Annotated in this window: 52 protein-coding genes (2 of these 52 running past the window's edge); 19 read left to right on the top strand and 33 right to left on the bottom strand. The window is 68.4% G+C overall.

Annotated elements, in window-relative coordinates; genetic code table 11:
• The 22 genes from L632_RS0111055 to hmpA all read right to left on the bottom strand — a co-directional run.
• A protein-coding gene (locus L632_RS0111055) for an ABC transporter substrate-binding protein (protein ID WP_028713772.1) crosses the window boundary here: on the bottom strand, positions 1–136 show its 5' portion. The gene continues 1,469 nt to the left of window position 1, outside the view; the window shows 136 of its 1,605 coding nt (coding positions 1–136); the start codon lies at positions 134–136; its stop codon lies off the left edge, out of view.
• Positions 137–341: 205 nt separating this feature from the next.
• Complete coding sequence (iolB, locus tag L632_RS0111050; RefSeq protein WP_028713771.1) at positions 342–1,148, bottom strand: 5-deoxy-glucuronate isomerase; 807 nt, start codon at positions 1,146–1,148, stop codon at positions 342–344.
• Entirely contained in the window at positions 1,145–1,330 is a 186-nt protein-coding gene (locus L632_RS0111045; protein WP_028713770.1) for a hypothetical protein, read from the bottom strand. Before L632_RS0111045 ends, iolB begins: the two co-directional genes overlap by 4 nt.
• 9 nt (positions 1,331–1,339) lie before the next feature.
• Complete coding sequence (gene iolE, locus L632_RS0111040; RefSeq protein ID WP_028713769.1) at positions 1,340–2,236, bottom strand: myo-inosose-2 dehydratase; 897 nt, start codon at positions 2,234–2,236, stop codon at positions 1,340–1,342.
• Positions 2,237–2,246: 10 nt separating this feature from the next.
• Complete coding sequence (gene iolD, locus L632_RS0111035; RefSeq protein WP_028716809.1) at positions 2,247–4,076, bottom strand: 3D-(3,5/4)-trihydroxycyclohexane-1,2-dione acylhydrolase (decyclizing); 1,830 nt, start codon at positions 4,074–4,076, stop codon at positions 2,247–2,249.
• 121 nt (positions 4,077–4,197) lie between these two features.
• Entirely contained in the window at positions 4,198–6,105 is a 1,908-nt protein-coding gene (gene iolC / locus L632_RS0111030) for a 5-dehydro-2-deoxygluconokinase (RefSeq protein WP_028716808.1), read from the bottom strand.
• The gene (locus L632_RS0111025; protein WP_028713766.1) at positions 6,102–6,908 is read right to left on the bottom strand and encodes a TIM barrel protein; all 807 of its coding nucleotides are present in this window, start codon (positions 6,906–6,908) and stop codon (positions 6,102–6,104) included. The genes iolC and L632_RS0111025 overlap by 4 nt, the downstream gene beginning before the upstream one ends.
• Before the next feature lie 8 nt (positions 6,909–6,916).
• Positions 6,917–7,927, bottom strand: coding sequence for a Gfo/Idh/MocA family protein (locus tag L632_RS0111020; protein WP_028713765.1), 1,011 nt, complete (start codon positions 7,925–7,927; stop codon positions 6,917–6,919).
• 2 nt (positions 7,928–7,929) lie between these two features.
• Positions 7,930–8,832, bottom strand: coding sequence for a sugar phosphate isomerase/epimerase family protein (locus tag L632_RS0111015; protein WP_028713764.1), 903 nt, complete (start codon positions 8,830–8,832; stop codon positions 7,930–7,932).
• 7 nt (positions 8,833–8,839) lie between these two features.
• Positions 8,840–9,958, bottom strand: a complete 1,119-nt coding sequence (locus tag L632_RS0111010; RefSeq protein WP_028716807.1) for a Gfo/Idh/MocA family protein — start codon at positions 9,956–9,958, stop codon at positions 8,840–8,842.
• A gap of 124 nt (positions 9,959–10,082) precedes the next feature.
• Positions 10,083–11,093, bottom strand: a complete 1,011-nt coding sequence (locus L632_RS0111005) for an ABC transporter permease (protein WP_051416297.1) — start codon at positions 11,091–11,093, stop codon at positions 10,083–10,085.
• Between the two features lie 12 nt (positions 11,094–11,105).
• Positions 11,106–12,617, bottom strand: coding sequence for a sugar ABC transporter ATP-binding protein (locus L632_RS0111000; protein WP_028713761.1), 1,512 nt, complete (start codon positions 12,615–12,617; stop codon positions 11,106–11,108).
• Between the two features lie 52 nt (positions 12,618–12,669).
• Positions 12,670–13,611, bottom strand: a complete 942-nt coding sequence (locus L632_RS0110995; protein ID WP_028716806.1) for a sugar ABC transporter substrate-binding protein — start codon at positions 13,609–13,611, stop codon at positions 12,670–12,672.
• Positions 13,612–13,831: 220 nt separating this feature from the next.
• On the bottom strand, positions 13,832–14,863 hold the full coding sequence (locus L632_RS0110990; RefSeq protein ID WP_028716805.1) for a LacI family DNA-binding transcriptional regulator: 1,032 nt from the start codon (positions 14,861–14,863) through the stop codon (positions 13,832–13,834).
• 68 nt (positions 14,864–14,931) lie between these two features.
• On the bottom strand, positions 14,932–15,606 hold the full coding sequence (locus tag L632_RS0110985; RefSeq protein WP_028716804.1) for a DUF2270 domain-containing protein: 675 nt from the start codon (positions 15,604–15,606) through the stop codon (positions 14,932–14,934).
• 231 nt (positions 15,607–15,837) lie between these two features.
• Positions 15,838–17,211, bottom strand: a complete 1,374-nt coding sequence (locus L632_RS23505) for an ATP-binding protein (protein WP_232220967.1) — start codon at positions 17,209–17,211, stop codon at positions 15,838–15,840.
• Positions 17,208–17,930, bottom strand: a complete 723-nt coding sequence (locus tag L632_RS0110975; RefSeq protein ID WP_028713757.1) for a response regulator — start codon at positions 17,928–17,930, stop codon at positions 17,208–17,210. Before L632_RS0110975 ends, L632_RS23505 begins: the two co-directional genes overlap by 4 nt.
• Before the next feature lie 100 nt (positions 17,931–18,030).
• Positions 18,031–20,238 carry a FepA family TonB-dependent siderophore receptor gene (locus tag L632_RS0110970; protein ID WP_232215719.1) on the bottom strand — a complete coding sequence of 736 codons (2,208 nt, stop codon included), beginning with the start codon at positions 20,236–20,238 and terminating at the stop codon, positions 18,031–18,033.
• Positions 20,239–20,440: 202 nt separating this feature from the next.
• Entirely contained in the window at positions 20,441–21,244 is an 804-nt protein-coding gene (locus tag L632_RS0110965) for a DUF72 domain-containing protein (protein ID WP_028713755.1), read from the bottom strand.
• A 69-nt stretch (positions 21,245–21,313) separates the two neighbouring features.
• Positions 21,314–22,348, bottom strand: coding sequence for a GlxA family transcriptional regulator (locus L632_RS0110960; protein WP_028716803.1), 1,035 nt, complete (start codon positions 22,346–22,348; stop codon positions 21,314–21,316).
• A gap of 183 nt (positions 22,349–22,531) precedes the next feature.
• Positions 22,532–22,996: a hypothetical protein gene (locus tag L632_RS0110955; RefSeq protein ID WP_028716802.1), complete on the bottom strand. Its 465-nt coding sequence runs from the start codon at positions 22,994–22,996 to the stop codon at positions 22,532–22,534.
• A gap of 13 nt (positions 22,997–23,009) precedes the next feature.
• Entirely contained in the window at positions 23,010–24,218 is a 1,209-nt protein-coding gene (hmpA, locus tag L632_RS0110950) for an NO-inducible flavohemoprotein (RefSeq protein WP_028716801.1), read from the bottom strand.
• A 126-nt stretch (positions 24,219–24,344) separates the two neighbouring features.
• Between hmpA and L632_RS0110945 the strand changes: the two genes are divergently transcribed.
• Positions 24,345–24,788, top strand: coding sequence for an Rrf2 family transcriptional regulator (locus tag L632_RS0110945; protein ID WP_028713751.1), 444 nt, complete (start codon positions 24,345–24,347; stop codon positions 24,786–24,788).
• Positions 24,789–24,794: 6 nt separating this feature from the next.
• Here the strand turns inward: L632_RS0110945 and L632_RS0110940 are convergent, their stop codons facing one another.
• Positions 24,795–25,703 carry a LysR substrate-binding domain-containing protein gene (locus L632_RS0110940; protein ID WP_028716800.1) on the bottom strand — a complete coding sequence of 303 codons (909 nt, stop codon included), beginning with the start codon at positions 25,701–25,703 and terminating at the stop codon, positions 24,795–24,797.
• Positions 25,704–25,824: 121 nt separating this feature from the next.
• Here L632_RS0110940 and L632_RS0110935 point away from each other — a divergent pair, with 121 nt between their 5' ends.
• Together L632_RS0110935 and L632_RS0110930 are read left to right on the top strand one after the other, a co-directional pair.
• Entirely contained in the window at positions 25,825–27,051 is a 1,227-nt protein-coding gene (locus L632_RS0110935) for an aminopeptidase P family protein (RefSeq protein ID WP_028713749.1), read from the top strand.
• Positions 27,052–27,200: 149 nt separating this feature from the next.
• Positions 27,201–28,535 (top strand): MFS transporter, encoded by a 1,335-nt coding sequence (locus L632_RS0110930; protein WP_028713748.1) that lies wholly within the window; start codon positions 27,201–27,203, stop codon positions 28,533–28,535.
• A gap of 49 nt (positions 28,536–28,584) precedes the next feature.
• Here the strand turns inward: L632_RS0110930 and cbbR are convergent, their stop codons facing one another.
• Positions 28,585–29,514, bottom strand: a complete 930-nt coding sequence (cbbR, locus tag L632_RS0110925; RefSeq protein ID WP_028716799.1) for a LysR family regulator CbbR — start codon at positions 29,512–29,514, stop codon at positions 28,585–28,587.
• 95 nt (positions 29,515–29,609) lie between these two features.
• Between cbbR and L632_RS0110920 the strand changes: the two genes are divergently transcribed.
• From L632_RS0110920 to L632_RS24305, 8 genes are all read left to right on the top strand, one after another.
• Entirely contained in the window at positions 29,610–30,602 is a 993-nt protein-coding gene (locus L632_RS0110920) for a class 1 fructose-bisphosphatase (protein ID WP_036698003.1), read from the top strand.
• Between the two features lie 21 nt (positions 30,603–30,623).
• On the top strand, positions 30,624–31,496 hold the full coding sequence (locus L632_RS0110915) for a phosphoribulokinase (RefSeq protein ID WP_028713745.1): 873 nt from the start codon (positions 30,624–30,626) through the stop codon (positions 31,494–31,496).
• A gap of 16 nt (positions 31,497–31,512) precedes the next feature.
• Positions 31,513–33,516 carry a transketolase gene (gene tkt, locus L632_RS0110910; RefSeq protein ID WP_028716798.1) on the top strand — a complete coding sequence of 668 codons (2,004 nt, stop codon included), beginning with the start codon at positions 31,513–31,515 and terminating at the stop codon, positions 33,514–33,516.
• Entirely contained in the window at positions 33,516–34,595 is a 1,080-nt protein-coding gene (gene fba, locus L632_RS0110905; protein WP_028713743.1) for a class II fructose-bisphosphate aldolase, read from the top strand. The genes tkt and fba overlap by 1 nt, the downstream gene beginning before the upstream one ends.
• A gap of 14 nt (positions 34,596–34,609) precedes the next feature.
• Positions 34,610–36,073 carry a form I ribulose bisphosphate carboxylase large subunit gene (locus L632_RS0110900; protein ID WP_028713742.1) on the top strand — a complete coding sequence of 488 codons (1,464 nt, stop codon included), beginning with the start codon at positions 34,610–34,612 and terminating at the stop codon, positions 36,071–36,073.
• Between the two features lie 12 nt (positions 36,074–36,085).
• Positions 36,086–36,475, top strand: a complete 390-nt coding sequence (locus tag L632_RS0110895) for a ribulose bisphosphate carboxylase small subunit (protein ID WP_028716797.1) — start codon at positions 36,086–36,088, stop codon at positions 36,473–36,475.
• 69 nt (positions 36,476–36,544) lie between these two features.
• A complete protein-coding gene (gene cbbX / locus L632_RS0110890; protein ID WP_028713740.1) occupies positions 36,545–37,471 on the top strand; it encodes a CbbX protein in 927 nt (308 codons plus the stop codon).
• A gap of 246 nt (positions 37,472–37,717) precedes the next feature.
• On the top strand, positions 37,718–37,906 hold the full coding sequence (locus tag L632_RS24305) for a hypothetical protein (RefSeq protein WP_156929497.1): 189 nt from the start codon (positions 37,718–37,720) through the stop codon (positions 37,904–37,906).
• 7 nt (positions 37,907–37,913) lie between these two features.
• Here the strand turns inward: L632_RS24305 and L632_RS0110880 are convergent, their stop codons facing one another.
• The gene (locus L632_RS0110880) at positions 37,914–39,158 is read right to left on the bottom strand and encodes an NAD(P)-binding protein (RefSeq protein WP_028713739.1); all 1,245 of its coding nucleotides are present in this window, start codon (positions 39,156–39,158) and stop codon (positions 37,914–37,916) included.
• Positions 39,159–39,355: 197 nt separating this feature from the next.
• Here L632_RS0110880 and peaA point away from each other — a divergent pair, with 197 nt between their 5' ends.
• From peaA to L632_RS0110850, 6 genes are read left to right on the top strand one after another with little or no spacing between them, the layout of a single operon-like run.
• Complete coding sequence (gene peaA / locus L632_RS0110875) at positions 39,356–40,894, top strand: quinohemoprotein amine dehydrogenase subunit alpha (RefSeq protein WP_028716796.1); 1,539 nt, start codon at positions 39,356–39,358, stop codon at positions 40,892–40,894.
• Positions 40,895–40,898: 4 nt separating this feature from the next.
• Entirely contained in the window at positions 40,899–42,356 is a 1,458-nt protein-coding gene (peaB, locus tag L632_RS0110870) for a quinohemoprotein amine dehydrogenase maturation protein (RefSeq protein WP_028713737.1), read from the top strand.
• On the top strand, positions 42,353–42,685 hold the full coding sequence (gene qhpC / locus L632_RS0110865; protein WP_028713736.1) for a quinohemoprotein amine dehydrogenase subunit gamma: 333 nt from the start codon (positions 42,353–42,355) through the stop codon (positions 42,683–42,685). Before peaB ends, qhpC begins: the two co-directional genes overlap by 4 nt.
• The gene (gene peaD, locus L632_RS0110860) at positions 42,685–43,755 is read left to right on the top strand and encodes a quinohemoprotein amine dehydrogenase subunit beta (RefSeq protein ID WP_028713735.1); all 1,071 of its coding nucleotides are present in this window, start codon (positions 42,685–42,687) and stop codon (positions 43,753–43,755) included. The genes qhpC and peaD overlap by 1 nt, the downstream gene beginning before the upstream one ends.
• Position 43,756: 1 nt before the next feature.
• A complete protein-coding gene (locus tag L632_RS0110855) occupies positions 43,757–44,425 on the top strand; it encodes a S8/S53 family peptidase (protein WP_028716795.1) in 669 nt (222 codons plus the stop codon).
• Positions 44,418–46,139 (top strand): ABC transporter ATP-binding protein, encoded by a 1,722-nt coding sequence (locus L632_RS0110850; RefSeq protein WP_028716794.1) that lies wholly within the window; start codon positions 44,418–44,420, stop codon positions 46,137–46,139. The genes L632_RS0110855 and L632_RS0110850 overlap by 8 nt, the downstream gene beginning before the upstream one ends.
• Here L632_RS0110850 and L632_RS0110845 read toward each other — a convergent pair.
• Positions 46,043–46,993: an AraC family transcriptional regulator gene (locus L632_RS0110845; RefSeq protein ID WP_028713732.1), complete on the bottom strand. Its 951-nt coding sequence runs from the start codon at positions 46,991–46,993 to the stop codon at positions 46,043–46,045. The two genes, L632_RS0110850 and L632_RS0110845, sit on opposite strands and share 97 nt — an antisense overlap.
• Before the next feature lie 356 nt (positions 46,994–47,349).
• Between L632_RS0110845 and L632_RS0110840 the strand changes: the two genes are divergently transcribed.
• Positions 47,350–48,753, top strand: coding sequence for an aldehyde dehydrogenase family protein (locus L632_RS0110840; RefSeq protein ID WP_028713731.1), 1,404 nt, complete (start codon positions 47,350–47,352; stop codon positions 48,751–48,753).
• 50 nt (positions 48,754–48,803) lie between these two features.
• Here the strand turns inward: L632_RS0110840 and L632_RS22515 are convergent, their stop codons facing one another.
• The 7 genes from L632_RS22515 to L632_RS0110805 all read right to left on the bottom strand — a co-directional run bounded on the left by L632_RS22515 (position 48,804) and on the right by L632_RS0110805 (position 55,616).
• Positions 48,804–49,334, bottom strand: coding sequence for a DUF3016 domain-containing protein (locus tag L632_RS22515; RefSeq protein WP_198019366.1), 531 nt, complete (start codon positions 49,332–49,334; stop codon positions 48,804–48,806).
• 71 nt (positions 49,335–49,405) lie between these two features.
• Positions 49,406–51,004, bottom strand: a complete 1,599-nt coding sequence (locus L632_RS0110830; RefSeq protein ID WP_028716793.1) for a GMC family oxidoreductase — start codon at positions 51,002–51,004, stop codon at positions 49,406–49,408.
• 46 nt (positions 51,005–51,050) lie between these two features.
• Positions 51,051–52,049 carry a branched-chain amino acid ABC transporter permease gene (locus L632_RS0110825; RefSeq protein ID WP_028716792.1) on the bottom strand — a complete coding sequence of 333 codons (999 nt, stop codon included), beginning with the start codon at positions 52,047–52,049 and terminating at the stop codon, positions 51,051–51,053.
• 1 nt (position 52,050) lies between these two features.
• Positions 52,051–52,938, bottom strand: a complete 888-nt coding sequence (locus L632_RS0110820) for a branched-chain amino acid ABC transporter permease (protein ID WP_028716791.1) — start codon at positions 52,936–52,938, stop codon at positions 52,051–52,053.
• A gap of 1 nt (position 52,939) precedes the next feature.
• Entirely contained in the window at positions 52,940–53,644 is a 705-nt protein-coding gene (locus L632_RS0110815) for an ABC transporter ATP-binding protein (RefSeq protein ID WP_028713726.1), read from the bottom strand.
• The gene (locus tag L632_RS0110810) at positions 53,641–54,417 is read right to left on the bottom strand and encodes an ABC transporter ATP-binding protein (RefSeq protein WP_028716790.1); all 777 of its coding nucleotides are present in this window, start codon (positions 54,415–54,417) and stop codon (positions 53,641–53,643) included. Before L632_RS0110810 ends, L632_RS0110815 begins: the two co-directional genes overlap by 4 nt.
• A complete protein-coding gene (locus L632_RS0110805; RefSeq protein ID WP_028713724.1) occupies positions 54,417–55,616 on the bottom strand; it encodes an ABC transporter substrate-binding protein in 1,200 nt (399 codons plus the stop codon). The genes L632_RS0110810 and L632_RS0110805 overlap by 1 nt, the downstream gene beginning before the upstream one ends.
• Before the next feature lie 183 nt (positions 55,617–55,799).
• Here L632_RS0110805 and L632_RS0110800 point away from each other — a divergent pair, with 183 nt between their 5' ends.
• Positions 55,800–56,681: the 5' portion of a LysR family transcriptional regulator gene (locus L632_RS0110800; protein ID WP_028713723.1), read on the top strand. The gene runs 36 nt beyond the window's last position; 882 of the gene's 918 nt are visible here — the first part of the coding sequence; its start codon is at positions 55,800–55,802; its stop codon lies off the right edge, out of view.

Raw genomic sequence — 56,681 nt, 5'->3', positions numbered from 1 at the left:
CCGATGTATAGGGCGCCGCGTCGAAACCCTCGGGCGAGCCTTCCGAGCAATAGACGAATGTCTTGGCATGCAGCGGCGCGGCGGCCATCAGCGCAAAGGCCGACGCCGCGAGCATGCGGGTGGAGAAGAACGACATAATGCCTCCCATGTCTAGAGATATTCCCTGACCTGATGCAAACGAATCTGCCTGACAGGTCAAGTGCTCTGCCGGGTCTTGTCGTCATTTTGCCGCAATGACGCTGCGAAACGCCGTAAATTTTGGCCGATTTACGGCGTTTCGCCGGCAGGCATGAGAGAGCAGAGGCCGGAGGCACGCCCGAAAGCGGGCTGGACCGCCCGGTTCAGGCGTTGTCGCGCTCCCATATCCAGGCGTGGTCGGGATGATTCTCGTAACGCCATTTGCGGATCGGTCCGGCCATGACGTTCAGGTAATACATCTCGTAGCCATAGGGTACGCCGCAGGGATGGTGGCCGCGCGGCACCAGCACGACATCGTGGTTCCTGACCGCCATGGTCTCGTCCAGGCTGCCGTCGTCGGTAAAGACCCGCTGGATGCCGTAGCCCTGCGGCGGATTCAGCCGGTGGTAATAGGTCTCCTCCAGATAGGTCATGCGGGGAAAGTCGTCCTCGTCATGGCGATGCGGCGGATAGCTCGACCAGTTCCCTTCCGGGGTAAAGACCTCGGTCACCAGCAGGCTGTCGCAGTAATCCTCGGCCTCCATGGCGATGTTGTTGATGAAGCGGGTATTGGCGCCCTGCCCGCGCTGGGTCAGCGCGATGCCCTCGGGGCCGATGCGGCGGGCGGGATGGCCGCCCTTGCCGGGGGCGAGGCAAACGGCCAGCGTCAGCGGCGTCACGGCCTCGGCCCGCCAGTCGCTGCCGTCGGGCAGATAGAGGCAATGCGGCGGGGTCTTTTCGAACACGTCCAGCCGTTCGCCGATCTCGCCCCAGTCCCGGCCGGCGCCGGCGATGCGGGCCTTGCCCTCGACGATCACCAGGATCGCCTCCATGCCGCCGGTATGGCCCTCGGCCACTTCGCCGGGCCCGAGCCGCCAGAGGTCGAAGCCGACATGGGACCAACCCGCGCCTTCGGGGGTGATGTGATGGACAAGACCGTGCTGGCCGGCCGGTTTGCGCAAGAGAGTCATCGGTCCTCGCTGCGGTTCAGGAAAAGCGTGACGAAAAGATAGACCCCCGCCGCGCCGAACAGGATCGCCCAGAAGACCGCGCCGCTGGCGGCCTCGAACCCTGCCCAGAGCAGCGGCAGCAGGACGCAGAGGACACGGATCCAAAGCGGGCGGAAGAACGGGTGTTGGGGATCGACCAGCATGGCGCCAGCCTAGTGCAGCCCGGCGGCACGCGCCATATCCTTGAGCGATTTCAGCCCAAGCGACTGGTATTCCAGCGGGTTGCGCTTGCCGGGGTCCTGCTCGGCCTCGATCACCAGCCAGCCGTCATAGCCGGCCTCGGCCAGGATCTTCAGCAGCGGCTGGAAGTCGATGGCGCCCTCGGGATCGCCCGGCACGGTGAAGGCCCCGGCCAGCACGCCCTGCAGGAAGCTCATGTCCCGGGCGCGCACCTCCTCGGTCACGGCGCGGCGGATGTTCTTGGCATGGAAATGCGCCACCCGGCCGACATGCTTCCTCAGCACCGCCTCGGGATCGCCGCCGCCGAAGGTGCAATGCCCGGCATCGAACAGCAGATGCGTCGCCGGCCCGGTCGCGGCCATGAAGGCGTCGATCTCCTCGGGGCTTTCGACCACGGTGCCCATGTGGTGGTGATAGGCCAGCGTGATGCCCTGCCCCGCCAGATACTGCGCGAATTCCTCCATCCTGCGGCCGAACGCGGCCATCTCGGCGGGCGTCAGGCGCGGCCGGGCATTGACCGGCACGTCCGGCCGGCCATGCACGGTGTTCGAGCATTCGCAGGCGATGCAGACCTTGCAGCCATTGGCCTTGAGCTTGGCCAGATGCCCCTGCACCGCCGCGATCTCCTCCTCGACCGATCGGGTCAGCAGCGCGGTCGAATACCAGCCCGAGATGAATTTCAGCCCGTAGCGGCCCAAGAGTTCCTTGAGCGCCAGCGGTTCGTCGGGCCAGCGATGGCCGTTCTCGATGCCGTCGAAGCCGATGAGCTGGCCCGCCTCGTGGAGGATCTGCTCGGTCGGGATATCGGCGCCGATCGACTGGTCGTCGTCATTGGCCCAGGCGATGGGATTGGTTCCGAAAAGGATCATGGGTCGAGCCTCAATTGACAAGCCGCTGTTTTCGCAGCCAGGTTTCATATGTCTTGCGGGCGGCCCTCAGCTTGTCGCTCTGGCCGACCTCGGGAACGGCGACGTCCCACCAGCCGCCGCCGATCCCGGCGCCGGTCAGGGCCTCGGTGTCGATCACGATGACGCTGGGGATGTCGCGGCCGCGCGCGGCACGGATCGCGGATTCGAGCGCGGCGATGCCCGAGACCTTCTCGGCATGCGCCCCCATGCTGGCGGCATGGGCGACGAAGTCGATCTGCGGCTCCTCGACCAGGTTCGAGCTGGCATACATGTTGTTGAATTCCTCGCCGCCGCATTCCTGCTGCAGCCGGTTGATGCAGCCATAGCCCCGGTTGTCGGTCAGCACCACGGTGAAGGGCACCTTCAGCGTGACGGCCGTCGCCAGCTCGCTGTTGGCCATCATGTAGCTGCCGTCGCCGACCATGCAGACCACCTCGGCCTCGGGCCGGGCCATGGCGATGCCTAGCGCGCCGGCCACCTCGTAGCCCATGCAGCTATAGCCGTATTCCATGTGATAGCCGCCGGGGCTGGCGCGCCACAGCACCTGCAAGGCGCCGGGCATGGTGCCGGCCGCGCAGATCACCACGGTGTTCTCGCCGGCGACGCGCTGCACCGCGCCGATCACCTGCGCATCCGAGGGCGGCCCGTCATGGTTCGGCGCCGCCATGGCCTTGTCGGCCAGCGCGAACCAGTCGGCGCGCGGCCGCAGGTCCGGCTCGGCGAAGCGATGCGCGCCAAGCGCCGCGCCGATCCGCTCCAGCGCCACCCGGGCATCCGCCACCAGCGGCACCGCGCCGTGCTTCGCCGCGTCATAGCCCGTGAGGTTGATCGAGACCAGCCGCCGCCCCGGATTGGCGAAGGCGGTCCAGGAGCCGGTGGTGAAATCCTGGAACCGCGTCCCGACCCCGATGATCAGGTCGGCCCGCGCACAGGCGGCATTGCCGGCATCGGTGCCGGTGACGCCGGGAGAGCCGAGGTTCAACTCCTCGCGCCAGTCGACGGCGCCCTTGCCGGCCTGGGTCTCGACCAGGGGAATGCGGTGGCGCCTGGCGAAATCCAGCAGCGCGGCCTCGGCCCCGGAATAAATCACGCCGCCGCCCGAAACGATCACCGGCCGCTCGGCCTTGCGGATCAGCGCGACGATCTCGGCCAGCTCGGCCGCGTCCGGCTCGGGCCGGCGGATGCGCCAGACCTTGGGCGCAAAGAACGCCGCGGGCCAGTCCCAGGCCTCGGCCTGCACGTCCTGGCAGAAGGCAAGCGTCACCGGCCCGCAATTCGCCGGATCGGTCATCACCTGCATGGCGCGCGGCAGCGCGGTCAGCAGATGCTCGGGCCGCGAGATGCGGTCGAAATAGCGGCTGACCGGCCGGAAGCAGTCATTGGCCGAAACGGTGCCGTCGCCGAAATCCTCGATCTGCTGCAGCACCGGATCGGGGCGGCGGCCGGCAAAGACATCGCCCGGGATCAGCAGCAGCGGCAGGCGGTTCACATGCGCCAGCGCCGCGGCGGTCACCATATTGGTCGCCCCCGGCCCGATGGAGCTCGTCACCGCCATGGCGCGCCGGCGCTTCTTGGTCTTGGCCCAGGCGATGGCGGCATGGGCCATGGTCTGTTCGTTCTGGCCGCGCAGCGTCGGCAGGGCGTCGCCGATGCCATGCAGCGCCTCGCCGATCCCGGCGACATTGCCATGGCCGAAGATCGCCCAGACCGCCTCGATGAAACGCTCGCCCTCCTCGGTCATCTGCACCGACAGCCAGCGCATCATCGCCTGCGCGGCGGTCAGCCGGATCGTCTCGCTCATGCCTCTCCTCCTCGGCGCGCGCCGGCGCCCGTGACTTCTTTCTTGTGCAAATATCCCGGGGTGAATTGGCCGCAGGCCAAGAGGGGCAGAGCCCCTCCGCCGCGGGTGCCGGGCGCCCCGCTCATGCCGCCGCCTCGGCGCCGGCCCGGGCCCGGTCCCAAAGCGCGCAAAGCCGGCCAAAGCGCCGCCGCATCTCGGCCACGGCCTCGGCATCGCTGCGGCGCCCGGCCAGCCAGTCGCCCGCCACCTCGGCGAAGATCGTCCGGCCGACGGCAAAGCCGCGCACCAGTTCGTGCTTCGCCGCCTTCTCGAAACTGGCGGCCAGCTCGGCCTCCGGCGCCTCCAGCCCCAGCACCACGATGCCGCGCAGCCAGGGATCATGCGCCCGGATCGTCTCCACCGCCTGCTGCCAGGCGGCATCGGACCGCAGCGGCTCGAGCTTCCACCAGTCGGGATAGACGCCGATCTCGTACCAGCGCCGGATCAGCGCCGCCGTGGTCCCGTCATCCACCGGCCCGACCTTCGAGGGAATGATCTCCAGCAGGAATTCCAGGTCATTGGCCCGCGCGGCCTGATAAAGCCGGGTGACCGTCGCTTCCTGATCGGCGCGCATCGCCGTATCGTCCTCGGGATGGCAGAAGCACAGCACCTTGACCACCTGCCCCGCCGGCCATTCCATCAGCCCCTGGCAGGCCGCGCCCAGCTCCGGCTCCAGCCGCAGGGGACGCGAGCCCGGCCATTCGCAGGGCCGCCCGACCCAGAGCCCGGTGCCCGCCGCCGCATGCAGCGCCGCCCGTCCCAGCCGGTCGTCGCACAGGATGCCATAGCCCGGGCGGCCGTCCTGCACCTCCAGCGCGGCCTGCAGGCAGAGCTGCTTGAAGGCGCCGATCCGTTCCGGGGTCGCACCCTCCATCTCTTCCAGCTGCATGCGGTGGTCGAAGGCGAAGGCGCGGATGTCGCCCTCCAGGGGATGCAGGTTGGTGGCGCGGTGAATGCGCTCCAGCGCCGCATCCTTGCGCAGCGCCCGCTCGCGGATGCCGCGGCGCAGGAAGAACTCCAGCTCGGCCAGCGAGGGATAGGCGGGCGTGCAGCCGTGGCGGCTGACGGCGAAGGCGCCGCAGGCATTGGCGTATTCCAGCGCCCGCGGCCAGCTCTCGCCGTCGAGCCAGCCCTTGAGCAGCCCCGACATGAAGCCGTCCCCGGCGCCGAGCACGTTGAAGACCTCGATCGGGAAGCCCGGCCCGGTCTCGCCGCTGTCCCAGCCCTCGACGGCGCCGGTGAAGGCCACGGCCCCCGCCGCCCCGCGCTTGCAGACCAGCACCGCGGACGTAACGGCGCGCACGGCGCGCAGCGCCGCCAGCGTGTCGGTCGAGCCGCCGGCGATGTGGAACTCCTCCTCGGTGCCGACGATTAGGTCGAAAAGCGGCAGATGCGCCTGCAGCTTCGCCGTCACCGTGTCGCTGGCGATGAAGCGGTTCTCGCCGTCGCCATGGCCCGAGAGCCCCCAGAGATTCGGGCGATAGTCGATATCCAGCGCCGTCTGCGCCCCGTGCCTGCGCGCCAGATGCAGCGCCTTCAGCACCGCGGCCTCGGTGCGCGGATGGCTCAGATGCGTGCCGGTGGCGACCACGGAACGCGCCTGCGCGATCAGGTCTTCGTCGATGTCGTCCTCGCACAGCGCCATGTCGGCGCAGTTCTCGCGATAGAAGATCAGCGGAAAGCTGTCCTCGTCGCGGATGCCCAGCAGCACCAGCGCCGTCAGCCGCTCGGGATCGGTCGCGACGCCGCGCAGGTCCACCCCCTCGCGCGCCAGCTCCTCGCGCAGGAAGCGGCCCATATGCTCGTCGCCGACCCGGGTGATCAGGGCCGAGCGCAGCCCCAGCCGCGCCGTGCCGCAGGCCATGTTGGTCGGAGAGCCGCCGACATATTTGCTGAAGGACCGCATGTCCTCGAGCCGCCCGCCGACCTGCGCGCCATAAAGATCGACCGAGCTGCGGCCGATGGTGATCACGTCCAGCGTCCTGGTCATCCCCTGGCCTCCACGGGTTCCGAGACCGCCGCCCGCAGATGGTCCATGCTGGCCCGCAGCGCGGTTTCGATATCCTCCAGCGCATGGACCTCGGGGGCGAAGGGCTCGAAGCTGATCGGGCCGTCGTAGCCGTCCGCCAGCAGCGCCCGCAGCTGCGCGACGTTCTCCAGCCGGTCGTCGGCATCGACCAGCAGGCGATGGCCGTCCAGCATCGTCGCGACCGCCAGCGACGGATCGGTCACGCCCGAGACATGCACGAGCCCGGTGCGATGCGGGAAGAATTCCGTCTCGCCCGCCAGATGGTGGTGGAAGCTGTCATGCAGCAGGCGGAAGGCGTCGAACCCGCCGGCCTTGGTGATGGCGGCGACGGCCTCGGCCTTGCGGCGCAGCGCGCTTTGCGGAAAGCCCAGCGGCTCGACCAGCCCTATCAGCCCGCGCGGCTGCAGGATGGCGCGCAGCCGGTCCAGCGCCGCCACCGTCTCGGAATGGGCGATCTCGGTGCCGTCGTTCAGCGGACAGAGCACCAGCGCCTGCGCCCCTGCCCCGGCGGCGAAATCGGCCAGCCGCTCGGCGCGGGCGGCGAGGTCCTCGCTCCAGCGGTTGAAGGGATAGAGCGCATTGACCGACAGGATCGAGACCCCGGCCTCCGCGGCCATGCGGGCGATCTCGGCCGGGGCCTGGCCGGTCACGTCGGGCAGGTCGTTGCGGATCTCGACCTCGGTGCAGCCGAGGCGGCGGGCCAGGGCGAAGAACTCGGCCAGCGAAAGCCGGGGGGCGACGATATGGTTCAGGGCGAAGCGCATGGCGGACCTCAGGCGTAAAGGGCGGGACGGGGGGGCAGTTCGATCCTGACGGACTGGCCTTCGGATTCCTGGGCGGCGACGCAGGCATCGGCGGTGACGGCGGCGACATAGCCGTCCCAGGCGGTCGGGCCGGCGGCGGTGCCCTCGGCCGCCGCTTTCAGGAAATCGGCCAGTTCGTAGTCGTAGCTGTCGATGAAGCGGTCCTTCCAGTCCATCAGGATCGGCTGGCCCAGCACGGCGCCCGAGCGGGTCTGGATGCTCATCGGCTCGGGCAGCTTGGCGGTGCCGTCCTCGCCGACGATCTCGCACTGGATGTCATAGCCGTAATGGCAGTTCACGAAGATCTCGACATAGATCACCACGCCCTTGGCGGTTTCCAGCACCACCACCTGCGGGTCGCGCAGTTTTTCATGGGCGCGGGGCGATTTGCGCGGGAAGAACACCCGGGCGCTGACATAGTCGTCGTCCAGCAGCCAGCGCAGCACATCGATCTCGTGGATCAGCGTGTCGTGGATCGCCATCGGGGTCTGGTAATTCTCGCCCACCCGCGGGTTGCGATGCGCGGCATGGACCATCAGCGGCGCGCCGGTCACCTCTCCCACCGCCTTTTTCAGCGCGACATAGCCGGGGTCATAGCGGCGCATGAAGCCGACCTGCACCAGCCGCTTGCCGGCGGCCTGCTCGGCCTCGACGATGCGGCGCGCGCCCTCGGCGGTGGTGGCCAGCGGCTTTTCGCAAAAGCACGGCTTGCCGGCGGCGATGGCGGCCAGCACGTATTCCTCATGCGTCTGGCCCCAGGAACAGACGAGGATCGCGTCCACATCCGCATCCCGGATCAGCGCATGCGGGTCGTCGAAGATCCGCGCCTCGGGGGCATGGTCGCGCTGGCAGGCTTCGGCATTGGCGCGGTTCACGTCGTTCAGGGCGGTGACCCGTGCACCGGCCAGCACCCGGTTGATGCGCCGGGTGTGGTCCTGGCCGATGGCGCCGGTGCCGATCACTCCGATCTTCAGGGTCATGGTCATTTGCTCCAATAGGTGTCGATGTAGCGTTGCATTTCGTTGCGCATGAATTTTCCGGACTGGTCGGCGCGGTCCTCCCAGGCAAAGACGCAGGCGGTCATGATGCCGTCGAAGCCGATCTCGGCCAGGGTGCCGAAGAAGTCGTCCCAGGGCACCTCGCCCTGGCCGATGTCGAGATGCTGGTGGATGCGCGCCTGCGTGCCCGGCGGGTTCAGGATATAGCGCAGGCCCGAGCTGGCCTTGTGGTTGAAGGTATCGCCGACATGGACATGCGCCAGCACGTCGGCGGCCTCGCGCAGCATCGCCCGGGTGTCGTCGCCGAAATAGAAGGTATGCGGCGCGCAATAGAGAAACTTCACCCGCGGCGAGTTCACCGTGCGGATGATGTCGAGCGCCGGTTGCAGCGTCTCGCACCAGTCCTCGGGATGCGGCTCGACATGCAGGTTGATGCCCTCGCGCTCGAAGATTGGCACCAGCTCTTCCATGCTGCGCCACCAGGCGTCCTCGCAGGACTCGATCATGCTGCCGGTGTGGCAGCAATAGCAGCTGCCCTTGTCGGGATGCGGGCCGCGGCCGAATTCGCTGTTCATGGTGTCCACGCCCAGCTCGACGGCGATCTCGATGGCGCGCTTCCAGTGCCTGACCGCGGCCTGACGCTCGGTCTCGTCGTTCGAGGCCCAGCGATACATCGGCAAGAGGCTGGCGATGCCGACCTCGGCATCCTTCAGCGCTTGCTTCAGCGCCTTGATGCGGTCGGGAAAGACGCGCGGGGCCTTGAACCATTCCAGGAAATCGCCGCGCGGGCTCAGCTCGATCCAGTCGTAGCCGAGCTCCTTGACCTTGGCGGGGATCTGCTCCAGCGGCAGGTGGCGGTGCATGAAGGGGTCTATGGCGATTTTCATGGCTTCCTCAGAAGGTGACGGGCCGGCCGGTCTCGGCAGAGCGGGCCATGCCGTGGATGATGCGTTCGATGGTCAGCCCATCGGTGAAGTCGGGCCAGGCGCGGGCGGTGCCGGCGATGGCCTGGCGCAGCATTTCCGCCTCGACCACCTTCTGCTCGTTGAAGCCGAAATTATGGCCGGGGGCCGGGCAGAAGGCGGCGAAGCCGGGCTGCGCCGGACCGGTCAGGATGCGGCGGAAGCCGTCCGCCTGCGCCTCGCCGGGCTGGTAGAGCCACAGCTCGTTCATCCGCTCCTGGTCGAAGCGCAGCGTGCCCTCGGTGCCCTGCACCTCCCAGGCCAGCCGGCAGCGATAGCCGCGCGCCACCCGCGAGCAGGAGAATTCGCCCGAGGCGCCCGAGGCGAAGCGGACCAGCGCCTGGGCCTGGTCCTCGTTCTCGACCGGGGCCGTGCCGCCCTGGTGCGGCCGCCGGGCGATCACCGTGTCCATCTGCGCCTGGACCCGCGCCACCGGCCCCATCAGCGCCAGCATGACGGAAACCAGGTGGCAGCCCAGATCCCCCAGCGCGCCCAATCCGCCTTCGGCACGGGTCAGCCGCCAGCTCCAGGGCAGCTGCGGATCGGCCATGTAATCCTCGTCATAGATGCCGCGGAAATGGATCGGCCGGCCGATGGCGCCCGAGGCGACCATGTCCGCGGCGGCGCGGAAGGCGGGCGAGCGGGTATAGTTGTAGCCCAGGATGGTGACGCGGCCCGAGGCGCGGGCGGCAGCCTCCATCGCCTCGGCATCCGCGACGCTCAGCGCCATGGGCTTTTCCAGCCAGACATGCTTGCCCGCCGCCAGCGCCGCCTCGGCCATCTGGCGATGCATGCCGTTCGGCGTGGCGATCGAGACCACGTCGACGGCCGGATCGCCGACCGCCGCGCGCCAGTCATCGGTGGCGCGGGCAAAGCCGAAGGCGGCGGCGAGTCCGGCGGCCTTGTCGGCGGGCGTGTCGGCCAGAACCTCCAGCCGGGGCGGCAGGCCGCCGAAGGCGGTGGCGAGGTTGCGCCAGGCCATCGCGTGGCACTTTCCCATGAACCCGGTGCCGATCAGGGCGACACCGAGGGATTTCTCCGTTGCGGTCATCGGGCTTACTCGTCTTTCGGGAGGGTCTCGGGGGTGACGGGTCCGGAGAACGACCGGATATTGCGCCCGGGCGCTCCGTCCCCTGCCGGCGCCATCAGGGTCAGGCCTTTCATCATCGCCCCCCTCACGCCTTCTTGCGCTTCTTCTGGCGATAGACGTCGGCGACGACGGCGGCGACGATGATGACGCCCTTGATCATCTCCTGATAATAGGCGTCGAGCCGCAGGAAGGTGAAACCCGAGATGATGACGCCAAAGATCACCATGCCGATCATCGTCCCCAGGATCGAGCCGCGCCCGCCGGTCAAGGACACCCCGCCGATCACCGCCATGGCGATGGCGTCGAGCTCGTACATCGTGCCCATGCCGGCCTGCGCCGTCAGGCCACGCGCCGCGACCACGATCCCGGCCAGCGCCGACAGCAGCCCGGCGATGGCATAGATCTTGACCAGCTGGCGCTCGACATTGATGCCCGAGACGCGGGCGGCCTGCGGGTTGGCGCCGATGGCATAGGTGAACTTGCCATAGCGGGTGTAGCGCAGCGCGACATGGAAGATCAGCGCCACCACCAGGAAGATGAGCACCGGCATCATGCCCCGGCCGATGGCGGCGAAACCGTCCGAGGGGAAGCTGATCGGCTGGCCCTTGGTATACCATTTCGCAAAGCCGCGCGCCGTCACCATCATGCCCAGCGTGGCGATGAAGGGCGGAATTTTCGTATAGGCGATCAGCGCGCCGTTGATGGTGCCGCAAAGCAGCCCGAAGATCAGCCCCGCCGCGACCGGCACCACCACCGGCAGGCCGGTCAGGTCGGGATAGATCGCCCGTTCGTATCCCGCCGCCTGCGCGAGGCTCATCGAGATCATCGCCGTGGCGCCGACGATGGAGCCCGAACTGAGGTCGATGCCACCCGAGATAATGACCTGGGTCACGCCGATGGCGATGATCCCCACCACCGAGACCTGCAGGATCATGATGGACAGCCGTTGCCAGTTGCCCAGGAAGCTCTGCCCCTGCATGATCCAGCCCAGGATCTCGAAGGTCAGGCTGATGCCGACCAGGACCAGAAGGATGTTGAGTTCCGCCATCATCGGGCGGTGGCGGCGCGGTGCGGCGGCCATGCTTGCGTCTGACATGGGTTCCTCTCGTTACTTGGCGGCCAGCGACATGATCTTGACCTGATCGGCCTCGGCCCGGTCGAGAAAGCCCGACACATGGCCTTCGTGCATCACCATGATGCGGTCGCTCATTCCCAGCACCTCGGGCATTTCCGAGGAAATCATGATGACGGCCACGCCCTGCGCGGCCAGATTGGTGATGAGGCGGTGGATTTCCGCCTTGGCGCCGACGTCGATGCCGCGCGTGGGTTCGTCCAGGATCAGGATGCGCGGCTCGGTCAGAAGCCAGCGCGCGATCAGGAGCTTCTGCTGGTTGCCGCCCGACAGGTTCTCGACCGCCTCGTGCAGGCTCGGCGTCTTGACCCGCAGCTTCCGGGCCATGTCCTCGGCCTTGGCGGTGATGGCCTTGCGGTCGATGAAGCCATTCTTCACATGGCTCTGGGTGATCAGCGCCGTCTGGATGTTTTCGAGGCAGTCGAGGATCAGGAAGCAGCCGCTTTCCTTGCGGTCCTCGGTCAGGAAGGCCATGCCATGCGCCATGGCGTCCGAGGGGCAGGTGATCCGCACGTGCCGCCCGTCGATCAGCACGTCGCCGATGGGCGCGGGATGCACGCCGAAGATCGCCTCGGCCACGTTCGAGCGTTTCGAGCCGACGAGCCCGGCGATGCCCAGGATCTCGCCCTTGCGGACCTCGAAGCTGACGTCGTGGAACACGCCCGGCAGGGTCAGGTTGCGGACCTCCAGGATGGTCTCGCCGATCGCGCAGTCGATCTTGGGGAACATCTCGGTGATCTCGCGGCCGACCATCATGCGGATGATGTCGTCGCGGGTCACGCTGCTCGACGGATGCGTGCCGACATATTTGCCGTCGCGGAAGACGGTGAACTCGTCGGCGATCTCGAACAGCTCGCTCATCTTGTGGGTGATGTAGACGATGCCGATGCCGCGCGATTTCAGGTCGCGGATGATGGCGAACAGATGCTCGACCTCGGCCTCGGTGATGGCGCTGGTCGGCTCGTCCATGATCAGCACGTCGGAATTGTAGCTGACCGCCTTGGCGATCTCGACCATCTGCTTCTGCGCCACGGTCAGCTCGCTGACCTGCTGGTCGGGGTCCAGCCGGATGTTCAGCCGGCCCAGAAGATCGGCGGTCATCTGCCGCATGCGGGTGTGATCGACAAGCCCGACGCGGTTCAGCGGCTCGCGGCGGATCCAGATGTTCTCGGCCACCGTCATCCAGTTCATCAGGTTCAGTTCCTGGTGGATCATGGCGATGCCCGAGTTCAGCGCGTCGAGCGGCGTCTTGATGTCCAGCGGCTGGCCGGCAAAGCGCACCTCGCCGCCATCGGGGGTGTAGACCCCGGCGATGATCTTCATCAGCGTGGATTTGCCGGCGCCGTTCTCGCCCATCAGCGCGTGGACGGTGCCGGGGCGGATCTTCAGCTGCACCCCGTCGAGCGCCTTCACGCCCGGAAACTCCTTGGTGATGTTGTCGACTTCCAGAATGTATTCGCCCTGCCAGGCGCTGGTCCGGTCAAGCATCGGCTTCCCCCTGTCTTGATCGGGCGGGGCCAGGACGGCCCCGCCGCAAGGCTCAGTTCCTGGAGAGGAACTCGTCCAGGTTCTCGGGGGTGACGAGCTGGAAGGGCACATAGACCTTCTGTTCGACCGGCTCGCCCCGGGCAAGCTTCAGCGCCGTCTCGACCGCGCCCTGGCCCTGCCCGGCCGCGTCCTGGAACACGGTCACGTCCAGATCGCCGGCCTTCATCGCCGCCAGCGCGTCCTGCGTCGCGTCGATGCCGCCGATCACCACGTCATCCATCGGACGCCCCGCCGATTTCAGCGCCTGGATGGCGCCGATCGCCATCTCGTCATTGTTCGAGATCACCGCGTCGAATTCGGTTCCGGCGGAAAGCCAGTTGCTCAGCAGATCGGCGCCCTGGGTGCGCGACCAGTTCGCGGTCTGTTCCTGCACGATGGTGATGAAGCCGCAATCCGGCGTCGCCAGCACGTCCTTGATGTCCTGGGTCCGCATCCGCGCCGCCTGGTTCGACAGCTCGCCCATCAGCACCACGGCCTTGGCCTCGGTCTTGCCCTGCTCCTTGAGCAGGCGGCAGATCTCCTGCGTCTGCAGGGTGCCGGATTCCTTTTCGTCCGAGGCGACGAAGGCCTGCTTCTCGGGCAGGCTGTCCAGGTTCACCGGCTGGCGGTTGACAAAGACCAGCGGGATGCCCGCGTTCTGGGCCGCCGCGCTCATCGCGATGGTGGCGTCGGTATCCACCGGGTTCACGATGATCGCATCGACGCCCGAGGCGACGAAATTCTCGATCTGGTTCAGCTGCTTGCCGACGTCGTTCTGCGCGTCGTCGATCTGGATGGTCACGCCGTCCAGCGAAGCCGCATGCTCCTGCATGCCGTTGCGCAGCACGGTCAGGAAATTGTCGTCGAACAGCGCCATGGTCACGCCGATATTCTCGGCCATGGCCGCGCCCGAGACCGAAACGGCGCAGGCGGTCGTCAGCAGAAATGCTCTCATCCTTGTCCTCCCCTATCTGTTCCGCAGGCCCCCGGCCCGCCTGGGAGCGGCGCAGTCGAAACGCGATCCCGCTCCCGCAAACCGGCCCGCGCTATCCTCCTCCGCGGACCGTGAGGGAGATTTCCGCCAGAAAGCGATTCTGGTCAAACGGTTCGAGAGGATTTTTCCATCATGGATGATATAAAAAGATCGAATTATGATAGTTTTCCATCACCGGCAATCACAAACTCTCGGGCGTGACGACCAGCGAGGTGACGAAACGCTGGCCGGGATTCTCGGCCATGCCATGTTCCAGCACATGCGCCGCGGCGCTGAGCAGGTCCGCCGCCAGCGGCTGCAGGGGCGTCGCCAGCACCACCGAGACCACGCCCTGCAAAAGCCCCTGCCGCGATTCCGGCGTCAGTTCGTTCACGATCAGCGCCACCTTGCCGCCCAGGCCCAGCTCCTGGATGGCGGCGATGGCGCCCTCCATGCCGCCGCCGGCGCAATAGATGCCGGCGAGGTTCGGATGGCGAGAGGCGATCTCCAGCGTCGTCTCATAGGTCAGCTGCCGGGTTTCCAGGTTGATCATCGTCTCCAGGAAGGCGATTTCCGGCGCGTATTCGCGGAAATAGCTGCGAAAACCCGCCTCGCGCAGGTCATGGCCGTGAAAGCGGTGGCCGCCGATGAACAGTGCCAGCTTGCCCGGATGGCGCATGATGCGATGCATCAGCCAGGCCGCCGTGCGCCCGGTCTTGAGGTTGTTGGTGCCCAGATAGGCTTCGCGCACCCCGGCGGCAAAGTCGGACAGCAGCGAGAACACCGGGATGCCGCGCCCGCGCAGCATGGCCACGGCCGAGGTGACGTCGTGATGATCGACGCCGGTCGCCGCCACGGCCTGCACCTTGCCGGCCATGCCGGCAATGGTTTCGGCGAAGTCGGCCGGCGATTGGCCGGGAGAGAAGCGGATGCTGAGCCGCCAGCGACGCAGCGGATCATGGCGCGCGGCTTCTTCGATGCGGGCGGCGAAGTCCTGATAGAAGGCATGGCGCTCCTTTTGCAGGACCACGCCCAGATGCAGCTCGGGCACATGCGCCAGCGCCCGGGCCCGGATGGCCGGCGCAGCGTGATAGCCGACCGCCTCGGCCGCCTCGGACACCTTGCGCGCGGTTTCCTCGCGCACCTTGGCCCGGCCGTTCAGCACGCGATCCACCGTCGCCACGCTGACACCGGCCGCCTTGGCCACATCCTCGATCGTCGGACGCCCTGCCATGTTTCCCCTCATTCTCTTGATGGGAATCGTGAGGGAGTTTTATCAGGATTGCAATGCCCCTGTCGCGGTCAACCCATGCCCAGCGGGTCTCGGCGATGGCGTGCCCGCCGCTTGTCGTCGCGCAGGCTCCACAGCGCGATGGCGCCCCAGGACAGGCAGTAGAGCAGCCCCGCCCCCAGCACCAGCCAGCCCGGGATCGGCCCTATGGCGGCGCGATCCTGCAATTCGGCGGGCGATTGCAGCGCGGCCGGATGCACCGCGATCTTGCCCAGATAGGCCAGGGTCTGGATCAGCAGGATCCAGAAGTAATTCCGCCGGATCCGCCGGCCGATGGCGGTGCGCAGGCTGACGTGATAGGCCGGGCGGCGGTAATCGGCGGCCAGCCGGTCCTGCCAGCCGCTGTCCAGCCGCAGGTCGCCGTCGCTGAGCATCGGGGCCATGAAATGCAGCTCCATCCAGCGGCAGCGGGCGCGCCAGACGTTGAAATAGCGATAGCGCCGCGCCTCGAGCATCAGGAAGAAGACGATCAGGATGCCGACCAGCACCAGCGGCAGGGGCGAGGCCTGCGGCGAGGAAAAGGTGATCGACAGCGCCACCCCCAGCGTCACCACCGACCAGTTCGTGGTGGTGTCGAGCCGGGTGCGCCAGATCGTCGAGCGATAGATCTCGGCCCGGTAGAGATGGGCCAGCGCCCCGATCTCGGCCGTGTCCAGCGGCTTGCGGCCGTTCCCTGATCCGTCCATGCGCGCATTCCCCCTGCGACCAGATTGGCAGGGCTTGGTTTTCCGGGCAAGAGCCGCATTTTCGGGCAGCGGCGCCCGGCGCGCAGCAAGAGCCCTCCGCGGAGCATCACCGGCCCGGACTCTTCGCGGCTCGCCGCCGGGCGGGCCGACGGCCATGCGGCTTGCAGGTGCGGCACGGCCCCTTCGCGATCCGGACCCCGCCCGTCCTGCGTCAGACCCACGCGTGCGCGACTAGGGGCCGCCCTGCGGAGCCTTGTCCTCCGCGATCTCCTCCGCCGCTGCGCCGGTCGGCAGCGGCAGGCGGATCTCGACCCGCAGCCCGCCCTCGGTGCGGTTGGACAGGGTCAGGCTGCCGCCATGTGCGCGGATCACGTCCTGCGCGATGGACAGCCCCAGCCCCGCGCCGCCGGTTCCGGGATTGCGGCTTGCCTCGCCGCGCACGAAGGGCTCGGTGACATGGGGCAGCAGCGGTTCGGGGATGCCGGGGCCGTCGTCCTCGATGACGATCAGCACCGCCCCGGGGCCGGACTGCAACCGCAGCCGGGCGGGGCCGGCATAGCGCCGCGCATTGTCCAGCAGGTTGCCGATCGCCCGCCGCATCGCCACCGGCCGCAGCGGCAGGATCAGCGGCCCCGCGCCGGCATAGGTCACGTCGCGGTCGGCGCAGAGCCGCGCCAGCAGCGCATCCAGATCCTCGGGCCGCGCCGGCTCGGAGTCGCCGCCGGCCGAGGCGGCGTGCAGCAGCCCGTCCGCCATCACCGCCATCTCGTCCAGCGCGCGGATCATGTCCTGGCGCTGATGCTCGTCCCCGAGCAGCTCGGCGCGGATGCGCAGGCCGGTGATCGGCGTGCGCAGGTCATGGCCGACGGCGGCCAGCATGCGCATGCGCTCGGCCTCGAAACCGGCGATGCGGCGCTGCATGTCGTTGAAGGCATGGGCGGCCTCGCGCAGCTCGCTGGCGCCGCATTCGGTCACACGGGCGCTGCGGTCGCCGCGCCCGGCCGCCCGCGCCGCCTCGGCCAGCGCCTGCAGGGGCCGGGTCATGCGGCGGATGAAGATCAGCCCCACCGCCAGCGTGCCCAGCAGCGAGGCGGTCAGCGGCGCGAAGAAGCCGATCTTCCACTCCCAGGCCCGGGGCGAGGGCAAGGGATAGGCCAGCGCGTTCAGCCAGCGCCCGGCCTCTGCCCCGCGCTCCAGCCGGACCGAGACCAGCAGCAGCGGCGCGCGGCCCTGGACCTTTTCCGTGCCGCCGTCGCGGATCTGGATGTCGAGCCCGGGCAGATCGACGGCCAGCTGCGCCTCATGCGCGGGCAGCCGGGCGCTGCCGGGCAAGTCCAGCGGCGCGGCATCCAGCGAAAAGCGGGTGAAGCCGGTGCTGCTGCGGTCGGGCAGCGAGCGCGCCGTCTCGGGCTCGGCCAGTTCCAGGGCCGTGACCAGCGCCGATAGGCGATGCAGGTCGCCCTGCAGCCGCACCGCGCGGTCGAAGGCGGTGCCCTCGCGGCCCAGCAGGATCGCGGCGATCAGGTTCACCCCCAGAAGCGCCGCGACCAGCAGCAGCGAGAACCGCGCGGCAAGCCCGTCGGGCCACGGCATGGCCCGCCTCATGCCAGTTCCTCGACCTCGTCGGCGGCCAGCCGGTAGCCGCCGCCCCATTCGGTGACGATCAACCGCGGCGCGCGCGGGTTTTCCTCGATCTTGTGCCGGAGGCGGCTGACAATGTTGTCCACGGCGCGATCATAGGCCCGGGCCTCGCGCCCCGCCAGCAGGTCCAGCAGCCGCATCCGCGACAGCACCTGGCCGGGATGGTCCAGCAGCAGGCCCAGCAGCCGGTTCTCGCCCGAGGTCAGCGCCACCCGCTGGCCCGAAGCCAGCGTCACCTCGGCCCGGCCGGGATCGTGGACCAGCCCGGCAAAGCGCCGCCGCCGGGTGCCCGGGCCCGGCAGCGCCGGCGGCACGCGGCGCAGCACCGCGCGGATCCGCGCCAGCAACTCGCGCGGGTCGAAGGGCTTGGTGACGTAATCGTCGGCGCCGAGTTCCAGACCCGCCACGCGGTCGCCCTGCGCGGCGCGCGCCGTCAGCAGGATCACCGGTACCCGGCGGCTGCGCGCGAGATCCGCGCAGAGGCTCAGCCCGTCTTCGCCCGGCATCATCACGTCGAGGACGATCAGATGCACGCTCTCGCGGCCCAAAGCCAGGCGTGCCTCGGCCGCATCGGCCGCGAGGCAGGTGCGAAAGCCGTTGCGGCGCAGATATTGCCCCAGCGGCTCGCGGATGTCGCGGGCGTCGTCGACGATGAGGATGCGCGGTTCGCTGGCTTCGGTCATGCGGCTTGGCCCGGTTCGGAAACGGCGGAACGGCGGCACCGCGAGGGCGCCGCCGCGAATGCGGTCTGGGCGGGCAGCGCATCCGCCGCCCGCCGGTTTTTCAGAATGTCGAGGTCAGCGACAGATAGAAAGCCCGCCCCGGTTCGTTGAACGTGTTGGCGCCGGTGCTCGAGTCGGTGCGCAGCACGGCCCTGTCGAAGAGGTTGGTCACCCCGGCCGACAGCCGCGCCTTCTCGGTCATGTCCCAGCTCGCCCCCAGATTGACCAGGGTATAGGGGTCGCGCTCGTTCGTCTCGTCGAACTCGGCATTGGTGATCGAGCTGACCGTCGGCGCCTTGATCTTGCCGTAGCGCGTGGCGGAAAGCGTGACCGTCACCGTGTCCGAGGCGAACCAGTCCAGCGAGGCGTTGACGGTATAGTCAGGCACCAGGCTCAGCGGCTCGCCGTTCTCCTTCTTCTCGGACTTGATCATCTTGGTGAAATTCGCCGAGAAGGCGAAACGGTCGCCCAGATCGGTCGAGAAATTCCCCTCGAGCCCCGAGATCACCGCGTCCTTCTGGTTTTCCCAGCGATACAGCCGGTTGGTCTCGGCGCCTTCGTTGTATTGATAGGTCCCGGCGCCGATGCGGTTCTGATAGTCGTTGTGGAAATAGGTCAGGCTGGCCTCGATGCCGTTATGGCCGGCATAGGCGACGCCGATTTCCTTGTTCAGGCTGCGCTCGGGCTCAAGGTCGGGATTGCCCAGCACATAGCAGGGCCCGCCGACCCGCACGCCGTCCACATAGGGGCAGCCGTTGCCGCGGGTGGTATAGACATAGTTCGGGTTCAGCTGGAACAGGTTCGGCACCTTGAAGGCGCGGGCCACGCCCAGCTTCATCGTCCATTCGTCGTTGAAGCGCCAGGTCGCGTTCAGGCTGGGCGACCAGTTCGTGCCGAAATTGTCGTTATAGTCGAAGCGCAGGCCCGGGGTCAGGGTCAGCTGCCCGCTCCATTCGATATTCGCCTCGGCGTAAAGGCCGATGGTGTTCTGGTCGATCTTGGGGTCGCGGTCGGCCGGATCCTCTGGGACGCCGGTCTCGCCGCCCAGCTCCGGCGGCAGGGTATTGGTGGTCGAGACCGCGTCATGCATGAACTCGCCGCGGTAATCGGCGCCCAGGGTCACGCGGCTGGGCTTCGAGCCCAGGCTCATCGGGAGGATCCATTCCGTCTTGGCGGCGACCGTGTCCAGATCGATGGTGCGGTATTCATAGGCGTCGTTCGTGCCGTCGCCGTCGGTATCGACGCAGGGGTTGGGGTTGTCCTCGACCGACCCGGCATTGCCGTTGCAGATCCGGGAATTGCCGGTGTTCTCCCACTGGATGTAGCTGTGCGATTCGCCGAAATCGTATTCGCCGCGATGGGTGACCGAGAAGGTGCGGCGATACATGCGGTTGGTTTCCGAACCCAGCAGCTCGGCCAGCCCATCGTCCACGGCGCCGCTGCGGGTATCGCCGGCGTAATCATTGCCCTGGCGCGAGAAATCCGTCTCGAAATCGAGGTGATGGCCGGGGGCGAGGTTCCAGCTCAGCAGCGCGCCCAGATCCTTGTTGGTCACGCCCTCGCGGCCGGCCAGCGGCGGCAGGAGCTCGCCGCTCTCGGGATCGATGCGCGGCGGGTTGAGGTCGGCCGCGTCGCCCTCGGTGCGGTTGTAATTGCCGAACAGCCGGAAGGTCAGCGTCTCGCCCACCGGGCCGGCCAGCATGAAGTTGGCGCGGTTGGTGCTGCCTTCCTTGCTGTTCTCGGGCACGTTCGTATGCATCGAGACCTGGCCGGTGAAGGTGTCGGGGCGCTTGGTGATGATGTTGACCACCCCGCCCGAGGCGCCCGAGCCGTAGCGCGCGGCCGCCGGGCCGCGGATCACCTCGATGCGTTCGATCATCTCGGCCGGCACCCAGTTCGAGTCGCCGCGGGTGTCGCGCTCGCCGCCGCGGCTCATCTTGACCGCGTTGCGCGACATGACGGGCTTGCCGTCGATCAGGATCAGGGTGTTTTCCGGCCCCATGCCGCGAATGTCGATCTGGCGCTGGTTGCCGCGCTGTCCGGTGGCGGTGGCTCCGGTCAGGTTCACGCCCGGCATCTTGCGGATGATTTCCGAAACGTCGTTCACCACCGGCGATTTCTCGAGATCCTCCTCGGTGATCTGCGACACGCCGAGCGATTGCTTGACCTGTTCCTCGGCCGTCAGCACGACGGTATCCAGAACCACCGTGTCTTCGGCGGCATCTGCGGCCTGCGCCAGCGCGGATCCCGAAAAGGCCGGGAGCGACATCAACAAACAAACCGCCGTGCTCGCGCCCCGGCGAGCGAAAAGCATCCCCATCACCTGCTCCTGTAGATTTGATCCGAAGGTGGCTGGCGGAATGCGGGCTTGGCTGCTTCAATCACTTGCGGGCAGGCGCATCAATCTGTCGGGCGGGATTCTTTTGTCGCGAAATGTCGCAGGCCGGCGCGTGCCGACCGGGCCGGGCCCGTCAGCCCAGCCGCTCGATCAGCGCCATGGCGGCCTGGGGATTGCGCATCTTGTGGCCGCTGATGACATAGAGATAGACGTCGCGCGGCCCCGCCGCGGCATTCGGCCCGGCATAGTCCAGCCCCTCGGGCAGGCCGCCCAGGGCCCAGATGCGCGCCCGCTCGGCCCAGAGGTCCAGCGCCGCCTTGGAATAGCCCAGGGGCTCGTCTTCGGTGGTGCCCATGATGCGGGCATAGACGAAGGGCGCGGTCGGGTCGGCGATCTGCGGAAACTTGCCATCCGCCGCCACCGCCGCCGCGACGCCATGCTCGCGCAGCAGCGCCGGGAATTCGGGGCAGCGGAAACTGTCATGGCGCACCTCGACCACATGGCGCAGCGCCCTGCCCTCGACCGAGGCGGGCAGAAGCTTCAGGAAGGCCTCGAAATCCGCCGGGTCGAATTTCTTCGTCGCCATGAACTGCCAGTTGATCGGCCCGAGCTTGTCGCCCAGCAGCATCACGCCGCCGGAAAAGAAGCGCGCGATGGTCTCGCCCGCCTCGGCCAGCACCTTGCGGTTGGTGGCATAGCGCGGCGCCTTCACGGAAAAGACGAAATCCTCGGGCGTCTCGTCATGCCATTTGCGAAAGCTCTCGGGCTTCTGCGCCCCGTAATAGGTGCCGTTGATCTCGATCGAGCTCAGCTGGCGGCTGGCATGTTCCAGTTCGCGCCGCTGCGGCAGGCCCTCGGGATAGAAGCTGCCGCGCCAGGGCTCATAGGTCCAGCCGCCGATGCCGATGCGGATGCGCCCCATCCCCTTCTTGTCCATGCCTCGCCCTCCTGTCGCTGCGACTCAGGGGATCATAGCCCAGGAGGGCCGGCACTCCGAAACCTGCTTTCAATCCGCGGCGCGCTTGCGGGTCAGCGAGAACTTGTAGGGCGAGACGCCGTATTGCGTCCGGAACACCTTGGAGAAATACGAGGAAGAGCCGAAGCCGCAGGCCACCGCCACCTGCATGACGCTGAGATTGGTCTCGGTCAGCAGCGAGCGGGCGTGCTGCAGCCGCACCTTGTTCAGGTATTGCAGCGGCGTGGTGTCCAGATAGCGCTGGAACAGCCGTTCCAGCTGGCGGCGCGAGATGCCCAGATGGCTGGCGCATTCGCCCAGATCGACCTCGTCCTCGACATGGGCCTCGATATAGGCCACCGCCCGGATCAGGTGGTCGTTGCGGGTGCCCAGCCGCACCGAGAGCGAGCTCAGCTGCTCTTCCTCGCCGCGCCGGATCTTGCCCAGCAGGCACATGTTCATCACCGCCTGGCTCAGCTCGGCGCCGTAGTAATCCTCGATCAGCTTCAGCGCCAGCTCGGCCGAGGCGACGCCGCCGGCGCAGGTGACGATGCGCTCGTCGATGCAGAAGATCCGCCGCTCGGGCGCGAGGTCGGGATATTTCTCGGAGAAGTTCGGGATGTTCTCCCAATGCAGGGTAAAGCGGCGGCCGTTGAGGATGCCGGCGCGGGCCAGCGCATAGGCGCCGGTGCAAAGCCCGCCGACCGTGCCGCCATGCCGCCATTGCTTGCGGATCCAGTCGGTCAGCTCGGCGCTGCAGGCCGCATCGGGCTCGACGCCGCCGCAGACCAGCACATAATCCGCGCTCAGCGCCTCGGACAGCGGCGCGTCGGGGACCAGCGGCACCCCGTTCGAGCAGGTGATGGGCGCCCCCGTCTCGCTGTGCACGCGCCATTTGAACAGCAGCTGTTCGGTCAGCTGGTTGGCCACCCGCAACGGCTCGATGGCCGAGGTGAAGGCCAGCATGGTAAAGCGCGGCATCAGCACGAAAGAGACCGTGATCGGCGCCCGGACCGGGGCCGAAAGCTTCACATGGGCGATGCCCCGCGCGATATAGCGTTCGCTGTCGTCGGCAGATTGCGGCACGATACCTTTCCCGAATGCTGCGCCCGGCGGGCGGGCCCGGCGTCGGTCCCGCATTGCCACAAGGCGCGGGGCGCTGCCAAGCCCCCTGCCCGCCCGTTTCCCCGCGGCCCGGCCCGCCCGCCCCGCCCCCGGACCGGACGGATCCGGATTGGCCGCCGGTCAGCCAAGGCGCGCGACCCGGTGCTAGAACAACCCGTGGCTGCCGCCGACCGCGCCGATCGCCGCCACCACCGACAGCGCCAGCAGGATGCGGTGCATCCGCGCCAGCCGCGCGAAATCGCGGCCCGGCTCGGACGAGTGCTGCATGCGGCGATGCAGGAACAGCGGCTCGATCAGGTAGAGCATGGCCGAAAAGACCAGCCAGACCGCCAGCATGGCATGCATCCAGCAGAACCGCGCCTCGGCGAAGCGGTGCCACATGTCGCCGCGCCAGACCATCCAGAAGCCGCTGGCCCCGGCCAGCAGCACCCACAGCCGGGCCTGCGGGGCGAAGCGCCCCTCGATGCGGTGAAAGAAGCGCAGCCGCTCGGCCGCCGGGAAGGCGGCGGCGACGGCGGGGATCAGCACCGTGGTGACGAAGGCCACGCCGCCGATCCAGAACAGCACGGCGACGACATGGACGATTCGCGCCAGGGTGAAGTCGTCCATGACGCCCCCCGCCTCAGGCCGCCAGCAATTCGTCGGCCGGGCCGAAGAATTCGTAATGGATCCGGTCCGAGGGCACGCCCGCCAGCGACAGCGCCGCGACCGCCGCGCGCAGGAAGGGGCGCGGGCCGCAGATATAGTAATCCGCCTCGCCGACCGGGGTGCTGGCCAGCAGCCATTCCTCGGTGATCAGCCCGGCATGGTCGTAGTCGCGGCCCGCGACCTCGTCCGGCAGCGGCGTCTGGTGGAAATCGGTGACGCGGATCTGCGGCCGCCCCTCGGCCAGCGCGCGGACATGGGCGCGCATCGCATGGGTGTCGCGGTCATGCGTGCCGTGGATGTAATGCACCGGCACCTGCGCGCCCGACTGCACCAGCGCCTCCAGCATGGCGACCATCGGCGTCAGCCCCACGCCGCCCGACAGCAGCACCACCGGCCGCTCGGGACGTTCGGGCAGGAAGAACTCGCCCGCGGGGGCGGCCACCTTCAGCACCGTGCCCGGCGCCTGCCGATGCAGCCAGCCCGAGGCCAGGCCCTGCGGCTCGCGCTTGACCGAGATGCGATAGCTTCGCCCGTCCGGCGCGGCCGAAATCGAATAGTTGCGCTTGGCCGGGGCATGACCGGGGATCTCGAACCAGAAGGTCAGATACTGGCCCGGCTTGTGCGCCATCACCGGCCCGCCATCGAGCGGGCGCAGCACGAAAGAGGAAATGGTGCTGCTTTCGCGGACGATCTCGTCGATGCGGAAGTCGCGCCAGCCGTTCCAGCCGCCCTGCTGCGCCAGCTGCTCGTCATAGATCCGCCGCTCGCGCGCGATCAGGATATTGGCAAGGAACCAGTAGGCCTCGCCCCAGGCCTCCAGCACCTCGTCGGTGGCGGCCTCGCCCAGCACGGCGCGGATCGCGCCCAGCAGCGCCTCGGCGACATGCGGGTAATGTTCGGGCAGGATCTGCAGGCCGACATGTTTCTGGGCGATGCGCTCGACCGCCGGCACCAGCGCCGTCAGATTGTCGATATTGTTGGCATAGGCCAGGATCGCCCCGGTCAGCGCGCGCGGCTGCGCCTCGGATGCGCCCTGGTGCGACTGGTTGAACAGGGCGCTGATCTCGGGGTTCCGGAACATGCGTGCATACATTTCACGCACGATATCAAGACCATGCGCTTCGAGCGCGGGAACTGTGGCTTTGACCAGCGCAATGGTCTGCGCGCTCGGTGGCTGCGGCATGCGGCTTCTCCTGCAAGGTCGCGCGGCGGCGTCTGCGGCCGCGACTCGAAAAACATGTATCGTGGATACATCTATCCTTGCCGCCTGAAACATGCAATCAGGATACATGTTTTATCGGAGTCCGCGATGCGCCTGACGCGCTATACCGATTACGCCATGCGCGTGCTGCTGTATCTGGGCCGCGAGCCCGGGCGGCTTTGTTCGATCGGCGAGATCGCGCAGGCCTACGGCATCTCGCAGAACCACCTGATGAAGGTCATCAACGATCTGGTGCATGCCGGCTTCCTGACCAGCTTGCGGGGCCGCCACGGCGGCATCCGGCTGGCGCGGCCGCCGGCCGAGATCAATATCGGCGCGCTGGTGCGCCATACCGAGGACGATTTCGACCTGGTCGGCTGCGGCCAATGCATCATCGCGCCGGCCTGCGGGCTGACCTCGGTTCTGGACGAGGCGCTGGCGGGCTTCATGGCGGTGCTGGACGGCTACAGCCTGGCCGATGTGCTGGCGCGGCGGCCGGATTTCTCGCATCTGCTGAACCCGGTGGCACCGCGCGAGCCGGCGCGGCCCTGACCCGGATCAGGCGTCCGCGGGCCCCGCGTCGCGTTCCCGAAACGCCCAGTCCTGAAAGGCCAGGGCGTTTTCGGCCAGATCGGCGGGCTGCGGATCGCTGGCGAGCAGGTAATAGCCGAAATTCTCCAGAACGGTGACCGACGAAAGCTGCACCAGCCGGCCGCTGTCCAGGTCGTCGCGGATCATCGCCAGCGGGCAAAGCGCCACGCCCTGCCCGGCCAGGGCGGCGGCGCGCAGCAGGTTGAAATCCTCGAAGACCGGCCCGGCCTCGTCCGGTGCGATCCCGTCGCCCGCCCGCGACAGCCAGGCCCGCCAGGCGGAGGTGTCGGTATCGTGCAGAAGGCCCGCCGCCTTGATCCCGGCCGCCGAGGGCGGCGCCTTTCCCAAGCCGGGCAGCAGCGAGGGGTTGCAGACCGGCGCGCTTTCCCCCGGCAGGAAGCCCAGCACCCGCACCCCCGGCACGGCCGGCGGCCCCTCTGAAAAGACGAAGGCGAAATGCGTGCTGCGGAAGTCGATCTCCTGCCCGTGCATGGCATAGACCACCCGCAGCGCCACCTCGGGATGCGCCTGCCGAAAGCGCGAGAGCCGCGGGATCAGCCAGCAGATCGCCACCGAGGGGATGGCGGCGATCACCAGCGGCTGCGCCTGGCCGGCGCTGCGCACCCGCTTGCAGGCGGCCTCGATCTCGGCCAGCGACAGGCTGAGCGTGCGCGCCAGCTCCTGCCCGCGGGGCAGGATGCGCGGCCGCGGCCCCGAGCGGTCGAACAGCGCCACGCCCAGGAATTCCTCAAGGTGGCGGACCTGATGGCTGACCGCCGACTGGGTGACGAACAGCGCCTTCGCCGCCTCCTTGAAGCTTTTCAGCCGGGCCACCGCCTCGAAGGCGCGCAGGGCGTTCAGCGGCAGAAGCGACATGGGCGTTCCGGAACCGTTTGAGATTTTCTCAAGTGAAGCATGAGAAACCGTCTTTTGACAAGAGCCCCTCCCGGCCCGATCCTGCCGCCATCCGAACCCCCGGAAAGACGAAAGGAACCCCATGCAACGCGACAGGCTTCAGAGTTTCGTCGGCAATGGCGAGAAAGCGGCCCCGACCTTCTCGGCCACCGAGATGCAGCGCCGCCAGGACGCGATCCGCGCGCATATGGCGCAGGCAGGCGTCGATGCGGCGCTGTTCACCTCGTATCACAACATCAATTATTACGCGGATTTCCTTTATTGCCAGTTCGGCCGCCGCTACGGGCTGGTGATCGACCACGACAAGGCGACCACCATCAGCGCCGGCATCGACGGCGGCCAGCCCTGGCGGCGCAGCTTCGGCGGCAACATCACCTATACCGACTGGCAGAAGGACAATTATTTTCATGCCCTCCGCCAGCTCGCCGGCAGCGCCAAGCGCATCGGCATCGAGTTCGACCATGTGAACATCGACCTGTTGGCCCTGCTGAAAGCCGAATTCCCCGGCGTCGAGTTCGTCGACATCGCCGCCCCCGCCATGCGGCTGCGCATGGTCAAGTCGGCCGAGGAGATCGCCCATATCACCGAGATGGCCCGCATCGCCGATCTGGGCGGCGCCGCCTGCGTCGAGGCGACCGCCGTGGGCGTGCCCGAGCACGAGGTCGCGCTGCACTCGACCGCCGCCATGGTGCGCGAGATCGCGAAAACCTGGCCCCATGCCGAACTGCTGGACAGCTGGACCTGGTTCCAGTCCGGCGTGAACACCGACGGCGCCCACAACCCCGTCACCAGCCGCAAGATCGAAGCCGGCGACATCCTGTCGCTGAACTGCTTCCCGATGGTCGCCGGCTATTACGTCGCGCTGGAGCGCACGCTGTTCGCTGAACATGCCAGCGACGCGCATATCCGGCTGTGGGAATTCAACTGCAAGGTCCACGACCGCGGCAAGGAATTGCTGGTGCCGGGCAAGAAATGCTCGGAGATCGCCGCCGAACTCAACGAGATCTATGCGGCCGAGAACCTGCTGCAATATCGCAGCTTCGGCTATGGCCACAGCTTCGGGGTGCTCTGCCACTATTACGGCCGAGAGGCGGGGCTGGAACTGCGCGAGGATTGCGACACGGTGCTGGAGCCCGGCATGGTCGTCTCGATGGAGCCGATGATCACCATCCCCGAGGGCATGCCCGGTGCCGGCGGCTATCGCGAGCATGACATCCTGGTGATCGAGGAGGCCGGCAACCGCAACATCACCGGCTTCCCCTATGGACCCGAGCACCTGATCGTCAAGGGCAAGGCCCAGGCCGCCTGACGCCCGCCGCCCGCCGGACCGCCCGGCGGGCAGGCCGGATGCCGATCATCCCCCAGACGCCCGTCGCCGGCCCGCATCCCCCGCGGGCCGGGCCGAACGACCATTGCCGGCAGAGGAGGCCGGCAAGGACACCCAAGGGAGGGTTACCAATGTCCAATCCAATGCTCGCCTCGGCGGCCGAACTGCCGCAGGACGCGCCGCAAGGCGCCGAGGTCTCGCCCGACGTGGTGAAGAAGGTGCTGGGCGCCAGCTTCGTCGGCAATTTCGTCGAATGGTTCGACTATGCCTCATACGGCTATTTCGCCACTGTCATCGCCCATGCCTTCTTCCCCGAGATCGCGCCGACCAGCGCATTGCTGGCGACCTTCGCCGTCTTTGCCATCTCCTTCATCATCCGCCCGCTCGGCGGCATCATCTGGGGCGCGATCGGCGACCGGGTCGGCCGGCGCACCGCGCTGTCCTGGTCGATCCTGATCATGTCGGGCGCCACCACCGTCATCGCCCTGCTGCCGTCCTATCACCAGATCGGCATGCTGGCGCCGGTGCTGCTGCTGGTGGTGCGGATGGTGCAGGGCTTTTCGGCGGCGGGCGAATATGCCGGCGCCACCTCGTTCATCGCCGAATATTCGCCGACCCATCGCCGCGGGCTCTATACCAGCATCGTGCCGGCCTCGACCGCCGCGGGGCTGCTGGCCGGCTCGCTGATGTCGGCGGGGCTGTTCGCGCTGCTCACCGAGGCGCAGATGCAAAGCTATGGCTGGCGCATTCCCTTCCTGCTGGCGCTGCCGCTGGGCTTCATCGGCCTCTATATCCGGCTGCGGCTGGAGGACACGCCGAAATTCCGCGAGCTGGAAAAGACCCATCACGTCGAGGCCACGCCGGTGCGCGAGCTGTTTCGCAACCATCGCCGGCAGATCGCCATCGCCTTCGGCGTCACCTGCCTCAACGCCGTGGGCTTCTACCTGATCCTCAGCTACATGCCCACCTATCTCTCGACCGAGATGGGCATGGGCAAGGCCCAGGCCTTCCTGGCCACCAGCATTTCGCTGGCCGGCTATATCTTCCTGATCTTCCTGATGGGCATGCTGTCGGACCGGCTGGGGCGCAAGACGGCGCTGATCACCGCCTCGGTGCTGTTCATCGGCCTGACCGTGCCGCTGTTCAGCATGCTCGACGGCGCCAGCTTCGCCACCATCGTGCTGATCCAGATCGCCTTCGGGGCGCTTCTGACCGTCAACGACGGCACCCTGCCCTGCTTCCTGTCCGAGATCTTCCCGACCCGGGTGCGCTATTCCGGCTTCGCCTTCAGCTTCAACGCCGCGAACGCGCTGTTCGGCGGCACCGCGCCCTTCGTCGCGACCTGGCTGATCAGCGCCACGGGCAGCAAGCTGGCCCCGGCCTGGTATCTGGTCGGCGCCGCCGGGCTGGCGCTGGTCGCCATGCTGATGGCGCGCGAGACCGCCGGCAAGCCGCTGGAGGACTGACCGCCCCGCCCAAAGGGCCGGCCGCAGGCATGTCGCCCGCGGCCGGCCCTTACGTGTCCACCGCCGGCAGGAATGCCCCGTTCAGTGCCAGGACATGGTCATGCACGCGCTGCGCCGCCGGCGACAGCGCCATGTCCTCGCGCCGCAGCAGGAACCAGCTGCGCTGAATCGGCAGCCCGACCGCCTTCAGCGCCACCAGCCGGCCCGAGCGCAGCTCTTCGGTGACGGTATGCTGCGAGATCAGCGCGATCCCCAGCCCGGCGATCACCGCCTGCTTGATGGTCTCGTTCGTGCCCATCTCGACCATGCGCCAGGGCGTGCCGTCGCCGATCCGGTCCAGGAAGCGCGTCATCAGGATGCGCGTGCCCGAGCCCGGCTCGCGCGCCAGATAGGTCTCGGCCAGCAGATCCTGCGGCAGGGCGGGATCGGCGGCGGCCAGAGGATGATCGGGCGGCGCCACGATGATATGCGGATGCGGACCGACAAGCTCGGCCAGCACCGCCGGGCTGCGCGGCGGCCGACCCATGATCGCCAGATCCAGCGCGCGCGAGCCCAGCCACTGGATCACCGTGTCGCGATTGCCGATGCGCAGCGTCACCTCGACCTCGGGAAGCGCCCGGCGCAGGTCGGCGACCAGCCGCGGCGCGAAATATTTCCCGGTCGAGACCACCCCCAGCGAGACGTTGCCGGTATGGCCGCTTTGCAGCGCCGCCACCCGGCGCGCGCAGGTCTCCAGCGCCACGGCGATCTGCGCCTCGGCCTCCAGCACCGCGCGCCCCTCTTCGGTGGCCAGAAAGGCGCCGTGCTCGCCCCGGATCACCATGGGGGCGCCCGTCAGGTCCTCCAGCGCGCGCAGCTGGCTGTGGACTGCCGGCGGGCTCAGCCCAAGGCTGCCCGCCGCGCCGGTCAGCGAGCCGCTGTCGATCACCGCGCGCAGCGCACGCAGCTGGCGAAGGGTGACGGCATCGAGGCGGGCCATTCAAAAATTCCGAAAATCATTTTTGTATTATTAAATGTTCCTTAAAACGAGGACATGTCAACAAGAAGGCGGGACGCGTGCGAGGAGAAGCGCCGATGACCGCCAAGACCATCCAGACCGACCGGATTCCCCAGGAGCTGCGCCCCGCGCTGCAGGCCATCGCCGCCGCCGGCGCGCGGCTTGCGCAGATCATTCGCCGGGGCGGCGATCTGGCCGCACCGGTCGGCACCAATGCGGACGGCGACGGCCAGAAGGCGCTGGACGTGATCGCCGACGACCTGTTCCGGCAGGCGCTGACCGGAACCGGGGTGCGCTGGCTCGCCTCGGAGGAACAGCAAGAGGCGGTCGCGCTGGACCCCGAGGGCCGGCTGGCGGTGGCCATCGACCCGCTGGACGGCTCGTCGAACATCGACACCAATGTCTCGATCGGCACCATCTTCTCGATCTACCCGGCCGAGGCCACGGCCGAGGCCAGTTTCCTGCGCCCGGCCCGCCAGCAGATCGCCGCCGGCTACATTATCTATGGGCCGCGCTGCGCGATGATGGTCAGTTTCGGCGACGGCGTGCAGCATTATGCGCTGGACCCCGACAGCGGCGGCTTCCGGCTGGTCGCGGCCCGGCAGGACCTGCCGGAATGCGCCTTCGAATTCGCCATCAACGCCTCGAACTACCGGCACTGGCCGAAGCCGATCCGGGCCTATATCGACGATTGCCTGGCCGGCTGCGACGGCCCGCGCGAGCGGAATTTCAACATGCGCTGGATCGCCTCTCTGGTGGCCGAGACCCATCGCATCCTGATCCGGGGCGGGGTGTTCCTGTATCCCTCCGACACCCGCAAGGGCTATGAGCGGGGCCGGCTGCGCATGCTCTACGAATGCGCGCCCATCGCCTTTCTGATCGAACAGGCCGGGGGCGGGGCCACCGACGGCTGCACCGCGATCCTCGACCAGGGCGCCGGGACGCTGCACCAGCGCACGCCCTTCGTCTTCGGCTCGGCCGAGAAGGTCGCGCGCATCGCCGCCTATCACGAACTGCCCGAAACCGAGATCTCGGCGCTGTTCGGCAATCGCGGCCTGTTCCGGGCCTGATCTGGAAAACCGGGGGACACCATGAGCAAGAAGCACCCGATCATCTCTGTCACCGGCTCGTCGGGCGCCGGCACCACCACGATCAAGAACACCTTCGACCAGATCTTCCGCCGCGAGAGGATCACCGCCGTCAGCATCGAGGGCGACGCCTTCCACCGCTACGACCGCGCCGCGATGAAGGCCGAGCTGGCGCGGCGGACCGAGGCGGGCGACCATACCTTCAGCCATTTCAGCCTGGAGGCCAACGAGCTGGAGCGGCTGGAACAGGTCTTTCGCCACTATGGCGAGACCGGCACCGGCCAGACCCGGCATTACGTCCATGACGAGCGCGAGGCCGAACGCTTTGGCGTCCCCCCCGGCAATTTCACCGCATGGGAGGATTTCGCCCCGGATTCGGACCTGCTGTTCTACGAGGGGCTGCATGGCGCGGTCAGGACCGACGGCATCGACATCGCCGGGCAGGCCGACCTGAAGATCGGCGTGGTGCCGGTCATCAACCTGGAATGGATCCAGAAGATCCACCGCGACAAGGCCAGCCGGGGCTATTCGACCGAGGCCGTGACCGATGTGATCCTGCGCCGCATGCATGCCTATGCGCATGTGATCTGCCCGCAATTCACCCAGACCGACATCAACTTCCAGCGCGTGCCGGTGGTCGATACCTCGAACCCTTTCATCGCCCGCTGGATCCCGACGCCGGACGAAAGCCTGGTCGTCATCCGCTTCAGGAACCCGCGCGGCATCGATTTTCCCTATCTGACCTCGATGATCCAGGGCTCGTGGATGAGCCGCGCCAATTCCATCGTCATTCCGGGGCCGAAGATGGACCTCGCCATGCAGCTGATCCTGACGCCGATGATCCTGCGTCTGGTCGGCGACTCGAAACGCGCCTGAGGGAGGAACGAAGCCAATGAACCAGATGCAGCGCATCGACACCGGACAAGAGGCCGCCATGGCCAATGCCATCCGCGCGCTGGCGATGGATGCGGTCGAGGCGGCGAAATCCGGCCATCCCGGCGCGCCCATGGGCATGGCGGACGTGGCCACGGTGCTGTTCAACCGCTTCATCAGCATCGACCCGGCGGATGCCGCCTGGCCCGACCGCGACCGTTTCGTGATGTCGGCCGGGCATGGCTCGATGCTGGTCTATGCGATCAACCACATGCTGGGCTATGACGACATGGACATGGACCAGCTGCGGAATTTCCGCCAGCTGGGCGCGCGCACCGCCGGCCATCCCGAATACGGCCATGCCAAGGGCATCGAGACCACCACCGGCCCGCTGGGCCAGGGGCTCGCCACCGCCGTCGGCATGGCGCTGGCCGAGCGGATGATGAACGCCCGCTTCGGCGACGACCTTGTGGACCACCGGACCTATGTCATCTGCGGCGACGGCTGCCTGATGGAGGGCATCAGCCACGAGGCCATCGACTTTGCCGGCCACCAGCGGCTGGGCCGGCTGATCGTGCTGTGGGACGATAACGGCATCACCATCGACGGCGGCACCGGGCTTTCGACCTCGACCGACCAGCCGGCGCGCTTTGCCGCCGCGGGCTGGCATGTGCAGGCGGTGGACGGCCATGACCGCGAGGCGGTGGCCACCGCCATCGAGGCCGCGCGGGCCGACGAGCGCCCCTCGCTCATCGCCTGCAGGACGGTGATCGGCTACGGCGCGCCGAACAAGCAGGGCAGCCACGACGTGCATGGCGCGCCGCTGGGCGCCGACGAGATCGCGGCGGCCCGCGCGCATCTGGACTGGCCGCACGAACCCTTCGAAATCCCGCAGGACATCCTGGACTCCTGGCGCTCTGTCTCCGCGCGAGGGGCAGCGGCGCGGTCGGCCTGGCAGGAACGGCTTGATCTATCCCCTCTCAAGCCCGCTTTCTCTGCCATGCTGGCCGCGCCCGATGCTGCGGCGCTGCGCAGCGCCATCCGCGACCATAGCGCGAAACTGGCCGCCGACCGGCCGAAGGTCGCGACCCGCAAGGCGTCGGAAATGGCGCTGGAGGTCGTGAACGCCACCCTGCCGAACACGGTGGGCGGCTCGGCCGACCTGACCGGCTCGAACAACACCCGCAGCAAGGGCATGGTCGCGGTTACGCCCTCCGAGCGGCTGGGCCGCTATATCCATTACGGCATTCGCGAACACGGCATGGCCGCGATCATGAACGGCATCGCCCTTCATGGCGGGCTCATCCCCTATGGCGGCACCTTCATGGCCTTTTCCGACTATTCCCGGCCCGCGATCCGGCTGGGGGCGCTGATGGGGGTGCCGGTGGTCCATGTGATGACCCATGACAGCATCGGGCTGGGCGAGGACGGCCCGACCCACCAGCCGGTCGAGCATGTCGCGGCGCTGCGGGCGATCCCGAACCTGATGGTGTTCCGCCCCGCCGACGCGGTCGAGACCGCAGAGGCATGGGAGATCGCGCTGACAGCGCCTGCCACGCCCTCGGTCCTCTGCCTCTCGCGCCAGAACCTGCCCGCCGTGCGGCTGGAACCCGACGACGAGAACCTGACCCGGCAGGGCGCCTATGTCCTGCGCGAGACCGAGGGCGCGCGCGACGTGACGCTGATCGCCACCGGCTCGGAGGTCGAGATCGCGCTGGACGCGGCGGACCTGCTGGCCGCGCAGGGCGTGCGGGCCGCCGTCGTCTCCGCCCCCTGCTTCGAGCTGTTCGCCGAACGCCCGCAGGCCGAGCGCGAGGCTGTGCTGGGCCGCGCCCCGCGCATCGGCATCGAGGCGCTGGTCCGCCAGGGCTGGGACGGGCTGATCCTGCGGCCCGGCGACGGGTTCATCGGCATGGCGGGCTTTGGCGCCTCGGCCCCTGCCCCGGCGCTCTACCGGCATTTCGGCATCACCGCCGAACGTGCCGCCGATCTTGCCAACCAGCTTATCCAGGGAGGAAAGTGATGGCCCTCATCACGCTGCGACAGCTTCTGGACCACGCCGCCGAGCATGGCTACGGCGTGCCCGCCTTCAACATCAACAACATGGAACAGGGCCTGGCCATCATGAAGGCCGCGGCCGAGGTCGATGCGCCGGTGATCCTGCAGGCCAGCCGCGGCGCCCGCTCCTATGCCGGCGACATCATGCTGCGGCGCATGGTCGAGGCGCTGGCCGAGATGAACCCGGCCATCCCGATCTGCCTGCACCAGGATCATGGCAACAATCTCGCGACCTGCATGTCGGCGATCCGCCACGGCTTTACCAGCGTGATGATGGACGGCTCGCTGCATGAGGACATGAAGACGCCCGCCGATTACGACTATAACGTCGCGGTGACGGCCAAGGTCTCCGAGGCCGCCCATGCCGTCGGCGCCTCGGTCGAGGGCGAGCTGGGCGTGCTGGGCTCGCTGGAAACCGGCGAGGCAGCGGCCGAGGACGGCTCGGGCGCCGAAGGCAAGCTCGATCACAGCCAGCTTCTGACCGACCCGGACCAGGCGGTGGATTTCGTCGCCCGCACCCGCTGCGACGCGCTGGCCATCGCCTGCGGCACCAGCCACGGCGCCTACAAGTTCAGCCGCAAGCCCGATGGCGACATCCTGGCCATGCATGTGATCGAGGCGATCCATGAACGGCTGCCCGGCACGCATCTGGTCATGCACGGCTCCAGCTCGGTGCCGCAATACCTGCAGGATCTGATCAACAGGGCGGGCGGCGAGATGCCCCAGACCTACGGCGTCCCGGTCGAGGAGATCGAACGCGGCATCCGCCACGGCGTGCGCAAGGTCAACATCGACACCGATTGCCGCATGGCGATGACCGGGCATTTCCGCAAGGTCGCCCGCGAGCGCCCCGAGGAATTCGACCCGCGGAAATTCCTGATCCCGGCGATGCAGGAACTGACCGCGCTCTGCCGCGACCGTTTCGAGCGTTTCGGCACCGCCGGCCATGCCGGCACGATCAAGGTCGTCCCGATGGACGAGATGGCCAAACGCTATGCGTCGGGGGCTCTGGACCCGGCAATCACCGGCGCGAAAGCCGCCTGAGAGGAGGAAGCCCGATGAACGAATTGAGCAAGTCCGAGATCACCGACAAGAAGAAGCGCTATGCCGCCGGGGTGCTGAAATACGCCCAGATGGGCTATTGGGACGGCGACTACCAGCCCAAGGACACCGATGTGCTGGCCTTGTTCCGCATCACCCCGCAGGATGGCGTGGACCCGATCGAGGCGGCGGCGGCGGTGGCCGGCGAAAGCTCGACCGCGACCTGGACCGTGGTCTGGACCGACCGGCTGACCGCCTGCGACCAGTATCGCGCCAAGGCCTATAAGGTCGAGCCGGTGCCGGGCCAGCCGGGGCAGTATTTCTGCTATGTCGCCTATGACCTGATCCTGTTCGAGGAAGGCTCCATCGCCAATGTTACCGCCTCGATCATCGGCAACGTCTTCAGCTTCAAGCCGCTGCTGGCCGCCCGGCTGGAGGACATGCGCTTCCCGGTCGCCTACATGAAGACCTTTGCCGGCCCGCCCACCGGCATCGTGGTCGAGCGCGAGCGGCTGGACAAGTTCGGCCGCCCCCTGCTGGGCGCCACCACCAAGCCCAAGCTGGGACTGTCGGGCAAGAACTACGGCCGCGTGGTCTATGAGGGGCTGAAGGGCGGGCTCGACTTCATGAAGGACGACGAGAACATCAACTCGCAGCCCTTCATGCATTGGCGCGACCGCTTCCTTTACTGCATGGAAGCGGTGAACAAGGCCACGGCCGCCACCGGCGAGGTCAAGGGCCATTACCTCAACATCACCGCCGGCACCATGGAGGAGATGTATCGCCGCGCCGAACTGGCCAAGGAACTCGGCTCGGTCATCGTCATGGTGGACCTGATCGTCGGCTGGACGGCGATCCAGTCGATCAGCAACTGGTGCCGGCAGAACGACATGATCCTGCACATGCACCGCGCCGGGCACGGCACCTATACCCGGCAGAAGAACCACGGCATCAGCTTCCGCGTCATCGCCAAATGGCTGCGCATGGCGGGCGTCGACCACCTGCATTGCGGCACCGCCGTCGGCAAGCTGGAAGGCGATCCGCTGACCGTGCAGGGCTATTACAACGTCTGCCGCGAGATGGTGAACGAAGTGGACCTGCCGCGCGGCATCTTCTTCGAGCAGGACTGGGGCAACCTGAAGAAGGTGATGCCCGTCGCCTCGGGCGGCATCCATGCCGGGCAGATGCACCAGCTGCTGGACCTGTTCGGCGACGACGTGGTGCTGCAATTCGGCGGCGGCACCATCGGCCACCCGATGGGCATCCAGGCCGGCGCGACCGCGAACCGCGTGGCGCTGGAAGCCATGGTCCTGGCCCGCAACGAGGGCGTCGATATCGCAACCGAGGGCCCCGAGGTCCTGCGCCGCGCCGCCAAGTGGTGCAAGCCGCTGGAGGCGGCGCTGGATACCTGGGGCAACATCACCTTCAACTATACCTCGACCGACACCTCGGATTTCGTTCCGACCGCGTCCGTCAGCTAAGGGAGAGAGAAAATGCGTATCACTCAGGGCTGCTTTTCCTTCCTGCCGGATCTGGACGACAATCAGATCCGCGACCAGGTGGACTATATCCTGTCGAGGGACTGGGCGGTCGGGATCGAGTTCACCGACGAGCCGCATCCCCGCAATACCTATTGGGAGATGTGGGGCAATCCCATGTTCGACCTTCGGGACGCCAAGGGCGTGATGATGGAACTGGACGAGTGCCGCAAGGCGCATGGCGACAGCTATATCCGCATCAACGCCTTCGACAGCACCCGGGGATGGGAGACGGTGACGATGTCCTTCATCGTCAACCGGCCGAAATCGGAGCCGAGCTTCAGGACCTGGCGGATGGAGGCCGACGGCCGGCATATCCGCTATACGCATGAGCTGGTCGGCTGAGGGCGCTGCCGGGCCGGGGGCTGCCTGCCCCCGGACCCCCGGGGGTATTTGGAAAACGGAGAAAGCCTTATGGATGGCGATATGGGCGAGAAGACCGCCACGGTCGATCTGAAGGCCGAGTATGAATCCTCGGGCGTGCGCGAGATCCTGGACGAGCTGGACCGCGAGCTGATCGGGCTGGCGCCGGTCAAGCAGAGGATCCGCGAGACGGCGGCGCTGCTGCTGGTGGACCGGGCGCGGCGCGAGTTGGGACTGGCCCATGAGACGCCCACGCTGCACATGAGCTTTACCGGCAATCCCGGCACCGGCAAGACCACGGTGGCGCTGAAGATGGCCGGGCTGCTGCACCGGCTGGGCTATGTGCGCAAGGGCCATCTGGTCAGCGTCACCCGCGACGACCTGGTCGGGCAATATATCGGCCATACCGCCCCCAAGACCAAGGAGGTGCTGAAGAAGGCCATGGGCGGCGTGCTGTTCATCGACGAGGCCTATTACCTCTACAAGCCCGACAACGAGCGCGACTATGGCCAGGAGGCGATCGAGATCCTGCTGCAGGTGATGGAGAACAACCGCGACGACCTGGTGGTGATCATGGCCGGCTATGCCAAGCGGATGGACCGCTTCTTCTCGGCCAATCCGGGTTTCCGGTCGCGCATCGCCCATCACATCGAGTTTCCCGATTATACGGACGAGGAACTCGGGCGGATCTCGGCCTCGATGCTGGAGGCGCAGGGCTACGGCTTCGACGAGGGCGGGCGGTTGGCCATGGAGGAATATATCCGCCTGCGCCGCGACCAGCCGCATTTCGCCAATGCCCGTTCGATCCGCAATGCGCTGGACCGGGCGCGGCTGCGGCAGGCCAACCGGCTGTTCTCCGGCGACGCGCCGGTCGATGCGCGGGCGCTCTCGACCATCACCGCGGCGGATATCCGCGCCAGCCGGGTGTTCTCGGGCGGGCTCGACCTCGACGGGGGGCGTGGCACCGGGACGGATTGACCGCGACAGCTTGCCGCCCCGCCCGCAGCCGGCAGGGACTTGAAAGGCCGGCGGGGGGCGTCATGTTGGAGGGGAGCGTTGCGGACGATGACGCTTCCTTTTTTGAGCAGGTTGAACAGTGAAACAGTTTGGTTATGGCGATTATGCGACCCGGTGCGATCCGGCGGGCGGGTTCTTTCGGGCGCGCGGGTGCGACGATGGCGGGCATGGCCGCGCCGGGGCTTGCCTTTGCAGCCGGGTATCGGGATGACCCGATCCGCCCTGCCCATGCCCTGCCCGCAATGCGGCCGGCACGTGCCGCGCGCCGCCGCCCGCCGCTGTCCGCTTTGCCATGCCCCTTTCGACCTGCCCTTCCCGGCCGAGGCCGACCGGCATCCGCATGATCCCGGCGGCCGCGACGGTTCCCGCACCGGCCTCGCCGGCGGCGGGCCCTGACCGCGGTTCAGGCGGGCTCGGGGCCGATCTCGGCCTGAAGGCGGCGGGCCAGGGTCGGGGCCGCCTCGCCCCAGCGCGCCTGCAGCGCCGGCGCGCCGCCCTGCTGCCAGCGCCGCCAGACTTCGGCCGCGGGAATGGCACCGAACCAGCCGATGCCGCCGGGCGAGCGCGGGGTGCGGAGCAGTTCGCGCCGCGCCAGCAGCCCGTTCTCGATGACGATGCCCGGCGCGATCCGCGGCGCGGCCGGCACCGCCAGCGGCCGGTCGTCGGGAAAGGCGTGCCGCGCCGACCAGAAGGGGGCTGCGCCGAAGCGGGTCTCGGCGCGCAGGAAGTCGCGGCCGACGCGCATCTGGTGCAGGCTCGTCTCGAAGGCGCGGCGGTTCAGGAAACGGCGGCAGAGCGCCTCCGATTCCGGTCTCGCGGCCAGGGTGCGGCGGACGGCGGCGACCGCGAGCGCGCTGGAGACCGCCCAGAACTGGCCATGCCCGGACAGCGGGTCCATGGCGGCGAAGGCGTCGCCGACACGCAGCAGCGACAGATCCGAGACCGGGGCCGGCAGGCGCGGCGCAGCCTCGCGGGCCAGCACCGCGCCGGCCGGAACGGCTTCGAGCCCGGGCTCGGCCTCGGCAATGGCGGCGCGCAGCCGCTCCTCGGGGCTGCCCGGGCCGGCGGCGTCCAGCAGCGCCTGCGCCCAGACCCGGCCGTCCGGCAGGGCCACGCGCCACAGCCAGCCCCCCGCGAAGGCAGCCAGCCGGATGCCGGACGCTGCCGCCTCGGCCGCGACCCAGCCGCTGAGCGCCACCGTGGCGGGCGCCCGCCCGCCCGCCGCCGGCGCCTTGCGGCCGCGCGCGTCGATCACCAGCGGCGCGCGCAGCTGCCGGCCGTCCGAAAGCACCGCCCCGCCCGCCTCGGGCCTGCCGCTGGCGACGACCGGAACCGCGCCGGCCGCCGCCGCCGCCCGGCGCAGATGCGCGTCGAGCGCGTGGCGCAGGACCACATGTTCGGCATTGCTGTCGCTGATCCCGGCCCAATCGACCTGCCGCCGCAGCGGGCCGTGGATCGCGGAAAAGCCGCGCAGCAGCCCCTGCCGGGCCAGCCAGCGATGCAGGCGCGGGCTTAACCCTTCCAGCCGGGGGGCCTGGCGGTCGGGATCGACCAGCAGCACGTCGAGCCCGTCGCGCGCCGCCAGCCAGGCCGAGACGGCGCCCGCAGGTCCGCCCCCCAGCACGATCAGATCGGCATGGCGCCTCATTCCCGCCTCCTGTGCTGCGATGCCGTGCAGTCTGCCTCCGGCCGGGAAGGCGATACCTGACATTTCCGGCCAGAATGGCCCGGCGCGACCATCTGCCGCGCCTTTGGCCGGGAATGACAAGAATGCCGCCCCGGCTGGCGCTTTTCTGGATGGCGAAGCAATCGGGCCCCGCCCGGCCAGCCAGAGGAAACCGCCAGATGAAGCCATTGACCCGAACCGCGCTGGTCTCTGCCGCAGCCCTTGCCGCCGCCAGCCCGGCCCTTGCGGCAACCGGAGAGGAGGTGCTGGAGAACGCCTGCGCCGCCTGCCATGTCAAGCACGAGGACGGTCGCTGGGAGCGCATCGACGCCGCCCGCAAGACGCCCGAGGGCTGGGACATGACCGTGACGCGGATGATGCGCAACCACGGGGTCGCCCTGCAGCCCGAGGAACGCGCGGCGGTGGTGCGCTACCTGTCCGACACCCGCGGCCTGACGCTTTCCGAGACCGAAGAGCGCCGCTACATCCTGGAACGCGAGCCGGTGGCCTGGGACGAGGGCCCCGACACGCTGATGACCCAGACCTGCGGCCGCTGCCATTCCTATGCCCGCGTCGCCTTGCAGCGCCGCACCCCCGAGGACTGGACGCATCTGGTCAACTTCCACCTCGGCCAGTTCCCGACGCTGGAATACCAGGCGCTGGCGCGGGATCGCGACTGGTGGGGCATCGCCCAGGCCGAGATCATCCCCTTCCTGGCCAAGACCTATCCGCTGGGCGAGGCGCCGGCCGCCTTTGCCGGCGATGCCTCGGGCGATTACGTGCTGGCCGGGCGGCAGCCGGGGCGCGGCGACTATACCGGCCGGCTGGCGCTGAAGAAGGCGGGCGAGGATTACGAGGTGACCATGACCCTCGACTTCGCCGATGGCAGCCGGAGCTTTGCTGGCACCGGCCGCATCCTCGGCGCCGGCGAATGGCGGGCGACGCTGAGCGACGGCGAGACCACCATCCGCCAGGTCATGGCCTTCGAGGACGGCCGCTTCTCGGGCCGCTGGTATCATGCCGACAGCGACGTGATCGGCGGAAGGCTGGCGGCGGTGAAGGCGGACGGCGCGCCGCAGGTGCTGGCGGTCGCCCCCGCGCGGCTGAAGATCGGCGAGGAAACGCGGGTCCGCGTCGCGGGCACCGGCCTGGGCGATGCGTTGACCCTGCCCGAAGGCGTTACCGGCAGCGTGGAGAGCGCCGGGGACGGCGTGACGGTGCTGAAGCTGACCGCCAGCGGCGCGCCCGGCCCGGTCAGCCTGGATCTGGGCGGGCAGAAGGTCGAACTGGTGGCCTATGACCGGCCCGACCGCATCAGCATCGTGCCGGACATGACCATCGCCCGCATCGGCGGCAATGGCGGCCCGATCCCCAAGGTGCCCGCGCAGTTCGAGGCGATGGGCTGGCTGAACGGCCCCGACGGCGAAGCCGGGACCGAGGACGACATCGCCCTGGGCGCCTTCCCGGCCAGCTGGGCCACCGACAATTTCGACGAGGAGGCGGAAAAGATGCAGGACGCGAAATATGCCGGCTCGATCGACGATACCGGCCTGTTCACGCCGGCCGATGCCGGGCCGAACCCGGAACGGCCGATGCAGACCAACAATGCCGGCAACCTGAAGGTGGTGGCCACCGTCGAGGCCGGAGGCGAGCCGCTGAGTGCCGAGGCGCATCTCTACGCCACGGTGCAGCGCTTCGTCGACGCGCCGATCCGGTGACGCCATGGGAGCCCTGACCCTCATCCGCCACAATGCCCACCGCGTCGATGTCGACGGCCATGCCATGCTGATGCATGTGCCGACGACCAGCCTGTTCGAGCTCGACGGCGTGGCGCGCGACGTCTACGACCTGTTCCGCCGCTCGCCCGCCGTCGATCCCGATGTGATGCGCGCCGAGCTGGGCGCGCATCACGCCCCCGACACCCTGGCCGACTGCCTGCAAAGCTTCCTGGCGCTCGACATCCTGCGCGATGCCGATGCGGCGGACACCCCGCGCCCCATCGCCAGGGTCGAGGAGATCCCGCTGTCCACGATCATCCTGAACGTGAACACCGGCTGCAACCTGGCCTGCACCTATTGCTACAAGGAAGACCTGACCACCCCCGCCAAGGGCCAGAAGATGGGCTTTCAGACGGCGCGCGCCAGTTTCGAGCTGCTGCTGAAGCAGGCCCATGCCCGCGACCGGGTGAACGTGGTGTTCTTCGGCGGCGAGCCGCTGTCGAACATGCCGCTGATCCGCGAGGTCGTCGCCTATGCCCTGCCGCGCGCGGCGGAACTCGGCAAGACGGTCGATTTCTCGCTGACCACCAATGCGACGCTCTTGACGCCGGAACTGGTGGACTGGTTCGACGCGCATCGCTTCGCGCTGACGGTCAGCATGGACGGGCCGAAGGCGCTGCATGACGCGAACCGCAAGACCGTGGGCGGCAAGGGCACCTATGACCTGGTGGCGCGCAATGTGCGGATGCTGCTTTCGCGCTATCGCTCGCGCCCGGTCGGCGTGCGGGTGACGCTGACGCGCGGCGTAACCGACGTCATCGGCATCCACGACCACCTGAAGAACGAGCTGGGCTTTCACGAGGTCGGCTTCGGCCCGGCGACCTCGGGGCCGATCGCGGTCTTCAACCTGGACCAGGAGGCGCTGAAGCGCGCCTTCGAGGACATGAAGACCCTGGGCCGGCGCTATGTCGAGGCCGCCTGCCGGGGCGAGAACATCGGCTTTTCCAACATGCACCAACTGCTGACCGACATCGCCCAGGGCACCAAGAAGGCGGTGCCCTGCGGCGCGGGCCTGGGGATGCTGGCCGTCGACAAGGAGGGCGAGCTGCACCTCTGCCACCGCTTCGTCGGTTCGAACCAGCCGACCTATGGCAATGTCGAAACCGGCATCGACATTCCCAAGCTCGCCGGCTTCATCGAGACCGCGCAGGACCGCAGCGCCTTTGGCTGCAAGACCTGCCGCATCCGCAGTATCTGCGCCGGCGGCTGCTATCACGAAAGCTATGCCCGGCAAGGCGATCCCTTCGCGCCGGTCTGGCATTACTGCGACCTGATGCGGGACTGGGTCGATTTCGGCATCGAATCCTATGTCCGCATCATGCAGGCCAACCCGTCCTTCTTCCGCAGCCAATTGGAACCCCGGATCACCCGGTCCGGCCCAGCAAGGGAGGTTCTCCAATGAAACATCTGATCCCCGCCAACGCCAAGGCGAAGGCCTTCGTTGAAGCCGAGGCCGAGGGCCGCGAGGAGGAGGTCGTGGCGATGAATTCGCTGGTCGGCTGCACCACCTCCTTCGACCCCGGCTGGGAGGTGGACGCCTTCGGCGCCGTCTCGAACCTGTGCCAGCCGATGGAGGCCGACCTGTATGGCTGCGCCGATCCCTGCTGGTGGCCGGCGCAGGTGGCCGACACGCTGAACACCTATCCGAACTGGAGCGCCGGCGCCGACGACGTCATGCAGGACTGGCGCAAGCTGCAATCGGTGTTCCCGGAAACGAAAGGCTCGTCCTGATGCGCAAATCCCTGATGCTTGCGGCCGCGCTGGCGCTGGCCGGCCCGGCCGCCGCGCATGACTACATCCTGGCCCCGGCGCGGCCCAACAAGCTGGTCGTGGTCGATACCCAGACAATGGCGGTCGAGACGGTGATCGAGATCGACGACGCCGGCCCCACGCCCATGGTGCCGATGGTCGCGCCGGACGGCAGGATCGCCTATGCCACGGTCAACAAGTCCGAAAGCCTGGTCAAGGTCGACCTCGTGACCGGCGAGACGCTGGGCCGCATCGACCTGTCCACCCCCGAGGAGCGGGTGAAAAGCCTGTTCGGCGCCGCGCTTTCCCCCGACGGCAAGACGCTGGCGATCTATGAAAGCCCGGTGAAGCTGGAGCTGACGCATTTCGAGGTCCAGCCCACCCGCATCGCGCTTTACGATGCCGAGACGCTGGAACGGCGCAAGGCCTTCGAGGCGCCGCGCCAGATCACCATGCTGGCCTGGGCCCGCGACGGCTCGAAGCTTTACGGGCTGGGCCGCGACCTGCATGTCATGGATCCCGAGACCGGCACGCTGATCGAGGACAAGCCGATCCAGAGCTGGGAGGCCGAGACCTATGCCCAGCCCGACGTGCTGGCGGTCTGGAACCAGCACGAAAGCTCGGGGGTGATGGCGACGCCCTTCTACACCGCGCGCAAGGACATCGACCCGGCAGATCCGGCAGCCTATCGCACCGGGTTGCTGACCATGGACCTGGAGACCGGCGAGATGGCGATGCGCGAAATCCGCATCATGGACGTGTTCTATTTCTCGACCGCGGTGAACCCGGCCAAGACCCGCGCCTTCGGCGCCTATAACGTGCTGGAAAGCTTCGATCTGGAAAAGAACGCCTCGATCAAGCGGGTGGCGCTGCCACACAGCTATTATTCCGTGAACGTCTCGACCGACGGCAGCACGGTCTGGCTGGGCGGCGCGCTTGGCGACCTTGCCGCCTATGATGCCGAGACGCTGGAGAAGAAGGGCCAGGTCGACCTGCCAGGCAACGCCTCGATGTCGCTGGCCTCGGTGCGGCTGTTCACGCGGGACGAATGACATGCTGCGGGTGGGGGTGATCGACAGCGGCCCCGGCCCCGAGGACCCGGCCGAGGATGCCCGCGCCTTCATGGCCGACGGCTCGGCCATCCCCGCCCGGCCCGACCGGCTGGGCCACGGCACCGCCGTCGCCGCGATCATCCGCCGCGCCTGTCCGGGCGCGGCGGTCATCCATGCGCAGGTCTTCGACGACCGGCCTGTCACCTGCGCGCTGCGCGTCGCCGCCGCGCTGCGCTGGTTCGCCGCCATGGGCGAGGCCCGGCCCGAGGTGATCTGCATGAGCCTGGGCCTGAGCGCCGACCGCGCGCCGCTGCGCCGGGCCTGCGAGGCGCTGGTGGCCGGCGGCGCGGTTCTGGTCGCGGCGCATCCGGCCCGCGGCGCGCCCTGCTTTCCCGCCGCCTATCCCGGCGTGATCGCCGCCACCGGCGATGCGCGCTGCGGGTGGGATGATCTGTCGCAGCTTGGCCCGGCGCTGTTCGGCGCCTGGTGCAATTCGCCCGAGCACAGCCCGCCCGGGATGGGCGGCGCCAGCCTTGGCGCGGCGCGGGTCGCCGGCCATCTGGCGGCGTTCATGGCGGGGACGGGGCGGCTCGACGGGCCGGCCGCCATCGCCGCGCTGGCAGCGCGCGCGATCCATCACGGCCCGGAACGGAAATGCGGCCATGGATAGGCTGGCCGCCCGCCTTGCCCGGCTGATCTTCGGCCCCGAGGCGGCGGGCTGGCTGGCGCCGGTGATGGCGCGCGCCCTGCCCTCGGGGCTGGTGGTGCTGGCGGCCTCGCTTGCCGCGGCGGCGCTGGGGCTGGCCATGCCGATGCTGACCCGGCAGGTGATCGATGCCGGCATCATGGCGCTGGACATGGGCGCGCTGATCTTCTGGGCCGGGCTGTCCTTTGCGCTCGGCCTGGGCGCGGTGGGCTTCGGGATGGTGAACTCGATGCTGCACCTGCGCGCCTCGGCGCGGATGCTGGCCGATCTGCGCGGTGGGCTGTTCGGCGCGGCGCTGGCACGCGATCCCGACCACCCCGACCTGCCGCTGGGCGAGGCGATGGCGCGGCTCGACGGGGACTGCGCCGAGATCCAGGGCTTCGCCTTCGACACCGCCCTGGTCGCGGTCGGCGCGCTGTTCCGGCTGGCCGGCGGGCTGGGGCTGATGATCGCGCTGGACTGGCGCATGGCGGTCCTGCCGCTCTTGGCCGCGCCGTTCGAGCTGTGGTTCCTGTCCCGCGCCCGCCCCCGGACCCGCGCCCTGGCCGAGAAGGTGCGCAGCCAGCGCGGCGCGCTTTCCGCGCAGATGGCCGAGACGCTGTCGGCTCGCGCCACCCTGCGCGGACTGGGCGCGCTGGACCACCGGGCGGCCAGATTCGGCGCCGCGCAGCAGGCGCAGATCGCCGGGCTGACCCGCCAGCGGCTCTGGTCCGAGACGGTGGGCGCGGTCAGCCAGACCATCACCGCCATCCTGCGCGGCACCATCCTGCTGGTCGGCGGCTGGCAGGTGGTCCGCGGCGAATGGCAGATCGGCACGCTGGTCGCCTTCCTTGCCTATGCCGGGATGATGTCGGGGCCGCTGCGCAACCTTCTGGGCCTCTACCATGCGCAGGCCCGGGCGCGGGTGGCTGCGGACCGGCTGGGCGCGGTGATCGCCTCGGCCCGTCCCGACGCGGGCGCCGAACCGCCGCCCGGCCCGCTGACCATCGCCCTGCGCGAGGCCCGGGCCGAGGGCGCCGCGCATCATTCGGTGACGGCCGTGATCCTGCCGGGCCAGCGCGTGCTGCTGGATGGGCCGTCGGGGATCGGCAAGTCGCGGCTGATGGCCGCGCTGACCCGCGACGCGCCGCTGGCCGAGGGAGCGGTGCGGCTTGCGGGCGCCGAGGTCGCGCATCTGCGCCCGCTGGCGCTCGCCGCGCGCATCACCCATCTGGCGCAGCGCCCGGCGATCCTGCGCGGCACGCTGGCCGAGAACCTGCGCCTGGCCGCGCCGGATGCGGGCGATGCCGCGCTGTGGCAGGCGCTGGAGGCCGCCGACCTGGCCGGATGGGCGCGGGCCGAGGCCGGGCTTGCCACGCCGGTCAGCGAAACCGGCACCAATCTGTCGGGCGGGCTGCGCCAGCGCATCGCCATCGCCCGCGCACTGCTGCGCCCGGCCGAGGTGCTGATCTTCGACGAAGCCTTCTCGGAAATCGACGATGCCGCCTGCCGGCGCATCCTCGCCGCCATCGAGACCCTGCGGGCCGACGCCACGCGCATCTTCATCGCCCATAGCGGCCCGACGCGCGAGGGGCGGTTCGATCAGCGGATCACGCTGACCTCCTCGGCGCCCATCTTCCTCAGCTCGCGCGGCGAAGCGCCATACCAGCGCGAGAAGGCGCGCGAAAAGGCGGTCTGATCGGAATAGCCCAGCAGCAGCGCGATCTCGCCGAACAGCCGGTCGCTGCGCACCAGTAGCGCGAAACCGTGGACGCGGCGGCATTCTTCGAGGATCTCGTGGAACGGCTGCCCCTCGGCGGCCAGCGCCCGGCGCAGCGAACGCTCGGACATGCCGAGCTGCGCGGCGATATGGGCCTGGTTGACCAGCCCGCGTTCCATCTGCGCCAGGATCAGCTGGTGCACCCGCTGCGCGACCGGAGTCTGCCGGCGCAGCTCGGTCAGCGCCTCGTCCAGCCGTTTCGACAGCGCCATGGCATCGCCTCCGGCCTCGGCGCGCAGCGTGTTGCCCAGCACGCGCGCGGAAAACACGATGCGGTTCTCGTCCTGGCCGAAGCGCGGCGTGCGGCCCAGGTGATGCGCCAGCACCCGCAGGTCGCGATCCGGCTGATGCTCGAAGCACAGGTCCTGTATCGCGCTGTTCGGCACCGCGTAGCGGTCGCAGATGCCGCGGATCAGCCCCAGCGTCAGCTCGGCATCCGCCCGGCGCGGCCAGATCCGCGGGTCGAGCACCCGGTAGCAGACATGCGCCTCGTCGCCGATCACCTCGAGCGAGACCCGGCTGTTCGATTGCAGCACCGGGAAGCCGCGGGCGAGGATGCGCAGCGCCTCGCCCAGCGTGCGGCGCGGGGCGACCGCGTCGCCCAGGATGCCGATGGCGGAAAGCTCCATCTCCTCGCCCGAGCGCCATGAGCGCAGGCCGTCGCTGCTGGCCGCGCGCTCCTGTTCGAGATGGTTGACGAAGGTCTGCAAGGGCATCGCCGGCACCGGGGCAGCGGCAGCCGGGGCGCCGTCCGCCTCGGACCCGATCAGCATGAATGCGATGGCTCCGCGAATCCATGACCCTTGCATGGCATTTCCCGTGGCTGCGCCGGGTGGCCGCTGTCTCGCGCCTTGCCCCGGCTATTTCCCTGTTGCGACAAAGTGTAGCATATCCGCCGGACGATCCCCAAGAATCGCCGCACCGCGCGGGCCTTGGGACGGGGCTTGCGAAAAACCGTTACAAATCCGCCGCTTTCCCGGATCATGCCGCAAAATCAGGCAGTTGCGGATTTGACATTTCCGGCCAGATTTCGGCCCGCGCCCCTCGGCCCCGGCGAATTGGCCGGATATGGCAAGAATCGGCCCGGCTTCTGCCCCAGACTTGCGCGACGCTTTTGGGGAGGGACGAAATGACGGAATACCGATTGCTGATCGACGGCCAGCTGGTCGCGGGCGACATGACCATGGAGGTCGTGAACCCGGCCAACGAACAGCTGCTGGCCGAAGCCCCCCGTGCCTCGGCGGCGCAGCTCGACGCGGCGGTGGCGGCGGCCAAGGCGGCCTTTCCCGCCTGGGCCGCCCGGCCGATCGAGGAACGGCGCGCGCTGATCCTGCAGATCGCCGACGGTCTGGAGGCACGGGCCGAGGAATTCGCCCGGCTGCTGACACAGGAACAGGGCAAGCCCCTGCCCGAGGCGCAGGCCGAGATCGCCTATACCTGCGCCTTCATCCGCCATCTGGCGAGCTATGACCTGCCGGTGAAGGTGATCGAGGACAGCGACAGCCGGCTGGTGCGGCAGTTCCGCAAGCCGCTGGGCGTGGTCGGGGCGATCATTCCCTGGAACTTCCCGGTGCTGATCGTGGCCTTCAAGCTGCCGCTGGCGCTGCTGGCCGGCAATACCATGGTGGTCAAGCCCGCGCCGACCACGCCGCTGACCACGCTGAAACTGGGCGAGATCATCGCCGGGATCCTGCCGCCGGGCGTGGTCAACATCGTCACCGACCAGAACGACCTGGGCGCGGCGCTGACCGCGCATCCGGATGTCGCCAAGATCTCGTTCACCGGCTCGACCGCGACCGGGCAGAAGATCATGGCCAGCGCGGCATCCACCATCAAGCGGCTGACGCTTGAGCTGGGCGGCAACGATGCGGCCATCGTGCTGCCGGGCGCCGATCCGGCCAAGGTCGCGCCGGGGCTTTTCGCCGGCGCCTTCATGAATGCCGGGCAGGTCTGCCTGGCGATCAAGCGCGCCTATGTGCACGATTCGATCTATGAGGAAGTCTGCGCCCGGCTGGCCGAGCTGGCCGAGGCCGCCGTGGTCGGCGACGGCTTGCAGCAGGGCACCACCATCGGCCCGCTGCAGAACCGCATGCAGTTCGAGAAGATCAAGGGCTTCCTCGATTCCGCCCGCGCCGACGGCCGCATCATCGCCGGCGGCGCGCTGACCGAGGGGCCCGGCTATTTCATCCGCCCGACCATCGTCGCCGACGTCAAGGACGGCGACCGCATCGTGGACGAGGAACAATTCGGCCCGATCCTGCCGGTGATCCGCTTCGAGGACGTGGAATCGGCGGTGGCCAGCGCCAACGGCATCGAGCTTGGCCTGGGCGGCTCGGTCTGGGGCGAGGATCGCGACCTGGCCCGCAGCGTCGCCGAGCGCATCGAAAGCGGCACGGTCTGGATCAACAAGCACCTGGATTTCGGCCCGAACATCCCCTTCGGCGGCGCCAAGCAATCCGGACTCGGCGTCGAGTTCGCCGAGGAGGGGCTAGCCGAGTTCACCCAGATCAGGATCGTGAACGAGGCGCGCTGACGGCAGGCGGGCGGGCCCGGCAGGGGCCGGCCGCGCCCCTGCCCTGCCGATCAGCCCGACAGATCCGGGCGGGATTGCCGCTGCGGCGCCGCGAAGGTCTTGCGGAACCAGCCCTGCAGCATCAGCTTGTCATGGACGAAGCGCCGCCCGTCGCCATGGCCGCGCGGGTTGGAAAGATAGTTCATGTCGGTCAGCCGCTCCTCGCCCGCGCGAACGACCGCACCACCCTGCAGCAGTCGATAGCGCAGATGGATGCGCGGCGGCGTGATGTCGCGCAGGAAGCGCACGTCGTGGAAACCGCTGCGCCAGGGCTCGAACTCGCCGGCAAGGTCGATGTCGAGCACCTCGACCTGCAGGCTTTGCCCGGCAGGCAGGTAGCGCGCGCCAAGCTCGGCGAACCAGCGGTCGAACTCGGCCAGCGCCGAGACGCGGCTGCGTTCGCGGCGAAACTCGCGGTCTCGGAAGGTTTCCGGCGCGACATAGGTTACGGTGACGCGCCCCTCGGCAAGCGCCGCCGGCCCCGCCATGGCGGCGGGCGCCGCAAGCCCCAGCGCAAGGGACAGGCAGAGGATTCTGAGCATGGCTTTGCCTTTCGCATTTCCAGCCCTGCGCAAGGATATGGGCAACCCGGCGGAAAAGTCAAAGCCGCGGCCTAGGCCCTGGCATCCTCCAGCATCATCCGCGCGGCCTTTTCCGCGATCATCATCACCGGGGCGTTGGTGTTGCCGCTGGTGATCGTCGGCATGACCGAGGCGTCGGCGATGCGCAGCCGGCCAAGCGCCCGCATCCGCAGCCGGGGGTCGACCACCGCACCGTCATCGGCGCCCATGCGGCAGGTGCCGACCGGGTGGAAGATGGTGGTGCCGACCGCGCCGGCCGCCTTGACCAGGTCCTCGTCGGTCTGGAAGGCGATGCCGGGGACGTATTCCTCGGGATTGAAGCGGTTGAAGGCCGGCTGCGCGGCGATCTTGCGCGCCAGGCGGATGGCGCGCACCGCCACCTCGCGGTCGGCCTCGGCCGAAAGGTAGTTCGGCCGGATCGCGGGATGGGCGCGGAAATCCGGCCCGGCGACATGGACCGAGCCGCGGCTTTCCGGCCGCAGGTTGCAGACCGAGGCGGTCATGGCCGAGAAGGGATGCACCGGGTCGCCGAACTTGTCCAGACTGACCGGCTGGACGTGGAATTCCAGATCCGGCGTCGCCTTGTCCGGCCCGGATCGGGTAAAGATGCCCAGCTGGCTTGGCGCCATCGACATCGGACCCGAGCGTTTCAGCAGGTATTCCAGCCCGATCGCCGCCTTGCCCAGCAGATGCGAGGCCTTCTCGTTCAGCGTCGGCACGCCGCGGACCTTGTAGACCAGCCGCAATTGCAGATGGTCCTGCAGGTTCTCGCCCAGGCCCGGCACCTCGATCTGCGGGGCGATGCCGGCGGCCTGAAGCACCTCGCCGCGCCCGACGCCGGAATGTTCCAGGATCTGCACCGACCCGATGGAGCCCGCCGCCAGCACCGTCTCGCGCGAAGCGCGGACCTCGCGGCGCTGGCCCTGATGGTGAAAGACGACGCCCGCGACCTCGCCCGCCTCGATCGCCAGCCGCTCGACCTCGGCGCCGGTCAGGATGCGCAGGTTCGGGCGGTTCCTGACCGGGCGCAGGAAGGCGCGGGCCGCGCTCCAGCGCCAGCCGCTGCGCTGGGTCACGTCGAAATAGCCGCCGCCCTCGTTGTCGCCGCGGTTGAAATCCTCGGTCCGCGGGATGCCGGCCTGTTCCGCCGCTTCCATGAAGGCGTCGAGCACCGCCCAGCGGACCCGCGCCGTCTCGACCCGCAGCTCGCCGCCGGCGCCGTGCATGGCGTCGGCGCCGCGATAATGGTCCTCCTGCGCCTTGAACAGCGGCAGCACGTCGTCCCAGCCCCAGCCGGTGCAGCCAAGCTGGCGCCAATGGTCGTAATCCGCCGCCTGCCCGCGCATGTAGATCATGCCGTTGATCGAGGAGCAGCCGCCCAGCACCCGGCCGCGCGGATAAAGCAGCGCCCGGCCGTTCAGCCCCGGCTCGGGCTGGGTGCTGTAGCCCCAGTCGGTGCGCGGATTGCCGATGCAATAGAGATAGCCGACCGGGATATGGATCCAGTGGTAATTGTCGCGCCCCCCGGCCTCCAGCAGCAGCACGCGGGTGCCGGGATCGGCACTGAGGCGGTTGGCCAGCACGCAGCCGGCGCTGCCCGCGCCGATCACGATATAATCGTAGCTTTCCATCGGATACTCCATGCAGGGCCCCCGCAGCCACGCGAGGGCCGCGACATCACGATTCGCCCCTGAACCCGAGCCTTCTGCCGATCTTGGTTGCGAAGAACTCGCCCACCAGGCCGCGGCGGAACAGCAGCACGCAGACCATGAAGACCACGCCGGTGATGATGGTGACGGGGAAGTCGGAGGTGGCGAGGTAGTTCTGCAGCGTGACCACCAGCCCTGCGCCGACGATGGGGCCGAGCAGCGTGCCGATGCCGCCCAAGAGCGTCATCAGGATCACCTCGCCCGACATCTGCCAGGTGACGTCGGTTAGCGTCGCGAACTGGAAGATCAGCGCCTTGACCCCGCCGGCGAGCCCGGCCAGCGCCGCCGACATCACGAAGGCGCCCAGCTTGTAATGCTGCACCGAATAGCCCAGCGAGATCGCGCGGCTCTCGTTTTCCCGGATCGACTTCAGGATCATGCCGAAGGGCGAATTCACGAAGCGCCGGATGATCAGCAGCCCGATCACGAACACCGCCAGCACGAAGTAATACATGTTCATCGGCCGGTTCAGGTCGATCAGCCCGAACAGATGCCCGCGCGGCACCGACTGGATGCCGTCCTCGCCATGGGTGAAGGGCGCCTGCAGGCAGAAGAAGAAGAACATCTGCGACAGCGCCAGGGTGATCATGGCGAAATAGATGCCCTGCCGGCGGATGGCGATGGCGCCCATCACCAGCCCCAGCGCCGCCGCGCCGGCGACGCCCAGCAGGATGCCGGCCTCGGGCGACCAGCCCCAGACCTTGACCGCATGGGCGGTGAAATAGGCCGCGCCCCCGAAGAAGGTGGCATGGCCGAAGGACAGAAGCCCAGTATAGCCCAAGAGCAGGTTGAAGGCCGAGGCGAAGAGCGCGAAGGCCAGAAGCTTCATCAGGAAGATCGGATAGAGGAACATCGGCGCCACCAAGAGCCCGGCCAGCGCGACGGCGACCAGCAGCAGCCGGACCTGCCCGGCGCGGGGATGGGCGGCGACGGTCTCGGTCGGAATGGGTTCGGCTTTGCCGGCCATGTCAAGCCTCCTTTCCGAAAAGGCCCGCGGGCCGCAGGATCAGCACGATGGCCATGATGACGAAGATCACGATGTTCGAGGCCTCGGGGTAGAAGACCTTGGTCAGCCCCTCGACCACGCCCAGCATGTAGCCGGTGACGATGGCGCCCAGGATCGAGCCCATGCCGCCGACCACCACCACGGCGAAGACGATGATGATCAGGTTCGACCCCATCAGCGGGCTGACCTGATAGACCGGCGCCGCCAGCACCCCCGCGAAACCCGCAAGCCCGGCGCCAAGCGCATAGGTCAGGGTCAGCAGCAGCGGCACGTTGACGCCGAAGGCCTGCACCAGCGTCGGGTTCTCGGTCGCGGCGCGCAGATAGGCGCCCAGCTTGGTCTTCTCGATCAGCAGCCAGACCCCGATGCAGGTCGCCAGCGAGGCGATGACCACCCAGCCGCGATAGATCGGCAGGAACATGAAGCCCAGGTTCACCGCCCCGGTCAGCTGCGCGGGCGGCGCATAGGGCTTGCCCGAGGCGCCGAAGAAATAGCGAAACGTCCCCTCGATCGCCAGCGCCAGCCCGAAGGTGAAGAGAAGCCCGTAGAGATGGTCGAGCTTGTAGAGCCGCGACAGCATGGTCTTTTCCACCAGCGCCGCGAACAGGCCCACCGCCAGCGGCGCCAGCAGCAGCGCCAGCCAGTAGTTGATGCCGCCCACGGTCAGGAGCAGCAGCGCCACGAAGGCGCCCAGCATGTATTGCGCGCCATGCGCGAAGTTGATGACCCGCAAGAGCCCGAAGATCACCGCAAGGCCCAGCGACAGGAGCGCGTAGAACGAGCCGTTGATCAGCCCGACCAGCAACTGCCCCATCAGGGCCTGAATGGGAACGCCGAAGATCATCGTCATGTCACACCCCCAGTTCCCGATGCAGCATGTCCATCTGCGCCTGCAGTTCCGCGACCGGGAATTCCGCCGTCATCCGGCCGTGATCCATCAGGTAGAAGCGGTCGGCGACCTTGGCGGCGAAGCGGAAGTTCTGCTCGACCAGCACCACGGTCATGCCGCGGCTTTTCAGCTTCTGCAGCACCTCGCCGATGGCCTGGATGATGACCGGGGCCAACCCCTCGGTCGGCTCGTCCAGCAGCAGGCAGCGCGCGCCGGTGCGCAGGATGCGCGCCATGGCCAGCATCTGCTGCTCGCCCCCCGAAAGCTTGGTGCCCTGCGAATTGCGGCGTTCCTGCAGGTTCGGGAACAGCGCATAGATCTCCTCGACCGACATGCCGCCCTCGGCGACCTTCGGCGGCAGCATCAGGTTCTCCTCGACCGAGAGGCTGGCGAAGATGCCGCGCTCCTCGGGCACGAAGCCGAGGCCGGCGCGGGCGGTCTGGTGCAGGGGCAGCGCCGTCATGTCGCGCCCGGCGAATTCGATCTTGCCGGTGCGCTTGCGCAGGATGCCCATGATCGCGCGCAGCGTCGTGGTCTTGCCCATGCCGTTGCGGCCCAGGATGCAGATGGTCTCGCCCTCGGCGACGGTCAGGTTCACGCCGTGCAGGACATGGCTTTCGCCATACCAGGCATGCAGGTCGCGGACGTTCAGAAGCGGCGCGCTCATGCCTCGGACCCCATATAGGCGGTGCGCACGCGCGGATCGGCCGAGACGGCGGCATAGTCGCCCGCCGCGATGATCTCGCCGCGCTGCAGCACGGTGACGTGGTGGCAGATATTGGCCACGACGCTCAGATTGTGCTCGACCATCAGCACGGCGCGCTCGGCGGCGACGTCGCGGATGATCCCGGCGACCATGGCCACGTCCTCCTGCCCCATGCCGGCCATCGGCTCGTCCAGCAGCAGCACCTCGGGGTCGAGCGCCAGCGTGGTGGCGATCTCCAGCACGCGCTTCCTGCCATAGGACAGGTCGGCGGCGCGGTGGTCGCGCCAGCGCGCCAGACCCAGTTGCCCGATCAGCTGGTCGGCGCGCGCGTCCAGCCGGTCCAGCGCCGACAGCGGCAGCCAGAACTGCACCGCCAGCCCCGCCGGCCGCTGCAGCGCCACCTTGACGTTCTCGCGCACCGTCAGATGCGGGAACACCGCCGAGATCTGGAAGCTACGCACCAGCCCCATCCGCGCCACCTTGTCGGGCTTGGTATTGGTGATGTCCTGGCCCAGCAGCGTGATCTGGCCCCGCGTCGGCTGCAGGAACTTGGTCAAGAGGTTGAAGACCGTGGTCTTGCCGGCGCCATTGGGCCCGATCAGCGCATGGATGCGCGCATGCTCCACGTCCAGGTCGACGTTGTTCACCGCCGTGAAACCCGCGAAATCCTTCCCAAGGCCGCGGGCGGACAAAACCACCCGCGGCTCGGCCTGCGTTGCCACAGATGCCGCCATCACTGGACCAGCGGGCAGCCGCTGTCGGCCGGCTTCAGGAAGGCCTCGTCCCCCGGGATGGTGGCCAGGACGTTGTAATAGTCCCAGTCCTCGGTCACGTCGCCGGGGGCCTTGACCTCCATCAGGTAGACGTCCTTGATCAGCCGGCCATTGGGCCCGACCTTGCCGCCCTGGGCGAAGACATCGTCGACCGGCATCTCGTGCATCTTGGCGGCGACGGCCTCAGTCTCGTCGGTGCCCGCCTCCTGGATCGCCTTGAGATACTGGGTGACCGCCGAATAGGTGCCGGCATGGACCATGTTCGGCATGACGCCGGTGCGTTCCTTGAAACGTTCGCCGAACTCGCGCGATTCCGGGTTGCGGTTCCAGTAGAAGCTTTCCGTCAGCGTCAGCCCCTGCGCGGCATCCAGCCCGATGCCATGCACCTCGGCCAGGGTGAAGAGCAGCGCCGCAAGGCGCTGGCCGCCGGCGGTGATGCCGAATTCCGCCGCCTGCTTGATGGCGTTCTGCGTGTCCATGCCGGCATTGGCCAGGCCGATGACCTTGGCGCCCGAAGCCTGCGCCTGCAGCAGGAACGAGGAATAATCCGTCGTCGCCAGCGGGTGGCGCACCGCGCCCGCGACCGTGCCGCCCTGCGACTTGACGAAATTGCCGGTCTGCTCCTCCAGCGAATAGCCGAAGGCATAGTCGGCGGTCAGGAAGAACCAGCTGTCGCCGCCTTCCTTCACCAGCGCGCCGCCGGTGCCCACCGCCAGCGCATGGGTGTCATAGGCCCAGTGGAAGCCGTAGGGGGTGCATTGCGCCCCGGTCAGCTCGGTCGTGGCGGCGCCGGTGTTGACGGTGATCTTCTTCTTTTCCTGGCTCAGCGCCTGCACCGCCAGGCCGACCGAGGAGGTGGTCAGCTCCATGATCGCATCGACCTGTTCGGTGTCATACCATTGCCGGGCGATGTTCGAGGCGATGTCGGGCTTGTTCTGGTGGTCGGCGGTGACGACCTCGATGGGCGCGTCCAGCACCGTGCCGCCGAAATCCTCGACCGCCATCCGCGCCGCCTCATAGGAAAACTTGCCGCCGAAATCGGCATAGACCCCCGACTGGTCGTTGAGGATGCCGATCCTGACCTTGCCGTCCGAGATCTCGGCCAAGGCAGGCGTGGCAACAAGGCCGACCGCGGTGGCCGACAGCAGAAACTTTCGCATTATGTCCTCCCGAAGGCGCGCTCCTTCCGCCGGCCGCTTTGGCGGGCCGGGTGGGAACGCTGTCCTGTCCATGACGAGGGGCGACTCCCGCGCCCGCTCATCCGAACGATGCAGGTAATTCGGCTTTGACACAAGTGTTCAGATCGGTGTAATTTCTTACAGGACCTGTGCGTTTTCGAACAGATGGCCAATCTCAGCTGGGACGATCTGCAATTCTTTCTGGCGGTTGTGCGCGAAGGCCAGTTGTCGCGCGCCGCGCGGCATCTGGGCACCTCGCATGTCACCGTCTCGCGCCGCATCGACCGGCTGGAGCAGGCGCTGAACACCCGGCTGTTCGAGCGCAACCCCCGCGGCTATGAACCGACGCCCGCCGGCCAGCGCCTGATCGAGGCCGCCGAGCGCATGGAGGAGGCCGCCGGGCTGATCCCGCTGGACCAGGCCAGCGCCCCGGGACAGGCGCGGCCCTTGCGGCTGGCCATGCCCGAAGGCTTCGGCAGCCTGTTCTCGACCCATCTGCTGCCCGCCTTCATCGCGCGCTTCCCGCTGATCTCGCTGGAACTCGTCACCATGCCGCAGGTGCTGTCGCTGTCGCGGCGCGAGGCGGATATCTCGATCACGCTGGACCCTGTGACCAGCGGCCCCTATCGCTCGGAGCGGCTGGCGGATTACACCCTGCATCTCTATGCCACCCGCGAGCATCTGCGCGGCCTGCCGCCCATCGACGGCCCCGAGGATCTGCGCCAGCTGCGTTTCATCGGCTATATCGAGGAGATGATCTTCGCCCCCGGCCTGGACTATCTGGGCGAGATCCATCCCGCCATCCGGGCCAGCGTCAAAAGCTCCAGCATCTTCAACCAGCTGGCGGCGGTGCGCAACGGGCTGGGGATCGGCGTGCTGCCCTGGTATATCGCCGCGAAATATCCCGAGCTGCAGATCGTGCTGCCCGACCGGGTCCGGCTGACCCGGACCTATTGGCTGACCTGCCATCGCGACCTGCGGGTGATGCAATGGGTGCGGGCGGTGATCGGCTTTCTGTCGGCCAGCCTGGCCGAGCGCGGCCACGAG

Source organism: Paracoccus sp. J39, from assembly GCF_000518925.1.
Taxonomy (GTDB): Bacteria; Pseudomonadota; Alphaproteobacteria; order Rhodobacterales; family Rhodobacteraceae; genus Paracoccus.
Note: the sequence above shows the minus strand (reverse complement) of the source record. Positions and strands in the feature narration are given on the sequence as shown.

Bases quoted from the DNA above. Each gene is read 5' to 3' on its own strand.
- iolB (WP_028713771.1), bottom strand. From the start codon at position 1,148: ATGACTCTCTTGCGCAAACCGGCCGGCCAGCACGGTCTTGTCCATCAC.
- L632_RS0111045 (WP_028713770.1), bottom strand. From the start codon at position 1,330: ATGCTGGTCGATCCCCAACACCCGTTCTTCCGCCCGCTTTGGATCCGT.
- iolE (WP_028713769.1), bottom strand. From the start codon at position 2,236: ATGATCCTTTTCGGAACCAATCCCATCGCCTGGGCCAATGACGACGAC.
- iolD (WP_028716809.1), bottom strand. From the start codon at position 4,076: ATGAGCGAGACGATCCGGCTGACCGCCGCGCAGGCGATGATGCGCTGG.
- iolC (WP_028716808.1), bottom strand. From the start codon at position 6,105: ATGACCAGGACGCTGGACGTGATCACCATCGGCCGCAGCTCGGTCGAT.
- L632_RS0111025 (WP_028713766.1), bottom strand. From the start codon at position 6,908: ATGCGCTTCGCCCTGAACCATATCGTCGCCCCCCGGCTTTCGCTGGCC.
- L632_RS0111020 (WP_028713765.1), bottom strand. From the start codon at position 7,927: ATGACCCTGAAGATCGGAGTGATCGGCACCGGCGCCATCGGCCAGGAC.
- L632_RS0111015 (WP_028713764.1), bottom strand. From the start codon at position 8,832: ATGAAAATCGCCATAGACCCCTTCATGCACCGCCACCTGCCGCTGGAG.
- L632_RS0111010 (WP_028716807.1), bottom strand. From the start codon at position 9,958: ATGACCGCAACGGAGAAATCCCTCGGTGTCGCCCTGATCGGCACCGGG.
- L632_RS0111005 (WP_051416297.1), bottom strand. From the start codon at position 11,093: ATGTCAGACGCAAGCATGGCCGCCGCACCGCGCCGCCACCGCCCGATG.
- L632_RS0111000 (WP_028713761.1), bottom strand. From the start codon at position 12,617: ATGCTTGACCGGACCAGCGCCTGGCAGGGCGAATACATTCTGGAAGTC.
- L632_RS0110995 (WP_028716806.1), bottom strand. From the start codon at position 13,611: ATGAGAGCATTTCTGCTGACGACCGCCTGCGCCGTTTCGGTCTCGGGC.
- L632_RS0110990 (WP_028716805.1), bottom strand. From the start codon at position 14,863: ATGGCAGGGCGTCCGACGATCGAGGATGTGGCCAAGGCGGCCGGTGTC.
- L632_RS0110985 (WP_028716804.1), bottom strand. From the start codon at position 15,606: ATGGACGGATCAGGGAACGGCCGCAAGCCGCTGGACACGGCCGAGATC.
- L632_RS23505 (WP_232220967.1), bottom strand. From the start codon at position 17,211: ATGAGGCGGGCCATGCCGTGGCCCGACGGGCTTGCCGCGCGGTTCTCG.
- L632_RS0110975 (WP_028713757.1), bottom strand. From the start codon at position 17,930: ATGACCGAAGCCAGCGAACCGCGCATCCTCATCGTCGACGACGCCCGC.
- L632_RS0110970 (WP_232215719.1), bottom strand. From the start codon at position 20,238: ATGTCGCTCCCGGCCTTTTCGGGATCCGCGCTGGCGCAGGCCGCAGAT.
- L632_RS0110965 (WP_028713755.1), bottom strand. From the start codon at position 21,244: ATGGACAAGAAGGGGATGGGGCGCATCCGCATCGGCATCGGCGGCTGG.
- L632_RS0110955 (WP_028716802.1), bottom strand. From the start codon at position 22,996: ATGGACGACTTCACCCTGGCGCGAATCGTCCATGTCGTCGCCGTGCTG.
- hmpA (WP_028716801.1), bottom strand. From the start codon at position 24,218: ATGCCGCAGCCACCGAGCGCGCAGACCATTGCGCTGGTCAAAGCCACA.
- L632_RS0110945 (WP_028713751.1), top strand. From the start codon at position 24,345: ATGCGCCTGACGCGCTATACCGATTACGCCATGCGCGTGCTGCTGTAT.
- L632_RS0110940 (WP_028716800.1), bottom strand. From the start codon at position 25,703: ATGTCGCTTCTGCCGCTGAACGCCCTGCGCGCCTTCGAGGCGGTGGCC.
- L632_RS0110935 (WP_028713749.1), top strand. From the start codon at position 25,825: ATGCAACGCGACAGGCTTCAGAGTTTCGTCGGCAATGGCGAGAAAGCG.
- L632_RS0110930 (WP_028713748.1), top strand. From the start codon at position 27,201: ATGTCCAATCCAATGCTCGCCTCGGCGGCCGAACTGCCGCAGGACGCG.
- cbbR (WP_028716799.1), bottom strand. From the start codon at position 29,514: ATGGCCCGCCTCGATGCCGTCACCCTTCGCCAGCTGCGTGCGCTGCGC.
- L632_RS0110920 (WP_036698003.1), top strand. From the start codon at position 29,610: ATGACCGCCAAGACCATCCAGACCGACCGGATTCCCCAGGAGCTGCGC.
- L632_RS0110915 (WP_028713745.1), top strand. From the start codon at position 30,624: ATGAGCAAGAAGCACCCGATCATCTCTGTCACCGGCTCGTCGGGCGCC.
- tkt (WP_028716798.1), top strand. From the start codon at position 31,513: ATGAACCAGATGCAGCGCATCGACACCGGACAAGAGGCCGCCATGGCC.
- fba (WP_028713743.1), top strand. From the start codon at position 33,516: ATGGCCCTCATCACGCTGCGACAGCTTCTGGACCACGCCGCCGAGCAT.
- L632_RS0110900 (WP_028713742.1), top strand. From the start codon at position 34,610: ATGAACGAATTGAGCAAGTCCGAGATCACCGACAAGAAGAAGCGCTAT.
- L632_RS0110895 (WP_028716797.1), top strand. From the start codon at position 36,086: ATGCGTATCACTCAGGGCTGCTTTTCCTTCCTGCCGGATCTGGACGAC.
- cbbX (WP_028713740.1), top strand. From the start codon at position 36,545: ATGGATGGCGATATGGGCGAGAAGACCGCCACGGTCGATCTGAAGGCC.
- L632_RS24305 (WP_156929497.1), top strand. From the start codon at position 37,718: ATGACCCGATCCGCCCTGCCCATGCCCTGCCCGCAATGCGGCCGGCAC.
- L632_RS0110880 (WP_028713739.1), bottom strand. From the start codon at position 39,158: ATGAGGCGCCATGCCGATCTGATCGTGCTGGGGGGCGGACCTGCGGGC.
- peaA (WP_028716796.1), top strand. From the start codon at position 39,356: ATGAAGCCATTGACCCGAACCGCGCTGGTCTCTGCCGCAGCCCTTGCC.
- peaB (WP_028713737.1), top strand. From the start codon at position 40,899: ATGGGAGCCCTGACCCTCATCCGCCACAATGCCCACCGCGTCGATGTC.
- qhpC (WP_028713736.1), top strand. From the start codon at position 42,353: ATGAAACATCTGATCCCCGCCAACGCCAAGGCGAAGGCCTTCGTTGAA.
- peaD (WP_028713735.1), top strand. From the start codon at position 42,685: ATGCGCAAATCCCTGATGCTTGCGGCCGCGCTGGCGCTGGCCGGCCCG.
- L632_RS0110855 (WP_028716795.1), top strand. From the start codon at position 43,757: ATGCTGCGGGTGGGGGTGATCGACAGCGGCCCCGGCCCCGAGGACCCG.
- L632_RS0110850 (WP_028716794.1), top strand. From the start codon at position 44,418: ATGGATAGGCTGGCCGCCCGCCTTGCCCGGCTGATCTTCGGCCCCGAG.
- L632_RS0110845 (WP_028713732.1), bottom strand. From the start codon at position 46,993: ATGCTGATCGGGTCCGAGGCGGACGGCGCCCCGGCTGCCGCTGCCCCG.
- L632_RS0110840 (WP_028713731.1), top strand. From the start codon at position 47,350: ATGACGGAATACCGATTGCTGATCGACGGCCAGCTGGTCGCGGGCGAC.
- L632_RS22515 (WP_198019366.1), bottom strand. From the start codon at position 49,334: ATGCTCAGAATCCTCTGCCTGTCCCTTGCGCTGGGGCTTGCGGCGCCC.
- L632_RS0110830 (WP_028716793.1), bottom strand. From the start codon at position 51,004: ATGGAAAGCTACGATTATATCGTGATCGGCGCGGGCAGCGCCGGCTGC.
- L632_RS0110825 (WP_028716792.1), bottom strand. From the start codon at position 52,049: ATGGCCGGCAAAGCCGAACCCATTCCGACCGAGACCGTCGCCGCCCAT.
- L632_RS0110820 (WP_028716791.1), bottom strand. From the start codon at position 52,938: ATGACGATGATCTTCGGCGTTCCCATTCAGGCCCTGATGGGGCAGTTG.
- L632_RS0110815 (WP_028713726.1), bottom strand. From the start codon at position 53,644: ATGAGCGCGCCGCTTCTGAACGTCCGCGACCTGCATGCCTGGTATGGC.
- L632_RS0110810 (WP_028716790.1), bottom strand. From the start codon at position 54,417: ATGGCGGCATCTGTGGCAACGCAGGCCGAGCCGCGGGTGGTTTTGTCC.
- L632_RS0110805 (WP_028713724.1), bottom strand. From the start codon at position 55,616: ATGCGAAAGTTTCTGCTGTCGGCCACCGCGGTCGGCCTTGTTGCCACG.